Here is a 56,402-nt window from a genome sequence, read left to right on the forward strand (position 1 = left end):
CGTGACCCGTGACCCGTGACCCGTGACCCGTGACCCGTGACCCGTGACCCGTGACCCGTGACCCGTGACCCGTGACCCGTGACCCGTGACCCGTGACCCGTGAAGCGTGACCCATGAAGCGTCGCGATGCGTGCCTCGGTCGGCGGCTTCAGGTGACGTACTCGGCGTCGTAGCGGCTCCCCGGCCTGCGCATCGCCACGCGCGCGTAGGGCCCCGTTCGCCGGAGCGGGTTCTCCCACGCGCGCGTGACTGCAATGCGGCAGGCGACATGCGGCAGTTGGCGACTGCCCTGCGACCGCGTGCGATGTGGCTACGCCGCGATCCGCTGAGCCAGCTGCTTCGCCTTCGCGGCGGCCTCGTCGAGGGCGCGCTGGCGGGAGGCCTCGAAAAGGGGGACCAGGTCGGCCATCGCCGGGTTGGCCGGGGCCATGGTGAGCTCCGGAACGATGAACTCGAGGTCGGCGCCGAGGAAGTCGGCCAGGACCGCCGACAGGTAGTTCTGCACGTACTCGTAACCCTCGCGCGGAGTGCCCGGTCCGTATGCGCCGCCGCGGCTGGCCACGACGGTGACCGGGGTGCCCTTGACGGACTGGGCGTCTCCTGCCGTACGGCCGAACAGGACCACCTGGTCCAGCCAGGCCTTCAGCGTCGACGGGATCGTCAGGTTGTACATCGGGGCGCCGATCAGCACGGCGTCCGCCCGCTCCAGTTCCTCGATCAGTGTCACGCGCTCGGCGAAGGCCGCGGCCTGCTCGGGCGTGTGCGTGGCCGGATCGGCGAAGCCGGCGGTGTGGGCGTGGGCGGAGATGTGCGGCACCGGGTTCAAGGCCAGGTCGCGGTGGATCACCGTGCCCTCGGGGTGCTGTTCCTGCCAGATGCGGCGAAACGCGTCGGTGACGGCGCGGGACGAGGAGGCGTCGGTCGGGAAGACCGAGGAGTCGATGTGCAGGAGCGTTGCCATGGGGGTCTCCAGAGGGACGAAAGCGGATGGCAAGCGGGCAGGGGCTCGCTGCACCTTCCCGCAGTTACTGAGTATTCGTACTCGACTATGGATAACACAGTCACTTACTTTTTTTCATCCCCGTACCGCAGGGCAGTACCCTGAAAGGCATGGCGGGTGAGCAGAGTCACGACGTATCGGCGTGCAAACGGGTCGACGAGGGCATCACCCGCGTCTTCCAGCTGCTCGGCAAGCGCTGGACCGGCCCGATCGTGTCCGTGCTGACCGCGGGGCCCGCGTACTTCGTCGCCCTGCGCCGGGCGATTCCCGGCATCAGCGAGCGCATGCTCTCCGACCGGCTGACCGAACTCGCCGCCGCCGGGCTGGTGGTGCGCGAGGTGTACGAGGGGCCGCCGCTGCGAGTGGTGTACCGGCTGACGGCGGCGGGCTCCGCGCTCGAGCCCGGGCTCACCGAGCTGGGTCTGTGGGCGAAGGAGTACCTCGCGGGCGGGGAAGGGCCCGAGAACTGCTGAGGCGGAGGGCCGGTTAACCGCTGAGGCGGAGGGCCGGTTAACCGCTGAGGCGGAGGGTCGGATAGCCGCTGAGGCGGACGTGCCGTGGCCGGAGAACGGCCGAGGCGGATCGCTGCACCCTGGTCCCGGCGTTACGCCACCGCGCCGAGCGGTGTTTTCCACAACCGCGGAGTTGTCCACAGGGTCTGACGCGTTTCGGCCACCGGCTGTAACGTCGGCATGAGTTGATGTTCGTGCGTGAGCGGGGGAGGCGGTCGGTATGACCGAGGTCGGTGCGGAGGCTACGGCGCAGGTCGCCGCGGTGGCATCGGAGTCGTCGTCGGATTCCGTGGCGCACCGGCTGCCCAGCGTGCGCGGCTTCGCCGAGTGGCCCGGCGGCGGATCGCCCAAGGAGGAGGGCAAGGCACTGCGCAGGCGGGTGCCGCGCGGTGACCACGCGGTCCTCGACCTGGACGCCGCCCGTCCCGACGCCGTGGCCGCAGTCGAGGAGTCCAACCTCGGCCGGCTCCCCGAGCTCACGCCGATAAGGGTCGGCCGGATGGCGGCGACGCCCTTCGCGTTCCTGCGCGGCTCTGCGGGGCTCATGGCGTACGACCTCGCCCGCACCCCCATGACCCGGATCCGCGCCCAGATCTGCGGCGACGCACACGCGGCGAACTTCGGCCTGTACGGCGACGCGCGCGGCGGCCTGGTCATCGATCTGAACGACTTCGACGAGACGCTGTACGGCCCCTGGGAGTGGGACCTCAAGCGGCTCGCCACCTCTCTCGTGCTCGCGGGCCGGGAGGCAGGCGCGGACGAGGACGCGTGCCGCAAGGCGGCGAACGACACGGTGGGTGCCTACCGGCGCACCATGCGCCTGCTGGCCAAGCTCCCGGTGCTGGACGCGTGGAACGCGATCGCGAACGAGGAACTGGTCTCCCACACCGACGCCCACGACCTGATCGGCACGCTGGAGCGGGTGGCGGAGAAGGCGCGGGGCAACACCAGCGGGCGCTTCGCGGCGAAGTCGACGGAGGCGACCGGGGACGGAGGCCGCCGCTTCGTCGACGCCCCGCCGGTGCTGCGCCGGGTTGCGGACGCGGAGGCCGCGGCGGTCGCGGCGTCGCTGGAGAGCTACCTCGGCACGCTCTCCGAGGACCGCCACCCCCTGCTCGCCCGGCACGCCGTGCACGACGTGGCGTTCCGCGTGGTGGGCACGGGCAGCGTGGGCACACGCTCGTACGTCGTCCTGCTCCTGGACCACCGGGGCGAGTCACTGGTCCTCCAGGTGAAGGAAGTCCGCCCCTCGGCCCTCGTCCCGCACCTGGTGACGGCCGGCTTCGAAGTGCCGGAGCCGGAGCACGAGGGGCGGCGCGTGGTGCTCGGCCAGAAGCGGATGCAGGTGGTCAGCGACATCCTGCTGGGCTGGACGACCGTCGAGGGGCGGCCCTTCCAGGTACGCCAGTTCCGCAACCGCAAGGGCAGCGTCGACCCGGCCGCACTGGCCGCCGACCAGATAGACGACTACGCCCGCATGACAGGCGCCCTGTTGGCCCGCGCCCACTCCCACAGCGCCGACCCCCGCCTGATCGCCGGCTACTGCGGCAAGAACGAGGAACTGGACGAGGCGATCGCCACATTCGCCGTCAGCTACGCCGACCGCACCGAAGCGGACCACACCGCGCTGGTGTCGGCGGTACGGGCGGGGCGGATCGAGGCGGAGACGGGGGTCTGAGGGGCGGCGGTTGGTTCGCGCGGAGGGCTCGGTGAGGTACGTCACCCTCGGCGCGGGTGGGCCCGGCGAGCCGGTCGGCGTGATCGACCCGACCGCCTGTCCGGCCCGGCTGCCCGAGCTCGCGGAGGACCTGCCGTCCGGCGCACGCGCGTCCGACACCGACCCCGGCCACTACGACTTCACCGGCAGACGCTGGGTGAAGGACCTGATGTCGCGCGAGGTCCGGCCCCGCCGGCGACAGGGCCGAGCGGGAGAGAGTGAGGGGCCGGGCCTGCTGGGCGAAGCTCCGGGACGCCGGCCTGAGCGTCCGGGCTTACCGGGCGCAGGTCCGGGGACGCCAGTGCGAGGTGCTGGGGCCGCGCGGCGGAGCCGTAGGGCACGAAGGTCCGGCTGGCGGAGCCATAGGGCAGGAAGGCCCCCCGGCTGGCGGAGCCGTAGGGCACGAAGGTCCCGGCTACTGAGATGAAGACCCGGAGGCTCCGGGGCGGAGCCGCGGGGCACGAGAGGCAGGCCGCCTGGGGTGAGGAGGGCCGGAACCGCACGGCGCGGAGGGCCCAGGCCGACTGGGGCGAAGAGCCCGAGCGGCCGGAGCGGAGCCGCGGGGCACGAAGGGCCAGGCACGTGTGGCCTACGCTGGTCGGGTGACGACGCCGGAAGCTGAACAGTCCCAGGCCGAGCCCGCTGGTGCGGGGACGTCGGGCGGTGCCGAGGTGCCCGCAGGCGGAGCTGAGCAGGGTGGTGAGGCACAGATGCCGGCCGAGGACGGGACGGAGCGGCCCGAGGCGCGGCTGGAGCGGGCCGTGCGGGCCGCAGAGCAGGCGTTGATCGAGTACGAGATCGCGGTGGAGACGTTCCGCGTCGAGGTGGAGAACTTCTCCCGGCTGCACCACCAGAAGCTCGGCCCGATGTACGCCCGCCTCGACGAACTGGACGCCCGGATCGCCGAGGCCACAGCCGCCCGCACCGGCGACCCCGAGGACATCCGCAAGGCCGACGAGGCGCGCGCCCGCGTGCTGCCGATGCCGGGCGTCGAGGAGCTGTTCCACGGCTGGATGGACGGCGAGGGGCTGTTCCCGGAGGCCGCGGCGATGCTCACGGACCAGCCGGTACGGCCCCCGCAGCGAGTGCGCCCCAGCGACGAGGCCCGCAAGCTCTACCGCGAGCTGGCCCGCAAGGCCCACCCCGACCTCGCCCAGGAGGCGGCCGAGCGTTCGAGGCGCGAGGAGTTCATCACCCGCGTCAACGCGGCCTACGCCCGCGGCGACGAGGCGCTGCTGCGGGAGCTGGCCGAGGAGTGGGCCGCGGGACCGGTGCCGAAGGAGCAGGGCCCGACCCCGGCCGAGGAGCTCTACGCCCGCCTCGAGTGGCTCGCCCAGCGCAAGGAGCTGCTCGCGCTGGTCGCGAACGACCTCGAGGAGAGCGCGATCGGTGCGATGCTCCGCCTGGCCCCGGACGACCCCGACCGCCTCCTCGACGAGATCGCCGACCAGCTCCTGGCCCAGGTCGAGGCGAGGGAAGCGGAACTGGCAACGCTGCTCGGCTAGGGGCCGGAAATCGCCCTGACGGGGCCTCCCCGTGGGAGCCCCGCCGGGCACCCGCACCCGTCCGGTAGCGTCGGACCCATGCATTTCGGATCTGGCGTGCCGACAGTCGAGGTCACCGACCTCAAGGACGACGACTTCCTGCTGGACGTCCGCGAGGACGACGAGTGGCAGGCGGGTCACGCCGAGAAGGCCCTGCACATCCCCATCAGCGACTTCGTGGCCCGCTACGGCGAGCTGACCGAGGCCGCCCCGCAGGACGGCCGCGTCCATGTGATCTGCCGCTCCGGCGGCCGCTCGGCGCAGGTCGCGATGTACCTCGTCCAGCAGGGCATCGACGCCGTGAACGTCGACGGCGGCATGCAGGTGTGGGCGGCGGTGGGACGTCCCGTGGTGAACGACGAGGGTCAGCCGGGCTTCGTCCTGTAGGACCGCACGTCACCCCAGCACCCGGTATCCGCAGGTCAGCCCAGCGGATGCGCCGCCAGCAGGTCTCCCAGCGCCTCCTCGTGTGCCGCCGCCGGGCCGAGCGTCAGCTCAAGGTGCTTGGCCCAGGCGTGGTACCGGTGCAGCGGATAGTCGACGTCGGCGCCGAAGCCGCCGTGCAGATGCTGGGCCGTCTGCACGACCCGGCGTACGCCCTCCGAGGCCCAGATCTTCGCCACGGCCACGTCTCCTGAGGCGGGCAGCGCTCCGGGCGCCCCCGAGGCGATCCGCCACGCCGCCTGCCACAGGGTGACCTCCATCGCGCGCAGGTCGATGTAGCGGTCGGCGGACTGCACGGCGACCGCCTGGAACGTGGCGATCGGATGCCCGAACTGCTCCCGCTTGCCCGTGTACTCCGAGGTCATCCCCAGCACTCGCTCACCCAGCCCGAGTGCCAGCGCACACGTCCCCGTGGTCAGCAGCTCCCGCAGCCACTCCCACGCCCCCTCGGCGTCGATGACGTCCCGCCCCGCGAGCTCCACCGAGTCCAGCCGCAGCTCCCCCAGCCGCTCCCCGCTGGTCGAGAACTGCTCGGCGAGCGAGACCCCCCGCGCCTCGCGCGGGACCAGCGCGAGGACGGTCCGGTCGGCGGCCGTACGGGCCGGCACGACGACGAGATCGGCGTCGTACGCCCAGGGCACCGCCGTCTGCACCCCGTCCAGCACCCACCCCGAACCGGAACCGGAATCCTGCCGGGCGGTCACCGCGAGCTCGGCCGGGTCGTGGCCGGTGCGGCCGTGCGCGGCGACCGTGAGCACGGCCTGACCGCGCCCCGCCCGCGCCAGCAGCTCGGCCTTCAGTTCGGGTCCGCCGTACGCCTGGACGGCCGCCGTGGCCGCGCTGCTCTCCAGCAGCGGCACCCGGGCCAGTACCTTCGCCGACTCGCGCAGCACCAGGCACAGCGCGACGGCGTCGAGGCCCGACCCGCCGTACTCCTGCGCGAGCAGCAGACTCAGCAGGTCGGCGTCCGCGAGCCGGCCCCACAGTGCGCGGTCGAAGTCGTCGGCGACGGCACCCGGCGTGAGCGCGGGAGAGGGCACGGAGTCCGGCGCGACCCCGGCGAACACCCCGCGCGCCGCCTCGGCCGCCGCCTGCTGCTCCTCGGTGAAGGTGAAGTCCACGGTCCCTGCCCTTCCACACGTCCACACCCACGGCGATCTGACGGAGCGTCAAGATAGAACAGGTTCTAGAAGAAGGGAATGCTCTGTGGAGGACCCACGCAGGGCCCCGTCCGGCCGTGTAGGACCCCCGTAAGGTGTGGACGACGGCGGCCCGGCTGGGGCTTTGCCCGGCGGGTGGGCCTGAGTACCGTTCCCGTGCGAACGCCGAGGGCTGAGGGAATACGGACCGGAATCGGGGAACGGGGCTACATGGACGCGTACGACGCACGCTCGGCCGCCCGGCACGGGCCGGACGAGGAGCCGCGGGACGTCGCTGCCCCGCCCGCCGTCGAGCCGTCGCCAGCGGTGCCGTCCGCCGAACCCCGCACCGGCGTGGCGGCGCTCTCCCTGCGCTACCAGATCGGTGCCGCCCTCGCCCTCGCGGTCGTGGCGATCGCCGTCTGTGTCCACATAGGCATGGTCTTTCTGCACGTCGCCCCGCCGAACACGGTCACCAAGCAGCACGGCAAGGCGATAGACGACTGGATATACCCGGAGTTCGAACAGAACTGGAAGCTGTTTGCCCCCAACCCGCTGCAGCAGAACATCGCGGTGCAGGTCCGCGCCCAGGTCGGCACGGCCGACGGCGGGCGCCGCACCACCGGCTGGTACGACCTGTCAGCCCAGGACGGCCGGGCCATCGACGGCAATCTGCTGCCCAGCCACACCCAGCAGAACGAGCTGCGCCGGGCCTGGGACTTCTTCGTCGCCACGCATGACGCCGGGAACCGTCCCGTGGGCCTGCGCGGCGCCCTGTCCGAGACGTATCTGCGGCGCATCGTGGAACTGCGCCTCGACCGCGCCGGCGCGGCCGGTGAGAGCGGCGTCCTCGAACGCGTCCAGGTCCGCTCCCGCACCACCAACGTGCACCCGCCCAAGTGGAGCGACGAGCAGGTCTCGGACAAGCCGTCCTACCGGATGCTGCCGTGGTGGTCGGTCTCGGCCGACGCGACCGGCAACGCGACCGACAGCGCGGGCGCGCAAGAGGGGAGCGCCCGGTGAACCGCTTCTCACTCGCGATCTCCACCGGCATCGCCCGCGTCACCGGGTCCGCCCTCGGCCCGTACCAGACGGCCGTGATCCGCATCGGCTTCACCGCGACCTGGCTGCTGTTCCTGCTGCGTGAGTTTCCGCACCGCCTGGAGATGTACGGCCCCGACGGTCCCTGGGACTTCGACCTGGGCCAGCAGCTGATCGGGACGAACGGCGCCTTCACGGCGCTGATCTGGTCGAGCAGCCGGTTCTGGTTCGAGAGCGTCTACGTCCTGGCCGTCCTGACCAGCGTGCTGCTGCTGCTCGGCTGGCGCACCCGCACGATGTCCGTGCTGTTCATGGTCGGCGTGCTCTCGCTGCAGAACCGCTCCATCTTCATGGGCGACGGCGGCGACAACGTCCTGCACCTGATGTGCGTCTACCTCGTATTCACGCGCTGCGGCCAGGTCTGGTCGCTGGACGAGCGCCGGGCCAGGCGCGCGGGCGAGGCACACGCGCGTGGAGAGCGGGTCGGGCCGGACCGGATCGGTCCGCTCCTGTGGAGCGTGCTCGGGTTCGCGCTGGTCGCCGTGACCGCGGCGGGCCGTCTCGACGGCGACCTGACCGTGCCGCTGATCCTGTGGGGCGTCTGGCTCGCCCTGGCCGTGCGGTGGATCGTGGGCCGGCTCGCGCGGACCGAGCAGCCCCGGATCCTGCTCGACGTCATCGGCAACATCGTCCACAACGGTGCCCTGCTGGTGATCATGGCCGAGGCGTGCCTGATCTACGCGACCGCCGGCTGGTACAAGATCCAGGGCTCCCGCTGGCAGGACGGCACCGCCGTCCACTACCCGCTGCACCTCGACTACTTCTCCCCCTGGCCCGCCCTCGCCGACCTGCTGTCGTCCAGCGGCACGATGGTGATGCTCATCACCTACGGCACGGTCATCGTCCAGGTCGCCTTCCCGTTCACGCTGTTCAACCGACGGGTCAAGAACGTCCTCCTCGCCGCGATGATCACCGAGCATGCCGTGATCGCGGTCGTCCTCGGGCTGCCGTTCTTCTCCCTGGCGATGATCGCAGCGGACGCGGTCTTCCTGCCGGCGTCGTTCCTGCGCCGCCTCGGCGGCTGGGCGGCACGCGCGCGTGGCGGCCTGTCGGGGCTGGTCCGGCGCGGTGACGACCGTACGGACCTGCCGGGCCCCCGCGCCCCGGAGAACCCCGAGCACGCGCACGTAGGCTTCACGGCATGACCGTGACCTCGTGGAACCGGCTCGCCGGCACCTCCGTGCTGCTCGACGGCTTCCACGCCCTCAAGCACGCCGTGCGCTTCGGCGCCGAGGTCCCGGTCGCGGTCGCCGTCGACCGGGATGCGGCGCTGGCCCTCGCCGACGAGCTGGCGCCGGACGTACGCGGCGACCTGGACGCGCTCCTGACGCAGGTCCCGGAGTCGACGTACACCTCGCTGGTGCCGCGCCCGCACCCCACCGGGGTCGCCGCTCTGGCCGTACGGCCGCCTCGCGCCGCCAACCTGGAGAAGCTGGCGCACACCCCGCGCACCGCCCCTGTCGTGGTCCTCGACAACCCGCGCAACCTCGGCAACGCGGGCGCCGTGATCCGGCTGGCCGCCGGCTTCGGCGCGACCGGCGTCGTCACCACCGGCACCCTCGACCCCTGGCATCCGACGGTCGTGCGCGGCGGGGCGGGGCTGCACTTCGCGACCGCCGTGGAGCGGCTCGGCGTGGCAGAGCTGCCGCCCGGGCCGCTGTTCGCCCTGGATCCCGAGGGCGACGACATCCGGGGTAGCAAGCTCCCGGACGACGCCGTCCTCGCCTTCGGCTCCGAGCGCACCGGCCTGTCGGCCGAACTGCGCGCGCGTGCCGACCATTTGGTGGCCTTGCCGATGCGCCCCCAGGTCTCCAGCTACAACCTCGCGACCAGTGTGGCGATGACGCTGTACCACTGGAGTCTCACCGGGGGCGCCTTCAGGGCTTAGGCCTCCCGCCGCACCTCGACGACGCGGAACCGGTTCGCCACGAACGCCCCGTCGCACAGCGCCGAGTTGGCCGCAGGGTTGCCGCCCGAACCGTGGAAGTCGGAGAACGCGGCCGTCTGGTTCACGTACACCCCGCCCGTGAGGTTCAGTGACAGCTGGGCCGCCTCCTCCAGGCAGGCTTCCTGCACGGCCTGCTCGACCTCGTCGTCGGTGGTGTACGCACCGACCGTCATCGCGCCCTTCTCGCGCACCGTCCGCCGCAGCAACTCCACCGCGTCCGCGGCCGAGTCGACCGCGACGGCGAAGGAGACCGGGCCGAAGCACTCGCTCATGTAGGCGGCCTCGTCGTCCGGCTTGGCGCCGTCCAGCTTCACGATCACCGGCGTACGGACCACGGCGTCCGGGAACTCCGGGTTCGCGATCTCGCGGGAGGCGAGGGCGACTTCGCCGAGGCCGGCGGCGGCCTCCAGGCGGGCCTTGACGTCGGGGTTGACGATCGCACCGAGCAGCGCGTTCGCGCGGGCGTCGTCGCCGAGGAGGCCGTCGACCGAGCGGGCGAGGTCGGCGACGACCTCGTCGAAGGTCCGGGGGCCCTCCTCGGTGCGGATGCCGTCACGGGGGATGAGCAGGTTCTGCGGGGTGGTGCACATCTGGCCGCTGTACAGGGACAGCGAGAACGCCAGGTTGGACAGCATGCCCTTGTAGTTGTCCGTCGAGTCGACGATCACCGTGTTGACGCCGGCCTTCTCCGTGTAGACCTGCGCCTGGCGGGCGTTTGCCTCCAGCCAGTCGCCGAAGACGGTCGAGCCCGTGTAGTCGATGATCCGGATCTCCGGGCGGGTGGCCAGCGTCTTGGCGATGCCCTCGCCGGGGCGCTCGGCGGCCAGCGCGACCAGGTTCGCGTCGAAGCCGGCCTCGGTGAGCACCTGCCGGGCGACCTGCACGGTGAGCGCGAGCGGCAGGACCGCGCGCGGGTGGGGCTTCACCAGGACCGCGTTGCCGGTGGCGAGGGAGGCGAACAGGCCCGGGTAGCCGTTCCAGGTCGGGAAGGTGTTGCAGCCGATGACCATCGCGATCCCGCGCGGGACCGGCGTGAACTGCTTGTTCAGGGCGAGCGGGTCGCGCTTGCCCTGCGGCTTGGTCCACTCCGCCGCGTCGGGGGTGCGCACCTGCTCGACGTACGCGTACGCCACCGCCTCCATGCCGCGGTCCTGCGCGTGCGGGCCGCCCGCCTGGAACGACATCATGAAGGCCTGGCCGGAGGTGTGCATGACCGCGTGCGCGAACTCGTGCGTGCGGTCGCTGATCCGCTTGAGGATCTCCAGACAGACCACCGCGCGCATCTCCGCGCCCGCGTCCCGCCAGGCCCGCATGCCGGACTTCATGGCGGGCAGCAGCTCGTCGATGTCCGCGTGCGGGTACTCGACGCCCAGCTCGATGCCGTACGGAGAGGCCTCGCCGCCCACCCAGCCGTCGGTGCCGGGCTGGCCGAGGTCGAGGCGGCCGCCGAGGAGGGCGTCGAAGGCGGCCTTGCCCGCCGCCGCGTCCAGGCTGCCGTTCTCGCCGTAGGCCTTGGGGTGCTCGGGGTGCGGGGACCAGTACGCACGTGTGCGGATCGCTTCCAGCGCCTGGTCGAGGGTGGGCCGGTGCTTGGCGATCAGCTCGTGGGCGGTCAGTTCGGCGGCCATGCGGGACCAACTCCTCGTTTCAAGAGCTCTCCGTCGAGCTCATGACCTGGGCAGAAACATGGGCAGGAAAGGCCAGTCAGAGTTAGAGTAACCGAACGATCGGTCGGTTCAAGGGGGTCCGCCGCATCTGTGGAAAACCCCGTGCGGGAGGATCGCGCACATGACAGCACTCGACCTCAGCAGCCCCGTGGCCGTCGTCGGCACCGGCACCATGGGCCAGGGCATCGCCCAGGTCGCGTTGGTGGCGGGCCACCCCGTACGGCTGTACGACGCTGCTCCGGGACGCGCCCAGGCCGCCGCGGACGCGATCGGCGCGCGCCTCGACCGGCTCGTCGAGAAGGACCGCCTCACCGGCGCCGACCGGGACGCGGCCCGCGCGCGGCTGCTGCCCGCCGAGTCCCTCACCGAGCTCGCGGACTGCACCCTGGTGATCGAGGCCGTCCTGGAGCGCCTCGACGTCAAGCAGGAGCTCCTGCGCGAGCTGGAGGGCATCGTCGGCGAGGACTGTCTGCTCGCCACCAACACCTCGTCCCTGTCGGTGACGGCCATCGGCGGCGCTCTGGACAACCCCGGCCGCTTCGTCGGCCTGCACTTCTTCAACCCCGCGCCGCTGCTGCCGCTGGTCGAGGTCGTCTCCGGGTTCGCCACCGACGTCACATCGGCCACGCGCGCGTACGAGACGGCTCGCGCGTGGGGCAAGACGCCGGTCGCCTGCGCGGACACCCCCGGCTTCATCGTCAACCGCATCGCGCGGCCCTTCTACGCCGAGGCCTTCGCGGTCTACGAGGCCCAGGGCGCCGATCCGGCCACCATTGACGCCGTCCTGCGCGAGTGCGGCGGCTTCAGGATGGGCGCGTTCGAGCTGACCGACCTCATCGGGCAGGACGTCAACGAGTCCGTCACCCACTCCGTCTGGCAGTCCTTCTTCCAGGACGTGCGCTTCACGCCGTCGCTCGCCCAGCGGCGCCTGGTCGAGTCCGGCCGGCTGGGCCGCAAGAGCGGGCACGGCTGGTACGACTACGCAGAGGATGCCGAGGCCGCCGAGCCGCACACCGCCGAGAAGGCCCGGCAGCCCGCCTACGTCGTCGTCGAGGGCGACCTGGGCCCCGCCTCCGAGCTGCTCGCGCTGATCCGCGAGGCGGGCATCCCGGTGCGCGAGGAGGACGAAGACCACGGCAGCCGCCTGGTGCTGCCGAGCGGTGGCCAGCTCGCGCTCGCCGACGGCCAGACGTCCGTGGAGTTCCGGGACGTCGTCTACTTCGACCTCGCCGTCGACTACCGCCGGGCCACCCGGATCGCCCTGTCCGCCTCCCAGGACACCTCGTCGCAGACCCTCGCCGAGGCCACCGGCCTCTTCCAGGCGCTCGGCAAGAAGGTCAGCGTCATCGGCGACGTCCCCGGCATGATCGTCGCCCGCACGGTCGCCCGGATCGTCGACCTCGCGCACGACGCGGTGGCCAAGGGGGTGGCCACCGAGGAGGACATCGACACCGCGATGCGCCTGGGCGTGAACTACCCGCTCGGGCCCTTCGAGTGGAGCCGCAGGCTCGGCCGCAACTGGGCGTACGCCCTCCTCGACGACCTGCACCTGCGTGAGCCTTCCGGGCGCTACGCGCCGTCCCTCGCGCTGTACCGCCACGCGTACGCCTCCGACAAGCGGGAGGGCAGCACCTCATGACCACCGCCAAGCGCGACACGTACACCCCGGAGACGCTGCTCACCGTCGCGGTGCAGGTCTTCAACGAGCGCGGCTACGACGGCACCTCCATGGAGCACCTCTCCCGCGCGGCCGGCATCTCCAAGTCGTCGATCTACCACCACGTCACGGGCAAGGAGGAACTGCTGCGCCGCGCCGTCAGCCGGGCGCTGGACGGCCTCTTCGCCATCCTCGACGAGGAGCTCGCGCGCGGGGGGCACGCCGCCGACCGGCTGGAGTACGTCGTACGGCGCATGGTCGAGGTGCTCATAGCGGAGCTGCCGTACGTGACGCTGCTGCTGCGGGTGCGCGGCAACACCGACACCGAGCGGTGGGCCCTGGAGCGGCGCCGCGACTTCGACCACCAGGTCGCCGCCCTGCTGAAGGCGGCCGCCGCCGACGGCGAGGTGCGCGCGGACGTGGAGGTCCGGCTGGCGACCCGGCTCGTCTTCGGCATGATCAACTCGATCGTCGAGTGGTACCGCCCGGACGGCCGCGGCATGAACGAGTGCGAGGTCGCCGACACGGTGGCGCGGCTGGTCTTCGGGGGACTGCGCCGGGCGAGCTGACCGCCGAGCTCGCCGATCTCGCGTGACGGGCGGCCTGAGTACGCGCGCGTGGGCGGGCGAGTACGCCGCCCGATGGACCGAGGCGCCCTGGCCCGGTGAGCTGGGACGCGTGATCCAGAACGACGTGCAGCTCTCCGGCGCCCACCCGACATGGTGGAAAGCGCCTGGCGTGGCGACCCTGCTCGGACTGCCGCTCCCGGTGTGGGAGTACGGCATGTTCCGCGCCGACGGCTGCACCAGCGGCATCGAAGTGGTGATCCACTGGGGGTTCGTCCTGCTCGCGATCGCCTGGGCGCTGCCGCACCGCCGCTCCCTGCGGATGCTGCGCATGACCGCGGCCGGTGCCGGGCTCGGATGCGCCCTCCTTCCGGTGCTGTTCGCGGTGCTGATGGCCATGGCGATGACCTCGGGCTGACCGTCGGATCGGCCCTCAGTCAGCCCTGCGGCTCCAGGTCCTCCTCCTCGAAGACCAGCAGCGTGCGCGTGCTGAGCACCTCGGGGATCGCCTGGAGACGGGTGAGGACCAGTTCGCGCAGGGCCCTGTTGTCGGAGGTGTGGACCAGCAGCAGGACATCGAAATCGCCCCCGACGAGGGCGATGTGAGAGGCGCCCGGAAGCTGTCTGAGCTGCTCGCGGACCGTGCGCCAGGTGTTCTGGACGATCTTGAGAGTGATGTAGGCCGAGGTGCCGTGGCCGGCGCGTTCGTGGTTGACGCGGGCGCCGAAACCGCGGATGACGCCGTCCTCGACGAGGCGGTTGATGCGGGCGTAGGCGTTGGCACGGGAGACATGGACCCGCTCGGCGACCGACCGTATCGACGCGCGGCCGTCCGCCTGGAGCATCTGCAGGATGTCCTCGTCGATGGCGTCGAGCGGCCGCGCCGGTGGCAGGGGGGCGCCCCCGTCCGGGCTTTCGGCCATTTGTTCAGGCGCCATGTCCCCCCACCTTCCCTCCGTGGACGTACTGCGTTCATTGGAGGCTGTGGAGAACCGTTTGTCCACAGCCTGAGGCCGCCTGTAGCCAAAATGTGCCGACGACCGAACAATCGGTAGGTGAGGCGCGTCACTGGAGCTGCGCCTCCCGTAGCCGCTCCCACGAGGAGGTGCCGTCATGACGGTCATGGAGCAGCGAGGCGCGTACCGGCCATCGCCGCCGCCCGCCTGGCAGCCCCGCATGGACCCCGCGCCGCTGCTGCCAGACGCGGAGCCGTACCGCGTCCTCGGCACCGAGGCCGCCGCGAAGGCCGACCCGGACCTGCTGCGCCGGCTGTACGCCGAGCTGGTGCGCGGCCGCCGGTACAACGCGCAGGCGACCGCGCTCACCAAGCAGGGCCGCCTTGCCGTCTACCCGTCCACCACCGGCCAGGAGGCCTGCGAGGTCGCCGCCGCGCTCGCCCTCGAGGAGCGCGACTGGCTCTTCCCGAGCTACCGCGACACGCTCGCGGTCGTCGCACGTGGCGTGGACCCCGTCGAGGCGCTGACCCTGCTGCGCGGCGACTGGCACACCGGCTACGACCCCTACGAGCACCGTGTGGCCCCCCTGTGCACGCCGCTCGCCACCCAGCTCCCGCACGCCGTCGGCCTCGCGCACGCCGCCCGCCTCAAGGGCGACGACGTGGTCGCGCTCGCCATGGTCGGTGACGGCGGCACCAGCGAGGGCGACTTCCACGAGGCGTTGAACTTCGCCGCCGTATGGCAGGCACCGGTCGTCTTCCTCGTCCAGAACAACGGCTTCGCGATCTCCGTCCCGCTCGCCAAGCAGACCGCGGCACCGTCGCTGGCCCACAAGGCCGTCGGGTACGGCATGCCCGGCCGTCTGGTCGACGGCAACGACGCGGCCGCCGTGCACGAGGTGCTCAGCGACGCCGTACGGCACGCACGCGCGGGCGGCGGTCCCACGCTGATCGAGGCGATCACCTACCGCATCGACGCCCACACCAACGCCGACGACGCGACCCGCTACCGCGGCGACTCCGAGGTGGAGACCTGGCGCGGGCACGACCCGATCACGCTCCTGGAGCACGAGCTGACCGAGCGCGGTCTGCTCGACGAGGCCGGCAAGCAGGCCGCGCGGGACGCTGCCGAGACCATGGCCGCCGACCTGCGCGCACGCATGAACCAGGACCCGGCGCTCGACCCGATGGACCTGTTCAGCGACGTGTACGCCGAGCCCACCCAGCAACTGCGGGAACAGCAGGCCCAGTTGAGGGCCGAGCTCGAAGCCGAGTCGGAAGGGTCGCACCGATGACCACCGTCGCCGCCAAGCCGGCCACCATGGCGCAGGCCCTCACCCGCGGGCTGCGCGACGCCATGGCGGACGACCCCACCGTGCACGTCATGGGTGAGGACGTCGGCACCCTCGGCGGTGTCTTCCGGGTCACCGACGGGCTCGCCAAGGAGTTCGGCGAGGACCGCTGCACCGACACGCCGCTGGCCGAGGCGGGCATCCTGGGCACGGCGGTGGGCATGGCCATGTACGGCCTGCGCCCGGTCGTGGAGATGCAGTTCGACGCCTTCGCCTACCCGGCGTTCGAGCAGCTCATCTCGCACGTGACCCGCACGCGCAACCGCACCCGCGGCAAGATGCCGCTCCCCATCACCATCCGCGTCCCCTACGGCGGCGGCATCGGCGGCGTCGAGCACCACAGCGACTCGTCCGAGGCGTACTACATGGCGACTCCGGGGCTTCATGTCGTCACGCCCGCGACCGTCGCCGACGCCTACGGACTGCTGCGCGCCGCCATCGCCTCCGACGACCCGGTCGTCTTCCTGGAGCCCAAGCGGCTGTACTGGTCCAAGGACACCTGGAACCCGGACGAGCCGCAGAGCGTTGAACCGATTGGCCGCGCGGTGGTGCGGCGCTCCGGCCGGAGCGCCACGCTCATCACGTACGGACCGTCCGTGCCCGTCTGCCTCGAAGCCGCCGAGGCGGCCCGGGACGAGGGGTGGGACCTGGAGGTCGTCGACCTGCGCTCGCTGGTGCCGTTCGACGACGAGACGGTCACCGCCTCGGTACGGCGGACCGGGCGAGCGGTCGTCGTGCACGAGTCGGGCGGGTTCGGCGGCCCGGGAGGGGAGATCGCGGCCCGGGTCACGGAGCGCTGCTTCCACCACCTGGAGGCACCGGTGCTGCGTGTGGCCGGGTTCGACATCCCCTACCCGCCGCCGATGCTGGAGCGTCACCACCTGCCCGGCGTGGACCGGATCCTGGACGCCGTGGGGCGTCTGCAGTGGGAGGCCGAGAGCTGATGGCACAGGTGTTGGAGTTCAAGCTCCCCGACCTCGGGGAGGGGCTCACCGAGGCGGAGATCGTCCGCTGGCTGGTGGAGGTCGGTGACGTCGTCGACGTCGACCAGCCGGTCGTCGAGGTCGAGACGGCCAAGGCGATGGTCGACGTCCCCTGCCCCTACGCCGGGGTGGTCACAGCCCGCTTCGGCGAGGAGGGCTCCGAGCTCCCCGTGGGCGCCCCGCTGCTGACGGTGGCCGTCGGCGCGCCCGCCTCCGACGGCCCGGCGGGGGACTCGGGTGCGGCATCGGACAAGGGCTCCGGCAATGTCCTCGTCGGCTACGGCACCTCCGAGGCACCGGCGCGGCGCAGAAGGGTGCGGCCGGGGGAGTCGGCACCCGCCGTCCCAGTGGAACCCGTGTCCGCCAACGGCGCCGCTGCCGCACGGGACGTGATCGAGGGGCCCGTGCCGGTCATCTCACCCCTCGTCCGCCGCCTCGCCCGGGAGAACGGCCTGGACCTGAGGGAGCTGCACGGCTCCGGCCCGGACGGGCTGATCCTGCGGGCCGACGTCGAGTACGCCCTGCGGGCCGCTCAGGCGCACGGGCGCACGGCACAGCCGTCGGCCGAGCCGCACGCGCGCGTGACGCCCACCCCGGCACCGGCCCCGTCCTCCTCCGCTGCCGTCCCGACCGCGCAGCCCCCCGTCCGTTCCTCCGCCCCTCCCGCCGGCATCCGCACCCCCCTCAAGGGCGTCCGCGGTGCCGTGGCCGACAAGCTCTCCCGCAGCCGGCGGGAGATCCCGGACGCCACCTGCTGGGTGGACGCCGACGCGACGGAGCTCATGCGGGCGCGCACCGCGATGAACGCCGCAGGGGGACCGAAGATCTCCCTGATCGCCCTGCTGGCCCGCATCACCACCGCCGCCCTGGCGCGGTTCCCCGAGCTCAACTCCACGGTCGACATGGAGGCCAGGGAGATCGTCCAGTTCGACCACGTGCACCTCGGCTTCGCCGCGCAGACCGAGCGCGGGCTCGTCGTCCCGGTCGTCCGGGACGCCCACGCGCGGGACGCGGAGTCGCTGACGGCGGAGTTCGCCCGGCTGACCGAGGCGGGCCGGACGGGCATCCTCACACCGGCGGAACTCACCGGCGGCACCTTCACGTTGAACAACTACGGCGTGTTCGGCGTCGACGGCTCCACCCCGATCATCAACCACCCCGAGGCCGCCATGCTCGGCGTCGGCCGCATCATCCCCAAGCCCTGGGTGCACGAGGGCGAACTGGCGGTGCGCCAGCTCGTCGAGCTCTCGCTCACGTTCGACCACCGGGTCTGCGACGGCGGCACCGCGGGCGGCTTCCTGCGGTACGTGGCGGACTGCGTGGAACACCCGGCGGTGCTGCTGCGCACGCTGTGACCAAGGCCCCCGCGTTTCGGCTGCTTCCGCTGCGTTCCCTGTGATCGCCAAGGCACGCATACTCGGGGGGTGACCGCGTACGAACCGACGGGCGCGCAAGGCGCCGCCGATGCTGTTCACGACGTCGCCTACGACGCCGTCGTGCTCGCCGGCGGTGCCGCGCGGCGGCTCGGCGGGGTGGACAAACCCGGGGTACGGATCGGCGGGCGTCCACTGCTCGACCGGGTGCTCGCCGCCTGCGCCGACGCACGCACCACCGTGGTCGTCGCCGATCCCCGGCCCACCGCGCGTGCGGTGACCTGGGCGCGTGAGGACCCGCCCGGTGGCGGCCCGGTCGCCGCCCTCGACGCCGGGCTCCGGCACACCGGCGCGGAGCAGGTCGTCGTCCTCTCGGCCGACCTGCCCTTCCTCGACGAGGGCACGGTACGGCGGTTGTTGGCCGCCCTGCGCTCCGGCGGCGCCGACGGCGCGCTGCTCACCGACGCCGACGGCCGCGACCAGCCGCTCGTCGCCGCGTACCGCGCTCCCGCGCTGCGCCGCGAACTGGCCGCACTCACCCAAGAACGGGACGGCCTCGCCGGCCTCCCGCTGCGCCGGCTGACCGGCGCGCTCGCACTCACCCGCGTCCCCGACCCCGTCGCGTCCTTCGACTGCGACACCTGGGACGACATCGCCACCGCCAGGGCACGCATCAGGGAGCATGGGCACGTGTTGGATGAATGGATTTCCGCAGTCAAGGACGAACTGGGCATCGACCTCGACGTCGACACCAAGGTGCTGCTGGACCTCGCCCGCGACGCCGCCCACGGCGTGGCGCGGCCCGCGGCCCCGCTGACCACCTTCCTGGTCGGGTACGCGGCGGCGCAGGCCAGGGACGGCGAGGGCGGACCCGAAGCGGTCGCCGAGGCATCCCGCAAGGCCACTGCCCTCGCCCTGCGCTGGGCCGAAGAGGCCGGCGCCAAGTCCGACGTGGCCCCCGACGCCACCCCCGATACCCGCCCGGACGCCGGATGACCCCCCGCGGCATCCAGGCGGACGAGGACGCCGAGGACCTCGACGTCGAGGAGGTGCTCGCCCTCGTGAACGGGGACAACGGCCACCACACACCGGGCGAGGACGTGCCCGCACCCACCCCGCCCGCCCCCGGCTCCCCCAAGCCGGACGGCCACCACAAAGCCACCCCCTGGCCAGAAGCCCGCGACATCGCCGCCCGCGCCGCCCGCTCCGGCACCCGGGCCGCCGGCCGTGCCCCCGTCTCCGTCCCCCTCGACGCCGCCCTGGGCCTCGCCCTGGCCGCTCCTCTCACCGCCCTCACCGATCTGCCCTCCTTCGACACCTCGGCGATGGACGGCTGGGCCATCGCGGGCCCCGGCCCCTGGGACGTACGGGACGAGGGCGTGCTGGCCGGGCACGGCGAGCCCGAGCCGCTCACCGACGGCGAGGCCGTCCGTATCGCGACCGGCGCCCGCATCCCCCCGGACACCACCGCCGTCCTGCGCAGCGAGCACGGCCGCACGGGCCCCCAGGGCCATCTGCACGCCACCCGGGAGATCCAGCCCGGCCAGGACATCCGCGCACGCGGCCAGGAGTGCCGTAAGGGCGACCATCTGCTGGCTGTCGGCACCCTCGTGACCCCGGCCGTGCTCGGCCTGGCAGCCGCCGCCGGATACGACACCGTCACCGCCGTACCCCGCCCCCGCGTCGAAGTGCTCGTCCTCGGCGACGAGTTGCTCACCAAAGGGCTCCCGCACGACGGGCTGATCCGCGACGCCCTCGGCCCGATGCTGCCGCCCTGGCTGCGCGCACTCGGCGCAGAGGTCACCGCCGTGCGCCGGCTCGGGGACGATGCCAAGGCCCTGCGCAAGGCGCTCACGGGCTCGGACGCGGACCTCGTCGTCACCACCGGCGGCACCGCGGCCGGCCCCGTCGACCACGTCCACCCCACCCTGCACCGCATCGGCGCCGAACTCCTGGTGGACAGCGTCAAGGTGCGCCCCGGTCACCCCATGCTGCTGGCCCGTCTCAAGGAGAACCAGCACCTCGTGGGCCTGCCCGGCAACCCACTCGCCGCCGTTTCCGGCCTGCTCACACTCGCCGAACCCCTGCTGCGCACGCTCGCGGCCCGCCCCGCCCCGGAGCCCTACACACTGCCGCTGAGCGAGGCGGCACACGGGCATCCGTACGACACCCGGCTCATCCCCGTCGTGCTGCGCGGCGACCATGCCGTGCCGCTGCGCTACCACGGTCCGGCCATGCTGCGGGGCATGGCGGCGGCCGACGCAATCGCCGTCGTCCCCCCGGGCGGTGTCCGTGCCGGTCAGGAGGCCGAGCTGCTCGACCTGCCCTGGGCCACCGCGGGTATCGAGGTGTGTTTCACGTGAAACTTCCGGGCCAGGACGCCATAGCGCGCGAGGCGGACGAGAGGGTCGCCACCTATCGCGTGAAGCTCCCGAAGAAGATCGTGGAGCATCCGTTCCGGCAGGTAGCCAAGCGGGTCACGATCGCGCTCTCGCTGCTCGCGGCGGCCGCCTTGATCGTCTACGCCGACCATGACGGGTACAACGACAGCTCCGACGGTTCCGTCGACCTTCTCGACGCCTTCTATTACGCGACCGTCAGTCTCTCCACCACCGGATACGGCGACATCACCCCGGTCAGTGATGCCGCCCGGCTCACCAATATCTTCGTCATCACGCCGATGCGTGTGCTGTTTCTGATCATCCTGGTCGGCACCACGCTCGAGGTCCTCACCGAACGCACCCGGGAGGAATGGCGATTGAACCGCTGGAGGTCCACCTTGCGCGACCACACCGTCGTCGTCGGCTTCGGCACGAAGGGCCGTTCGGCGATCCAGACCGTATGCGCGACGGGCTTGAAGAAGGACCAGGTCGTCGTGGTCGACCCGAGTTCCAAGGTGATCGAGGCGGCGGTCGCGGACGGATACGCGGGGGTCACGGGGGACGCTACGCGCAGTGAGGTCCTGAAGCGGGCCGAGGTGCACAGGGCACGGAAGATCATCATCGCCACCCAGCGCGACGACACCGCCGTCCTGGTGACGCTGACGGCCCGCCAGCTCAACCGCGGGGCGAAGATCGTGGCCGCGGTGCGCGAGGAGGAGAACGCGCCGCTGCTCAAGCAGTCCGGCGCCGACGCGGTCATCACCAGCGCCAGCGCGGCCGGGCGGCTGCTCGGCCTCTCCGTGCTCAGCCCCGCCGCGGGCATGGTGCTGGAGGACCTGATCCAGCAGGGCAGCGGCCTCGACATCGTCGAACGGCCGGTCATAAAGGCCGAGGTGGGCAAGAACCCGCGCCAGACGGACGACCTGGTCGTGAGCGTCGTACGCGGGCACCGGGTGCTCGGATACGACGATCCGGGCGTCGGGACACTGGAGTTGACGGACCGGCTCATCACCATCGTGAGGGCGACGCCTGGCTCTCAGGTCGCACCCGACGACCGGCGTCTGCCTCCAGGGATGAAGCCCGTCTGACGTCTCGGACGGGCTCCACGTTCGGCGTCCCCCCAGGCCGCACGTGCTACTTGCGGTTGTACAGCCGCATCGTGACCGGCCCGAAGACCAGCACGAACAAGCCCGCCCAGCCCACTGACCAGGCGATCTCGGCCGCCGGCCAGTTGCCCGCCATCAACTCGCGGACGGCCGAGGCCAGATGGGTGATCGGGCTGTTGTTGACGAAGGCCTGGAGCCAGCCCGGCATGGTCTTGGGGTCGACGAAGATGTTCGACAGGAAGGTCAGCGGGAACAGCACCATCATGCTGACGCCCATCACCGACTTCTCGCTGCGCAGCAACAGCCCGAACATCGTCCAGACCCATGAGAACGCGAACGAGAACGCGACCAGCAGGGCGATCCCGGCAAGCACACCGACCACCCCGCCGTCCGGGCGGTAGCCGATGATCATGCCGACGGTGAGCATCACCACGGACGCGATCGTGTAGCGCAGGGCGTCGCCCAGCAGATAGCCGACCATCGTCGACGGCCGCCAGATGGGCAGCGAACGGAACCGGTCGAAGACGCCCTTCTCGATGTCGGTGTTCACCGAGACGCCCGTGTACATCGTGATCATCACGACCGACATCACCAGGATGCCCGGCAGCAGGAACTGGATGTACTCCTTCGGGGAGCCGGCCAGGGCGCCCCCGAACAAGTACGTGTACATCAGCACCATCATGATCGGGAACGCGGTGACGTCGAAGAGCTGCTCCGGCACGTGCTTGATCTTCAGGATCGCGCGCCAGCCGAAGGTCATCGAGGCCGACAGGGCGCTGGGCCGCGGCGGCCGCTCCCCCGCGACCAGCAGCGCCGCGAGCGACTCGGCGCTGACGGGGGCGAGTTCCTGGTTCTCGGTCTGCGTCACGGTGCTCATGCCGCCACCCCGTCCTTGTCGTCCTTGCCGGTCCTGTCGGCCTTGTCGGTCCGGTCGTCGTTGTCGCGAGCGTCGTGGGTGTCGTGCCCGGTGAGGGCGAGGAACACCTCGTCCAGACTGGGCTGGCCCAGCGAGAAGTTGTCGACGGTGATGCCGGTGCGGGCCAGCTCGCCGAGCGCGCGGGCGGCCTGTTCCGCCGCGCCCTGGCCGTTGCTCCCGCCGGAGCCGACGCGAGCGGTGAGGGCCACGGGATCGGGCTCCAGCTGAACATCCGCGTCCAGGGCAAGTCGCAGGACGCGCTCGGCCTCCGGACGCTGCGCCGCGTCGCGCAGCCGCAGATGGACGGAACCGGCGCCCACGGACGCCTTGAGCTCGCCCTTGGTGCCCTCGGCGATCACCTTGCCGCGGTCGATGACGGCGATCCGGGAGGCCAACTGGTCGGCCTCGTCCAGGTACTGCGTGGTCAGCAGCACGGTGGTGCCCTGGGCGACGACCGCGCGCACGATGTCCCACACCTGGTTGCGGCTGCGCGGGTCGAGGCCGGTCGTCGGCTCGTCGAGGAAGAGCAGGTCGGGGGTGTTGAGGATGGAGGCGGCGATGTCGATACGGCGCCGCATGCCGCCGGAGTAGTTCTTGACCTGCTTCCCGGCCGCCTCCGTCAGCCCGAAGGCCTCCAAGAGCTGTGCGGAGCGCTGTCGCGCGGCCTGCTTGCCGTGTCCGAGGAGCCGGCCCAGCAGGACCAGGTTCTCGGTGCCGGTGAGGTCCTCGTCCACGGAGGCGTACTGACCGGTGAGGCTCACACGGCCGCGTACCTTGTCGGCCTCGCGGATGACGTCGTGGCCGAAGACGTGGGCCTCGCCGCCGTCGGGTCGCAGGAGGGTGGCGAGCATCTTCACCGTGGTGGTCTTTCCGGCGCCGTTGGGGCCGAGGACGCCGTAGACCGTGCCGGCCGGAACCGTGAGGTCCACGCCGTCGACGGCCCGTGTCCCGCCGAACGTCTTCACCAGGCCGGCGGTCTCGATCGCGAGACCTGACGTCGTCTGCGTGCTCATGCTTTCGGGTCCTTCCGGGTGGTCCTTCCGCGTTCTTGGGCTACTCATGGGGAGACCTTTACGGTCGCGCAAACTCATCGGCGCGGCACAGGGATTCTCGAATGACCCGCCCAAGGACCGAGGGGTATGGGACCGGGGACCGAGGCGGGGGGCTCCGCCGGGGGAACGGTGACGGTGGCTGGGGGCTCGGGAGGGAGTACCGCGGCCGGGGCGGGCGGAGGTCGCTGGGAGCACGGAGCACAGGGACCGGGGCCCGGGCTTCGGGCAGGAGGACAGGGGCCGAGGCGGGGGCTCCGCCGGGAGTACGGGGGCGCAGGCCGGACGGCTCGCGCGGGAGGACCGAGGCGGAGGGCTCGCGCGGGAGTACGGGGTGGTGGCTGGAGGGCTCGAGCGGAAGCACGAAGACGGTGGCTGAGGGCTCCGGAGGGAATACCGCGGTCGGGGTGCGAGGGCCGAGGAGTAGCGTCCGTCCCATGCATGCGATCACGATTCCCGAACCTGGTGGGCCCGAGGCGCTGGTGTGGGACGAGGTCCCCGATCCCGTCGCCGGAGAGGGCGAGGTGCTGGTCGATGTGGTGGCCGGGGCCGTCAACCGCGCCGACATCCTGCAGCGGCAGGGCTTCTACAACCCGCCGCGCGGCGCCTCCCCGTACCCCGGTCTGGAGTGCTCCGGCCGGATCTCCGAGATCGGTCCCGGCGTCTCCGGCTGGGCTGTCGGCGACGAGGTGTGCGCGCTGCTCGCGGGCGGCGGCTACGCCGAGAAGGTCGCCGTACCGGCAGGCCAGCTGCTGCCCGTGCCCAAGGGCGTGAGCCTCACACAGGCCGCCGCGCTGCCCGAGGTGGTCTGCACGGTCTGGTCGAACGTCTTCATGGTCGCGCATCTGCGCCCCGGTGAGACCCTGCTCGTGCACGGCGGTTCGAGCGGCATCGGCACCATGGCCATCCAGCTGGCCAAGGCCGTCGGGGCCAAGGTCGCGGTCACGGCGGGCAGCAAGGACAAGCTCGACCGGTGTGCCGAGCTGGGTGCCGACATCCTCGTCAACTACCGGGAGCAGGACTTCGTCGCCGAGGTCAAGGAGGCCACCGACGGGGCCGGAGCCGACGTCATCCTCGACAACATGGGCGCCAAGTACCTCGACCGCAACGTCCAGACCCTCGCCGTGAACGGCCGCCTCGCCATCATCGGCCTGCAGGGCGGCGTCAAGGGCGAGCTCAACATCGGTGCGCTCCTGGCCAAGCGGGGTGCCGTCAGCGCGACCTCGCTGCGTGCCCGGCCCCTCGGCGAGAAGGCGGCGATCGTCGCGGCCGTTCGCGAGCACGTCTGGCCCCTGCTGGATGCCGGGCACGTACGGCCGGTGGTGGACCGCGAGATGCCGATGAACGACGCCGCCGGGGCGCACCGGGTGCTGGAGGACAGCGGTCACGTGGGCAAGGTGCTCCTGGTCGTGCCGTAGCCGTAGGGCGGTCAGGACGGTCAGGGCGGCGCGAGCGGCCACCCCCTAGCCGCGCCGCAGCCTGAGACCCACGAAGGCGAGGCCCAGGCCGAGCCCGATGAGCACCAGCCCGGCACCGAGGGGGAGCACCTGCAGCACCGGTTCGGCGGGATCCTCGGCGTGCGTGACGGGCCGGTGTGCGGGGTGGGTCGCCGGGGCGGAGGTCTCTGCGGCGGCCTCCGAGCTCTCGGTCGCCGTACCCCCGTCGTCATCGCCCTCCGACTCCGGCCGCGTGGAGCCGTCACCCTCCTCTTCGCGGTCGGGCTCCCGCCCCGTCGCGGCTTCCTCGTCCTCCAGCGGCCCCTTCTCCCGTCCCGGCCGCTCGCGCCCCTCACCGGCCCGGCTCCCGGCCCGGGACGGGCCGTCGGAGGGACTGGGACGGGAGGCGGCGGGGCCGTGTGCCGTGGAGGTGGGCGCTGCGCCGGGCTTCATGTCCCCGTACGGCCTCCCGACCTCCCAGTGCGCACCGGGTTTCCCGGACGCCGTGGGGGAGGCGGAGGGGACCGCGGACGCCGGGGGCGAGCCGGAGGGGGGCCCGGGCTCGGGGGCGGAGCCGCCGGAGCCCTCAGGAGCGGTTGCTGCGGGGGAGCCCGTGGGCCCGGAGGAGGCCCGGGGCGCCGTCGTCGAGCCGGAGGGCCCCGGGGATGTAGCGGCCGGGCCGGGCCGGGGCGTGCTGGTGGGGCCGTAGGAGCCCCTGGACTCGCCCGTGGAGCCGGAGGGGGCGCTGGACCCGGCTCTGGCGCCGGAGGGCGCCCGCGACCCGGTCCTGGCATCGGAGAGAGCCCGGGACCCGGTGCCGGCGTCGGAGGAAGCCCCGGTCGGGGCAGCGCCACGCGTCCCCTCGAGGCTGTACGCCATCACAGATCCGCCCGGCCCCAGGATCAGCCCCAGCGCCAGCACCCCCAGCAAACCCGCAGCGCGCAGCTCCCGCGGTCGCCCCCGTCCCACCCGTCCGGCCCCCAGCCATGAAGTCATGGAACAAGACTCACAAGACCTGACAAACCCGGCATTTCGGGGACCGCCACCCGATCGACCGCCTGACGGAATCTCCCGCACCGTAAACGGTGGATCACCCTGCACAGGGGGCACCACGATGATGAGCTGTACGGGTGCGAGAGAATGGCGGCATGGAGATGCCGAGGAACGAACGGTCGTCGGAGAACCCCCAGATCCTGGTCGTGGGCCAGGACGGGATGGCCATCGGCGGCGGAGCAGACGAGGACTCCCGCGAGGTTCCGGTGACGGAGATGGTGGAGCAGCCGGCGAAGGTCATGCGGATCGGAAGCATGATCAAGCAGCTGCTCGAAGAGGTCCGCGTGGCGCCGCTGGACGAGGCGAGCCGCGTCCGGCTCAAGGAGATCCACGCCAGCTCCGTGAAGGAACTGGAGGACGGCCTGGCCCCGGAACTCGTCGAGGAGCTGGAGCGGCTCTCTCTGCCGTTCACGGACGAGGCGACACCGAGCGACGCGGAACTGCGGATCGCGCAGGCCCAGTTGGTCGGCTGGCTGGAGGGCCTGTTCCACGGCATCCAGACCACGCTTTTCGCCCAGCAGATGGCCGCGCGGGCCCAGCTGGAGCAGATGCGCCGCGCCCTCCCGCCCGGCGTCGGCGGCCATGAGGACGGCGAGCAGCAGCCGGGCGGCCGCTCGGGCGGCCCGTACCTGTAGGACACACCCGCCCCGTAGGACCCCCCACCGCGTACGCGAAGGGCCCGGCAGCCGATGCTGCCGGGCCCTTTCGGTTCACGGGATCAGTCCGACTCCGGATTGCCCGTCGAGACCGTGAACGTCATCTCCGGCGGGTCGTCCGGGTCGAAATCCGTACCCTTCTCGGGCGACTGCCGCATGACGGTGCCCTCGCCGAAGGTGTTCTCGTCGGTGTCGACCTTCTTGACGTCCCACCCGGCGGCCTTGAGGCACTCGACGACCGACGGCCAGTACTTGAACGTCATGTCCGGCATCGTCACCTTGTCGGGGTCGAGGTACGACTCCCGCGGCTCGGTGCATTCGGTCGTCTCGACCGTGTTCTCGCTGTCGCCCGCCCGGTATCCCGCTGCCTTGGTCGCCGACTCCGTGGCGGTCGTGCCGCCGCTGCCGCCGCTTGCGCCCCCGTCGTCCTCGGTGCCGCCGCCCTTCAGCGTCAGGGCAGCGATCAGGCCGCCCACCGCGACGACGGACACGATGACGGAGCCGATGATCATCGGCCGGTTGCTCTTGCCGCCGCCCGAAGTGGGCCGTGTCTGGGGCGACATGCTGTACGGCGGCGGGGTCGGGTGGCCCGGCTGCGGGGAGTACGAGGCCGGCGCCGGCGTCTGGTAGCCCGGCTGCTGCGGGTAGCCGTACGCCGGCGAAGGCATCGACGGCGGCGGGGTGCCGTACGGGTTCGGGGCCGGCGTCTGCTGGTACGGCGTCTGGACGTGGCCCGCGGGCGGGGGCGTCTGGCCGACCGGAGGGAACACCGAGGCGCCGACGCCCTGGCCGCTCTGCGTCTGCGAGCCCGGCACGATGCTGGGCGGGGCCGCCTGACAGGACGCGGCCACGCGCAGGCACTCGTCGCGCATGGACTCGGCGCTCGGGAAGCGCTCGTTCGGGTTCTTCTTCAGGGCGCGGGCGACCAGCGCGTCCACAGCCGGCGGCAGGGCGCTGTTGATCGAGGACGGAGCGACCGGCTCCTCCTGCACGTGCGCGTACGCGATCGCCAGCGGCGAGTCCGCGTCGAACGGCAGCCGCCCGGTGACCAGTTGGAACAGCATGATGCCGACGGAGTAGAGGTCGGAGCGGGCGTCCACGCCCCGCCCCAGCGCCTGTTCCGGCGAGAGGTACTGCGGGGTGCCGACCACCATGCCGGTCTGTGTCATCGACGTCACACCGGACTGCATGGCGCGTGCGATGCCGAAGTCCATGACCTTGACGACGCCGCGCTTGTTCATCATCACGTTGCCCGGCTTGATGTCCCGGTGGACCAGGCCCATCTCGTGGCTGATCTCCAGCGCCGCAAGCACGTCCGCGGTGATCTTCAGTGCCTTGTCGGCGGGCATCGCCCCGAACTGCCGTACGTCCTTGTCGAAGACGGAGCTGAGCGGGCTGCCCTCGATGTACTCCATGACGATGTACGGCGTCGTCATGCCGTCGACATCGTCCTCGCCGGTGTCGAAGACCGAGACGATGTTGGTGTGCGTGAGCTTCGCCACGGCCTGGGCCTCGCGGCGGAAGCGCTCGCGGAAGGCCTGTTCGCGGCCGAGTTCGGTGTGCAGCGTCTTGACCGCGACCTGCCGGTCGAGCACGGAGTCGTAGGCGAGATGCACGGCGGCCATGCCGCCCTGGCCGAGCAGGTCGCGCAGCTGATAGCGGCCGCCGGCCAGCGACCGCCCCGCGTTCTGGCCCTGTGCGCCGTCCTGGCTCATGTTCTGCGTCCCCCGTACCCTCTCGGGCGCCTGCGAGTGCCGTGGATCCAGCGATCCCGAGTGATCCAATGTGGTATTCCCGGCCAAGTCTGCCCCACGGCACTGACAGGTCAAGCGCGGTGCCCGTTCCGTGACCGTACGCGAAGGGAGCGTCGCGGAAGCGTTACAGGGGCTGTACGGCCGGTGCACAGGATTTGCACGACGGGACGGGGTAACGGTTTGATGGCCGGTCCGTCTGCGTCAGGCCGGGGCCACCGTCTCGGACCGACGGCTTGCTTTGAGGCTGTAGCGTGGCCGACGGAGACCGTAACAACACCGCGCGCACCGCGGGCAGAAACGACGGCGAGGACCGATGGCACAGCAGCAGCGCGCTCAGGGCCCGTCCGACCCCGAGGCGGCTGGCGGCGGTATGTCAGACACGCCGGAAATGTGGGGTAATGGCGGACTTGTCGGGGACGGCCGATACCGGCTGACCCGCAGACTCGGCCGGGGCGGCATGGCCGAGGTGTTCGCGGCCGAGGACGTACGCCTCGGACGCACCGTGGCGGTCAAGCTGCTGCGCTCCGACCTCGCCGAGGACCCGGTCTCCAAGGCCCGCTTCACGCGCGAGGCCCAGTCGGTGGCCGGCCTCAACCACCATGCGATCGTCGCCGTGTACGACTCCGGCGAGGACGTCGTGGGCGCGCACAGCGTGCCGTACATCGTGATGGAGATCGTCGAGGGCCGCACCATCCGCGACCTCCTCCTCAACGCCGAGGCGCCCGGCCCCGAGCAGGCCCTGATCATCGTGTCCGGTGTGCTGGAGGCCCTCGCCTACTCGCACCAGCACGGCATCGTGCACCGCGACATCAAGCCCGCCAACGTCATCATCACCAACAACGGCGCAGTGAAGGTGATGGACTTCGGCATCGCCCGCGCCCTGCACGGCGCGCAGTCGACGATGACGCAGACCGGCATGGTCATGGGCACCCCGCAGTACCTGTCGCCCGAGCAGGCGCTCGGCAAGGCGGTCGACCACCGCTCCGACCTGTACGCGACGGGCTGCCTCCTTTACGAACTGCTCGCGCTGCGCCCGCCGTTCACCGGCGAGACGCCGCTGTCGGTGGTCTACCAGCACGTCCAGGACATCCCGACCCCGCCGTCCGAGACCTCCGACGCCGTGCCGCCGGAGCTCGACGGCCTGGTCATGCGCTCCCTCGCCAAGGAGCCGGACGACCGCTTCCAGACGGCCGAGGAGATGCGCGGCCTCGTCCAGTACGGCCTCCAGATGCTGTACGACCAGGGTGGCCACACCGGCACCTGGAACACCGGCCCGGTGACGATGCACGAGGGCCGGCACACCCCGGCGGCGGGCTTCGCGAACACCACCGTCATGGGACACCCCGGCGATCCCGGCTCCGGCACCACGCAGATCCCGAAGCCGATCCTGCCCTCCGGGTACCACGGCGGTGACGACGGCGGCTTCGAGGGACGCGGCAACCGGGGCAGCGGCCGCGGCAAGCTGTGGATCCTCGCCGTCCTCGCGGTGATCGCCATCGCGGCGGGTGTCGCGCTGGCGCTGAACAACGGCGGCGGCGGTGGTGGCGGCGACGACACCAAGCAGACGCCGACCACCTCGCAGACCACCGACGAGGACAAGGCCACCGACGAGCCGACGGACGAGCCGACGCAGGAACCGACCGACGAGGTCACGGACGACGGTTCCGGCACGGGCACCGACCCGGACTACACGCCCTCGGACACGCCGACGGACGAGCCGACGGACGAGCCGACGCAGGAGCCGACCGAGGAGCCCACGGAGGAGCCGACCACCACCGAGCCGACGGACGAGCCGACCACGGCCGAGCCGACGGACGAGCCGACCGAGGATCCCACGCTGCCGACACCGCCGACGGGCGGCGTCGAGGGCGGCTGACCCCTCCCTGGCGCAAAACAGTCTGTACGCGCGCGTGCGGCCCGGTGACGGGGTGCACGCGCGCGTGGCGTTTTCGGGACGTATCGGCCGACCGGGTGGTACTCCGAGGTCGCCCCCGGCCGCGAATTCACGTCCGGCGACTCTTCCCGTGTCCTGGGTCACCGATATAACGTGCCGTTGTTCCGGCCCCCTGCAAGGCTGTGACCAGGACTTGTTCCCGACATTCGCGATTTACTTGGAAATCCAAGCAAAATCGCAGGTCAGGAGGGGTTTCACAGAAATGTGGAGCACTGGGTAACGTGCCTTTTGCAGGGCGCTCGCCGGGGCACCTGTCACGCCTGTCCCCCAACGAGCCGCACCCACCCTGTGCGTCCGTAGGGCTTCAGGTGAGCCGCACTGGCACCCGGCGAACCCGGGTAGCCGGACCGACGGAGGAGCACACGTGACCGTGGAGAGCACTGCCGCGCGCAAGCCGCGACGCAGCGCCGGTACCAAGAGCACGGCCGGCAAGACAACCGCAAGGAAATCGCCGAGCACGGACCCCGAGCTCGTGCAATTGCTGACGCCCGAGGGCAAGCGCGTCAAGAACGCCGAGTACGACAAGTACGTCGCCGGCATCACCCCCGAGGAGCTCCGCGGCCTCTACCGCGACATGGTGCTCACCCGCCGCTTCGACGCCGAGGCCACGTCCCTGCAGCGCCAGGGCGAGCTGGGCCTGTGGGCGTCGCTGCTCGGCCAGGAGGCCGCCCAGATCGGCTCCGGCCGCGCCACCCGCGAGGACGACTACGTCTTCCCCACCTACCGCGAGCACGGCGTGGCCTGGTGCCGCGGGGTCGACCCGACCAACCTGCTGGGCATGTTCCGCGGGGTGAACAACGGCGGCTGGGACCCGAACAGCAACAACTTCCAGCTCTACACGATCGTCATCGGCTCCCAGACGCTGCACGCCACCGGCTACGCGATGGGCATCGCCAAGGACGGCGCCGACAGCGCGGTGATCGCGTACTTCGGCGACGGTGCCTCCAGCCAGGGTGACGTTGCCGAGTCCTTCACCTTCTCCGCGGTCTACAACGCCCCCGTGGTGTTCTTCTGCCAGAACAACCAGTGGGCGATCTCCGAGCCGACCGAGAAGCAGACCCGGGTGCCGCTCTACCAGCGCGCGCAGGGCTACGGCTTCCCCGGCGTCCGCGTCGACGGCAACGACGTCCTGGCCTGCCTGGCCGTGACGAAGTGGGCGCTGGAGCGCGCCCGCAACGGTGAGGGACCGACGCTGGTCGAGGCGTACACGTACCGCATGGGCGCCCACACCACATCCGACGACCCGACGAAGTACCGGGCCGACGAGGAGCGCGAGGCCTGGGAGGCGAAGGACCCGATCCTGCGCGTTCGCCGGTACCTCGAGGCTTCAAACCACGCGGACGAGGGATTCTTCGCGGAACTGGAGACCGAGAGCGAGGCGTTGGGCAAGGGAGTGCGTGAGGCGGTCCGTGCCATGCCGGACCCGGACCACTTCGCCATCTTCGAGAACGTGTACGCGGACGGGCATGCGCTCGTCGACGAGGAGCGCGCCCAGTTCGCCGCCTACCAGGCGTCGTTCGCGGACGTAGAGGGGGCCTGACATGGCAGCGGAGACAGTCAAGAGCATGGCTCTGGCCAAGGCGATCAACGAATCGCTGCGGCACGCGCTCGACGCGGACCCCAAGGTCCTCATCATGGGCGAGGACGTCGGCAAGCTCGGCGGCGTCTTCCGGGTCACCGACGGCCTGCAGAAGGACTTCGGCGAGAGCCGGGTCATCGACACCCCGCTGGCCGAGTCGGGCATCGTGGGCACCGCGATCGGCCTGGCCCTGCGCGGCTACCGCCCCGTGGTGGAGATCCAGTTCGACGGCTTCGTCTTCCCGGCCTACGACCAGATCGTCACGCAGCTCGCGAAGATGCACGCGCGCTCGCTGGGCAAGGTCAAGCTCCCGGTCGTCGTCCGCATCCCCTATGGCGGCGGCATCGGCGCGGTCGAGCACCACTCGGAGTCACCGGAAGCCCTGTTCGCGCACGTGGCGGGCCTGAAGATCGTCTCGCCGTCCAACGCGTCGGACGCGTACTGGATGATGCAGCAGGCCATCCAGAGCGACGACCCGGTGATCTTCTTCGAGCCCAAGCGGCGCTACTGGGACAAGGGCGAGGTCAGCACCGAGGCCATCCCCGGCCCGCTGCACAAGGCGAAGGTCGTGCGCGAGGGTACGGACCTCACGCTGGCCGCGTACGGCCCGATGGTCAAGCTCTGCCAGGAGGTCGCCGCCGCGGCCGCCGAGGAGGGCCGCAACCTGGAGGTCCTGGACCTGCGCTCGGTCTCCCCTCTGGACTTCGACTCCATCCAGACGTCGGTCGAGAAGACCCGCCGCCTGGTGGTGGTCCACGAGGCCCCGGTGTTCTTCGGCTCGGGCGCGGAGATCGCCGCCCGGATCACGGAGCGCTGCTTCTATCACCTGGAGGCCCCGGTGCTGCGGGTGGGCGGCTATCACGCCCCGTATCCGCCGGCGCGTCTGGAGGAGGAGTACCTGCCGGGCCTGGACCGGGTACTCGACGCCGTCGACCGTGCCCTGGCGTACTGAGGAGAGGGTCGTGACGACGATGACGGAAGCGTCCGTGCGCGAGTTCAAGATGCCCGACGTGGGCGAGGGACTCACCGAGGCCGAAATCCTCAAGTGGTACGTCCAGCCGGGCGACACGGTCACCGACGGCCAGGTGGTGTGCGAGGTGGAGACGGCCAAGGCGGCCGTCGAGCTGCCCATCCCGTACGACGGGGTGGTCCGCGAGCTGCACTTCCCCGAGGGCACCACGGTGGACGTCGGTACGGCGATCATCGCGGTGGACCTGGCGGGCGGGGCCGCGCCGGCCGCTCCGGCCCCAGCCGCTCCGGCGCCGGCCGCGCAGCCGGAGGCCGCTCAGGAGGAGCCCAAGCCGGAGGGCTCGGGCCGCCAGCCGGTCCTGGTCGGTTACGGCGTGGCCCAGACCTCGACGAAGCGCCGCCCGCGCAAGGGCGCCGACATCCCGCAGCAGGAGCCCCCGACGGCGGCGCAGGCACTGCAGTCCGAGCTGAACGGCCACGGCCCCGCGCCGGCCGTGACGTCCGGCCGGCCGCTTGCGAAGCCGCCGGTGCGCAAGCTGGCGAAGGACCTGGGCGTCGACCTGGCCACGGTGACTCCGACCGGTCCCGACGGCATCATCACGCGCGAGGACGTCCACGCGGCGGTGGCCCCGTCCGCGCCGGCTGCCGAGCCGGCGCTCCAGGCGGCCCCGGCCGCCGCCCCGGTCGCCGCCCCGGCCCCGATGGCCGCGGCCGCCACGTACGACACGGCCCGTGAGACCCGTATCCCGGTCAAGGGCGTGCGCAAGGCGACGGCGGCGGCGATGGTCGGCTCCGCGTTCACTGCGCCGCACGTCACGGAGTTCGTGACGGTGGACGTGACACGCACGATGAAGCTGGTCGAGGAGCTCAAGGCGGACAAGGAGTTCGCGGGCCTGCGCGTGAACCCCCTGCTGCTGATCTCCAAGGCCCTGCTGGTCGCGATCAAGCGCAACCCGGACGTCAACGCCTCCTGGGACGAGGTGAACCAGGAGATCGTGCAGAAGCACTACGTCAACCTGGGCATCGCGGCGGCGACCCCGCGCGGCCTGATCGTCCCGAACATCAAGGACGCCCACGCCAGGACGCTCCCGCAACTGGCCGAGGCGCTCGGCGAGCTGGTGTCGACGGCCCGGGACGGCAAGACCACCCCGGCCGCGATGCAGGGCGGCACGGTCACCATCACCAACGTCGGCGTCTTCGGCGTCGACACCGGCACCCCGATCCTGAACCCCGGCGAGTCCGCGATCCTCGCGGTCGGCGCGATCAAGCTCCAGCCGTGGGTCCACAAGGGCAAGGTGAAGCCGCGTCAGGTCACCACGCTGGCGCTCAGCTTCGACCACCGGCTGGTCGACGGTGAGCTGGGCTCCAAGGTGCTGGCGGACGTGGCGGCGATCCTGGAGCAGCCGAAGCGGCTGATCACCTGGGCGTGAGCCACCGGAGGTAGCGAAAGGGGCGGCCACTCGGCAGTGGCCGCCCCTTTGCGTGTGACGCGGGGTGTCAGCTGATCCGGGCGTAGCCGTAGTTGATCAGCTTCTTCACGTCCGCCGTGCGGTTGGCCTCCGAGGAGGCGGTCAGCACGGCGCCCATGACCTGCTCGCCGTTCATCGTGGCGGCGAAGACGAGGCAGTACTTGGCCTCGGTACCGGAGCCGGTCTTGATACCGAGCGTGCCGTTCCAGCCGAGCAGCGCGTTGGTGTTCTTCCACGTCGCCATCGTGCGGGTGGAACCGGTCTTGGTGATCGTCTTGGCCGTGTACGCCTTGGTCTTCACGACGGTCTTGAACGTGGAGCTCTTCATCACGCTGCGGGCGAGCTTCGTCAGGTCGCGCGGCGTCGAGGCGTTGGTGCCGTTGCTTATGCCGTCGAAGGAGTCGAACTTCGTGTTTGTCATGCCCAGGCTCTTGGCCATGGTGTTCATCTTGCCGATGAAGCTCTTGGTGCGGGCCGAGACCGTCGTGCCGGAACCGAACTTGTCGGCGAGGGCCATCGCGGCGTCGCAGCCGGAGGGCAGCATCATCCCGTACAGCAGCTGACGGACGGTCACCTTGTCGCCGACGATCAGGCGGGCCGTCGACGGGTAGCCCTTGCGGACCATGTAATCGCTGACCTCCTTCTTGATCGTCACCTTGGTGTCCAGGTTCAGGTTCGACTGCGACAGCACGACCTTCGCGGTCATGATCTTCGTGGTGGAGGCGGTGAGCCTCTTGGTGTCAGCGGCCTTGGTGAAGAGCGTCGTGCCGGTCGCGCTGTTCATCAGGTACCCGCCCTTGGCGGTGATGGAGGGCGCCGTCACGGCCTGCGCGGGGGCCGCGGTGAGGCCTCCGGTCACGAGCACGGCACCGGTCGTGACGGCGACGGCTGCGGCTCTGCGGACGCGGAGGCCCTTTGTGGCGGTTATCAACTTAAATACCCCGATTACGTCGAATACCCCGAAAGTGCGGCCGAGTTGGAGGGGAAGAAGGTGGGGCCGCACGTGTGTGACACGTAATTAACACAGAAGGTTGTGCACCGGATGCGGCAGGTGCCGCTTCTTTGCCCGGGGATTCCTTTTCGGGGTCCGCATGATGGACGCCGACCGCCATGCGTACGTGTTGTATCTATGCTGTGGCCATGCCTTCCGCCCCACCCGCCCCGCTCAAGCAGCCACCCGCCGCCGACCGCGTCTACACCCACGTCAAACAGGGCGTCCTGGACCGCCGTTACGAGGGCGGCACGCTCCTCACCGAGGGCGAGCTGGCCGAGGCCGTGGGCGTCTCGCGAACCCCGGTGCGGGAGGCGCTGCTGCGGCTGGAGGTCGAAGGGCTGATCAAGCTCTACCCGAAGAAGGGCGCACTGGTCCTGCCGGTCTCCGCACAGGAGATCAAGGACGTGGTGGAGACGCGGATGCTCGTGGAGGAGCACGCGGCGCGCAAGGCCGTCCCCGCGCCCCCCGGACTCATCGAGCGCCTGGAGGAGCTGCTCGCCCGGCAGAAGGCACAGGCCGCCGCCGGTGACCTCGCCGGGGCCGCCGTCACCGACCGGTGCTTCCACGTGGAGATCGTCCGCAGCGGCGGCAACGAGATCCTGTCGCGGCTCTACGACCAACTGCGCGACCGGCAACTGCGCATGGGCGTGGCCGTCCTGCACTCCCACCCCGACCGGATCGCCAAGACCCTCGTCGAGCACGAGGAGATCCTGCAGGCCCTGCGCTCCGGGGACGCCGAGGAGGCCGTCGGCAGGGTCCACCGGCACATCGGCTGGTTCTCGCATCTGGCGCGGGGTGAGGAGCGATGAAGGCTGCCGCGTTGCCGGGCGATCCTCCCGGCGGCCGCCGCGCCGTCGCCATCTGGGGCATAGGCGTCTCGGTCTACTTCGTCGCCGTCATCTTCCGTACCTCCCTCGGGGTCGCCGGCCTCGACGCGGCGGACCGCTTCGACGTGAACGCCTCGGCGCTGTCGACGTTCTCGATCCTGCAACTGCTGGTGTACGCGGGCATGCAGATACCCGTCGGCCTGCTGGTCGACCGGCTCGGCACCAAGAAGGTGCTGGCCATCGGCGTGGTGCTGTTCACGGCCGGCCAACTGGGCTTCGCCTTCTCGCCTTCGTACGGCACGGCTCTCGCCTCGCGCGCCCTGCTGGGCTGCGGCGACGCGATGACGTTCATCAGCGTGCTGCGGCTCGGCACCCGATGGTTCCCGGCCCGGCGCGGCCCGCTGATCGCGCAGCTCGCGGGCCTCGCGGGCATGGCGGGCAATCTCGTCTCCACGCTGGTCCTGGCGCGGCTGCTGCACGGCGTGGGCTGGACGGCGGCGTTCGCGGGCAGCGCGGCCGCCGGTGTCGTCGTACTCGTCCTGCTCCTGCTGTTCCTGAGGGACCACCCCGAGGGGCACGAGCCGGAGCCGCCGCCGCACCAGGGGTCGGCGTACGTACGACGTCAGATAGCCGCGTCCTGGCGGGAGCCCGGCACCCGGCTCGGACTGTGGGTGCACTTCACGACGCAGTTCCCGGCGATGGTGTTCCTGCTGCTGTGGGGCATGCCGTTCCTGGTGGAGGCGCAGGGACTGTCCCGGGCGACGGCCGGTGAACTGCTCACCCTGGTCGTGCTGTCGAACATGGTCGTGGGCCTCGTCTACGGCCAGGTCGTCGCCCGGCACCACGAGGCGCGGCTGCCGCTGGCGCTGGGCACGGTGGGGGCGACGGCGGCGCTGTGGGCGACCACGCTGGCCTGGCCCGGTGAGACGGCGCCGATGTGGCTGCTGATCGTGCTGTGCACGGTGCTCGGGGCGTGCGGGCCGGCCTCCATGCTCGGCTTCGACTTCGCGCGGCCGGCCAATCCGCCGGAGCGTCAGGGGACGGCGTCCGGGATCACCAACATGGGTGGTTTCGTGGCCTCGATGACGACGCTGTTCGCGATCGGCGTGCTGCTCGACGCGACGGGGGACGACTACGCCGTCGCCTTCTCGGCGGTGTTCGTCCTCCAGGCCCTGGGCGTCAGCCAGATCCTGCGACTGCGCGGCCGGGCGGCGCGCAGGGAGCGGGAACGGCTGGTCGCCAGCAGGGTGGAGACCGTACACGTACCGGCGTAGCCGGCCCGAGCGTCAGCCGCGCACGGGTACGAGCGTGAGGTAGGCGATCCCGAGCACCCCGCGGTAGCTCATCCACTGGGCGCGATGCCGGTCGAGGCGCTCGCGCGTCTCGGCCGCGAGCGGGTGATCCGGGTGTTCGGCCAGCCAGATCTCGACGTCCGCCTGGTACGCCGACTCGAACTCCTCCCACTCGCCGAGGGCCGCCGTCTCCGTCCACTCCGGGCGGAAACCGGCGTCGACCACGAGGTCGAGCAGGGTGGCGAGGTCGTGGTGGTCGGAGGGGGTCGCTCCGGGCCACATACCGGACAGTTCGGCAGGGGTCGGCGTGCGCTGCCAGAAGCCCTCCCCGAGCAGCACGCGTCCGCCGTCGGCGACCAGGCGGCGCAGTTCGCGCAGGGCATCTATGAGGAGCTGCGGCGGCTCGGCCGAGCTCAGGGCCTGGCTCGCCCCGACGCACAGGACCAGGTCGGCCGGACCGCGTGCGGTCCCGACCGCGGACTCCTCGACGAACTCGGCCCGGCCCGCCAGCCCTCGGGCCTCGGCCAGGCGGCGGCCGCGCGCGAGGTCCTCGGCCTTGATGTCGATGCCGGTCCCCGTCGCGTCGGGCGCGGCGGCCAGGACGCGCAGCATCAGCTCGCCCCAGCCGCAGCCGATGTCGAGGACCGACGTCGGGTTCGTACGGGTGAGCCGCTGGACGAGACCCTGCGCCCGTGCCTCGGACAGCGGACCGTGGAAGGTCAACCGGGTGAGGCGGGGCGGTCCGTCGGTACGGGGGCCGGGGCCGGCCTCGGTTTCAGTTGTCGTGTCAGTCACGGCACGCACGCTAACCCCGCGTCCCCTGCCGCGGACAGCGAATAACGGGCAGCCGCCGCGCGGAACCCGGCGCCCTGAGGACTCCTACTGCGTGACGGTGAAGTTCCGCAGGATGGCCGCCGTCAGGTCCGCGTCGCCCTCCGACTTCAGCCGGTCCGCCGCCGACTCCGGCGTGATGCGGCCGCAGGCCAGGCGGACGTAGGTCTCCCAGTCGAGGGTGAGGGTGGCGGCGGGGCCCAGCGCGGGGGCCGTTTCGAGGGTGCCGCGGCCCTGGATGTCGATGCGGATCGTGCGCAGGAACTCGATCGGGCCGTGCACGTCGAGGACGATCGCCGAGCTGCGGGGCGCGCCCGCCTTGGTGGCGACGATGTCCGGCAGCTTGGAGAGCAGGACGTCGCGGGCGATGTGCGCGCCGGGGGAGTCGAGGTTGCCGGGGCGGCCGAGAGCCGCGCGCAGGTCCTGTTCGTGCACCCAGATGTCGAACGCGTGGGTCCGCATCGACTCCTCAAGGGTGAGCTCGGCCCCCAGCGGGCCGCGCACCTTGGTGCCGGGGTCGCGGGTCTCGTTGCGCAGCTGGCGGTTGCGGCGGATGACCGTGTACTCCAGCTCGGACGTCATTTCCGGCGCCGTGTGGTGGCGGCGGACGTCGACCTGCATCTCCATGTAGCGCTGCTGGTCGTTGGTGACGTGGAAGAGGTCGCGCGGGAGCGTGTGGATGGGGCGCGGGTCGCCGAGCATCTCGCAGTCCAGCCCGATGACATGGGACACGACGTCGCGGACCGACCAGCCGGGGCAGGGCGTACGCCGATTCCACTCACCTTCCACAAGCGGCGTCACCAGCTCGGATATCGCTTCGATGGAGTGGGTCCAGGCGTCGGCGTAGGGCTGGAGGGTGGGATGCAGACTCACGGAAACGGGACCCCTCGGCGGTTGGAACGTCTGTACGCGGGCAGGTTGTGGCGGCGGTGCCAGTGGGCGGCGGCTGCTGTCGGCGGGTGTCTCGAAACGCTAAGTTACGCTGCTGTGAGGCACCCCGGCAGTGCTTTCGTGTGACGATCGTAGGCCCCGCGTGGATGCCCGTGTGGACCGCTCGAATGCCAGGACGGTGGTAGTGTGCGCGCCTCTCTGCTTCAGATCGACGTCAATGAGGGCGAATCGGTCGAATCGCGTCGGATGAGGGTCGCCTCGCTGGTGCGGGACCAGGCGGGTGCGGATCTGGTCGTCCTGCCCGAGCTGTGGACCACCGGGGCGTTCGCCTACGAGGAGTTCGGCAGTGCGGCCGAGCCGCTCGAAGGGCCGACGTACGAGGCGATGGCGAAGGCCGCGAGCGACGCGGGCGTGTGGCTGCACGCGGGCTCCATCCCTGAGCGTGACCCCGAAGGGCCGCTCTACAACACCTCTCTCGTCTTCTCCCCTTCCGGTGATCTGGCCGCCGCCTACCGCAAGATCCATCGTTTCGGCTTCGACAAGGGCGAGGCCGTGCTGATGGGCGCGGGCGGCGAACTGGTGACGGTCCGGCTGCCCGAGACCACCCTTGGTGTGGCCACGTGCTACGACCTGCGGTTCCCCGAACTCTTCCGCGGCCTCGTCGACGCCGGCGCCGAGACCCTGGTCATTCCGGCGGGCTGGCCGGAGCGCCGCCGGGCGCACTGGACGCTGCTGGCTCAGGCGCGGGCGGTGGAGAACCAGGCGTTCGTGCTCGCCTGTGGAACGGCCGGGACGCACGCGGGAGTTCCACAGGCCGGTCACTCGATCGTGGTCGATCCGTGGGGCGAGGTGCTGGCGCAGGCCGGTGCGGGGGAGCAGGTCCTGGCGGTGGAGTTCGACCCCGGGAAGGTCGCGGTGACGCGGGATCAGTTCCCGGCGCTCAAGGACCGGATGCTGGGCCTGACGGCGCCGCGTCGCTGACGGCGCGCACCGTCCGCGGCCACGGCACTCCCCCGGCCGCCGCCGTCAGTCGTCGCCCCGCTCCTTCTCCGCCAGGTGGATCACGCACACCGCCACCGCGATCAGCAGCGCCGGATCGGCGTCGTCCCGTACGACGTCCACGCCGTACGTCTCCCGCACGTGCAGCCACCGGCGGGAGACCACGGCCAGTAGCTCGCCGTCGTACTCGACGGCGAACTCGCGGTCGAGGATCTTGCCGCTGACGTCGAGTTCCGTGCTGCCGTCCGCCAGGGACACCCGGTAGTGGTTGCGCAGCAGGGACAGCCGCTTGCGGCGGATCGTCGCGAGCGGTTCGCCGGCCCGTTCGATCACCATCGTGTCGCGCAGGGCGAGCATCTTCTGGTGGATGTCGATGAGGACGTGCCCTTGGGCGTCCTTCAGCTCGAAGGTGTCCCGCAGCCGCATCGCCTTGCCGTCGACGAGGAACACCTTGTTGCCCCGGTCGTCCTCGATCCAGTAGTCGTCACCGAAGCCGAGGAGCCGGTCGCGTACGAGGAATCTCATGACACGAGGGGTTCCCCGCCGCACGCCCCGAAACGCCGTCTGTAGGCCGACGGGCTGAGACCCGTCTCGCGCGGCGAAGGGGAGGGTGCGGACACCGATCTCCCGCACCCTCCACTCCCACCGGCGGACTGAGGAGTCTCAGGCGCCGTAGCCGTCGCTGTAGCCGTCCCGCCGATGGGGCTGCTCGCCGACGACCGGTGTCGTCGGCGGCACCACCACGCGCTTGCGCCTGGCGATGCTGCTGAAGGTCGTGACGCCGATGAGCCCCACGATCATGAGGATGATCCCGACCAGGTCGAGATTGACCCCCTCCATATTCCAGTCTGTCGCAAACGTGAGGATGGCTCCCGCGGCGATGAGGATGATGCACCCGCCGAGGCCCATGAGCTGTCGCCTCCCTGTCCGGTCCGGTGGTTCCGGTCGGAGGCGAGTACCCCACCCGTGAGGAACTACCCCTCCAGGAACGCCACCAACGAGTTCGCGAGCAGCCACGGGTCCTGCGCGCCGCACAACTCCCGCGCACTGTGCATGGAGAGGATCGCCACGCCGATGTCGACGGTCTTGATGCCGTGCCGGGCCGCGGTGATCGGGCCGATCGTCGTGCCGCAGGGCATGGAGTTGTTGGAGACGAAGGACTGGAAGGGCACGTCGGCCTTCTCGCAGGCCGCCGCCCACACCGCCCGGCCCGAACCGTCCGTCGCGTAGCGGTTGTTGACGTTGACCTTCAGGATCGGCCCGCCGTTGACGCGCGGGTGGTGCGTCGGGTCGTGGCGCTCCGCGTAGTTGGGGTGGACCGCGTGGCCCGTGTCGGACGACAGACAGACCGTGCCGGCGAACGCCCGCGCCCGGTCCTCGTACGATCCCCCGCGCGCGTACACCGATCGCTCCAGGACGCCGCCCAGCAGCGGCCCGTCGGCACCCGTGTCGCTCTGCGAGCCGTTCTCCTCGTGGTCGAAGGCGGCCAGCACCGGGATGTACGGCAGTGCGGTGCCCGAGCCGGCCACCGCGGCCAGCGCCGCAGTCCCGGCGTGCACCGAGAGCAGGTTGTCCATGCGCGGGCCGGCGACGAGCTCCTTGTCCCGGCCCAGGTAGGCCGGCGGCTCCACGGAGTGCACCATCAGGTCCCAGCCGGTGACCTCGCCCGCCGGCAGCCCGGCCGTCTCCTCCAGGAACGCGATCAGGTCGCCGTCGCGCACATCGCCGCCGAGGCCCCAAATGGGCTGCAGATGCCGCTGCTTGTCGAGCTTGAGCCCCTCCGCCGACACGGAACGGTCCAGGTGGATGGCGAGTTGGGGGACGCGCAGCAGCGGCCGGTCCACGTTCACCAGCCGCGTCGTACCGTCCCGCATCGTCAGCCGGCCCGCGATGCCCAGGTCGCGGTCGAGCCAGGAGTTGAGGAGCGGTCCGCCGTAGATTTCCACGGCGACCTGCCGCCAGCCGTGCGCGCCCGTGTCGGGCAGCGGCTTCACGCGCAGGTTCGGGGAGTCCGTGTGCGCGCCGACGATCCGGTACGGCGTGTGGGGCGCCGCGCCTTCGGGGACGTACCAGGCCACGATCGCGCCACCGCGCAGCACGTACTTGCCGCCGCTCGTCCCGTCCCAGGCGTCCGTCTCCGAGACCTGCCTGAATCCGGCCTTTTCCAGCCGTTCGGCGGTGTTCGCCACGGCGTGGTACGGCGTCGGGCTCGCCGCCAGGAAGGACATGAGGTCGTCGGTGTGGCCGCGGTCGAAGCGGGGGGGTTCGCTCATGGGGTTCACCTTAACGACGTACGAGGGCCCGCTCCCGGTGAAGGGGAGCGGGCCCTCGTAAGGGCGATGTGGAATGTCCGTGAGTGACTGGAACGGGTGGCTGGAAAGGGGCGCCGGCGGCGCCCCTTCGCCGACTGGAAGGGGCCGACTAGAAGGCGGCCTCGTCCAGCTCCATCAGGTCCAGCTCGACGCCCTCGGCGAGCTTGCGCGCACCGGTGACGCCCGGCAGGACGTTGGCCGCGAAGAACTTCGCCGCGGCGATCTTGCCCGTGTAGAACGCCTTGTCCTTGGCGGAGGCCGACTCCAGCTTCTCCGCGGCGACCGCGGCACCCTTGAGCAGCAGGTAGCCGACGACCACGTCACCGGAGGCCAGCAGCAGGCGGGTGGTGTTCAGGCCCACCTTGTAGATGTTCTTGACGTCCTGCTCGGTGGCAGCGAGGTCGGTCAGCATCAGGCCGACGATCGCCTCCAGCTCGACGGCGGCCTTCGCGAGGTGCTCGCGGGCGCCGGCCAGCTCCGCGCCGCCCTCACCGAGCGCCAGGAACTTCTTGATGTCCTCGGCGAGCGAGTTCAGCGCGGCGCCCTGGTTGCGGACGATCTTCCGGAAGAAGTAGTCCTGGCCCTGGATCGCCGTCGTGCCCTCGTACAGGGTGTCGATCTTGGCGTCGCGGATGTACTGCTCGATCGGGTACTCCTGCAGGAAGCCGGAGCCGCCGAAGGTCTGCAGCGACTGGGCGAGCTGCTCGTAGCCCTTCTCGGAGCCGTAGCCCTTCACGATCGGCAGGAGCAGGTCGTTCAGGGCCTCCAGCGCGGAGGCGTCCTCGCCGGCGGCCTCCTTGACCTGGATCTCGTCCTGGATGGACGCCGTGTAGAGCACCAGCGCGCGCATGCCCTCCGCGTACGCCTTCTGCGTCATCAGCGAGCGGCGGACGTCGGGGTGGTGGGTGATGGTGACCTTGGGCGCGGTCTTGTCCATGAAGTTCGCCAGGTCCGGGCCCTGGACGCGCTCCTTGGCGTACTCCAGCGCGTTCAGGTAGCCCGTCGACAGCGTGGAGATCGCCTTCGTGCCGACCATCATGCGGGCGAACTCGATGATGCGGAACATCTGGCGGATGCCGTCGTGCTTGTCGCCGATCAGCCAGCCCTTGGCGGGGTGCTGGTCGCCGAAGGTCATCTCGCAGGTGTTGGAGGCCTTCAGGCCCATCTTGTGCTCGACGTTCGTGGCGTAGACGCCGTTGCGCTCGCCCAGCTCGCCGGTCTCGAAGTCGAACAGGTACTTCGGGACGAGGAAGAGCGACAGGCCCTTGGTGCCGGGGCCGTGGCCCTCGGGGCGGGCGAGGACGTAGTGGAGGATGTTCTCCTCCATGTCGTGCTCACCGGAGGTGATGAATCGCTTCACGCCCTCGATGTGCCAGGAGCCGTCCTCCTGCTGGACCGCCTTGGCGCGGCCGGCGCCCACGTCCGAGCCGGCGTCCGGCTCGGTGAGGACCATGGTGGAGCCCCAGGTCTTCTCGACGGCGATCTGGGCGATCTTCTTCTGGACCTCGTTGCCCTCCTCGTAGAGGATGCCGGCGAACGCCGGGCCGGAGGAGTACATCCACACGGCCGGGTTCGAGCCGAGCAGCAGCTCCGCGTACGCCCAGATCAGGGAGCGCGGGGAGGTGGTGCCACCGATGGCCTCGGGCAGGCCGAGACGCCAGTACTCGGAGTCCATGAAGGCCCGGTAGCTCTTCTTGAAGGACGCCGGGACGGGCGCGGTGTTCGTCTCGGGGTCGAAGACCGGCGGGTTGCGGTCGGCGTCGGCGAAGGACTCCGCCAGCTCGTTCTCCGCGAGCCGGGTCAGCTCCTCGAGGATGCTCTTCGCGGTCTCGACGTCCATCTCCTCGAACGGACCCGTGCCGTACAGCTTGTCGCGTCCGAGTACTTCGAAGAGGTTGAACTCGATGTCGCGGAGGTTCGACTTGTAGTGCCCCATGGTCACGGCTCCGTAGAGGGTCGGCGAGGCACTTGGTTCCTCGCGCTAGTTCACGTACCAACAAGTAGCTACGATGATGCTACCCGTCAGTAATAAGACGCAACCCCGATCCGCAATCTGTGACAGGTCACACCGGAACCGTCAGTGTCGCCGTGAAACCCTCCGCCACACTGCCCCTCGTCGCGGCCAGCTGCTGCTCGTAACCGTCGCTGAAGATGCCGTCCGTCTCCAGGGAGAGGCCGGTGAGGTTGCGCACGCTCTCGTCGTAGCCGTCGGTGGCGTACACCGTCTCGCAGACGTCCCTCGGGAAGGCGAGCTGCGAGGTGCTGGTGATGGAGGTGGCCGCCGTGGCGTCCGCCAGGCTGCCGTAGACCTCGAAGTGGATGTGCGGCCAGCGGCCCGCGTAGCAGCCGGGGAAGATGCTCCTGAAGGTGACCTGGCCCGAGCTGTCGGTCTCCTGGACGCCGCGCAGGTAGTTCTCGTCGGTGACGCCCTCGGAGTACAGGGAGTAGTCGCCGGCCCGGTCGCAGTGCCAGATGTAGACCGCGGCACCCTTCTTCGGCGTCCCGCAGCCGGAGGAGGCGTCGACCACCGTGAGCGTGACCGTCAGGGGCACGCCCTGCGCGGTCCCGCCCGCGGAGTCGCCGAAGCTCCTGGTGATGTCGCTGCGGACGACACCGCTCTCCTTGAGGACGTTCACGCCGTTCGAGCCGTCACCGGGGAAGGGGCCGGCGGTCTCGTCCGGGATGGTCGCGCACTCGGCGGACGACGACGCGGAGCCCTTGGCGGAGGAGGCCGAGGACGAGGCCGAGGTCTCGTCCTGCGAGGTGCAGCCCACCAGCGGGACCAGGCTCGCCCCCGCCATCAGCCGGATCATGCGCCGGCGGGCGAGGACGGGAAGGTCGTACGAGAGCCCTCTGTCGTGCTCGTGGACCTCGTCGGCGTGGTGTCGGCCCATGGCTGTCCCCTCACTGGTGCGGCGCCCTTTCAGGCACTCCTCCCGGTACGGCAGACGCTAGTGAGGGACAGCTGTCGGAAAGCAGTACGGCGGCTGTCGACTCGCTGTCGGTTTTGCCGGAGGCCCCGCAGCGGCCCCGGTACCGGCCCGCTCTGCCCGCCGCTCTCGGTACGCTTGCGTCCATGTACGGCTACGACCAGAACGTCGGCGCTCAGCAGCAGTACGCCTCGCCGCAGCAGCCCATGCCCGGCGGCGTCGGCGGCTATGGCCAGCAGCCACCCCTGTATCCCGAGCCGTCACCGCCCTCGCTCGCGGACGCGGTGCGGGCCTTCACCACCGGGCAGATGTCCGCCGAGGACTTCCAGCAGGTCTTCGCGACGTCGAAGGTCTACTGCCCGCGCGGCGACAACCCGGGCTTCCTCGCCCTGCACAACACCCAGCAGCCGGTGATCCCCATGTTCACCTCGCTGAAGGAGCTGCGTCGGTACGCGGGCAAGGAATCCAAGTACTTCGTCATCACCGGTGCCGAGGTGATCGACCTGCTGCCGACCGGCTACGGCTGCGTCCTCGACATGGAGGGCGAGCACCGCATGGTCTTCGACGCGAAGGCCGTGGAGCAGATGGTCGAGTTCGCGATGCGCCGGATGTACGGCTGATCTTCGCCCTGTCCTGGTTTCCGGACGCGGCGAGCTCCGCGGGCCGTCACTGGTCGGCGGTCGCACGCGGATCGACCTCGCATCGATCGATCTCGTCCACGCGCCCCGCGCCGGCGACCGCCACCCGGTGGGTTGTTGTGCCCTTCGCCGGCACCGGCACCTGATTGCCGGTTTCGAGCAGGGTGAAGCCGTGCTCGTCCTTGAAGTTGATCCGCACGGTGAAGATGCCCGCGCGCCCGTTCGGATTCCTGATCTCGACGGTCGCGTAGGGGTCGTCCGTGCTCGCGCAGCTCATGACCACCGCTGTGCCGTCCTTCAGGGGCCGGGCGGTTTCGTTGGAGGGGGACGCGGTGGGGGTGGGGCTGTGGGTGGGCTGCGAGCGGTGCGTACCCTCGCCGCCGGTACTCGCCCCGGAGGCATGTGCGTCGCTGCCGGACGAGCCGCTGGACGAACCAGCATCGCCGCGGCTCCCGGCACCACAACCTGACGAGAACCCGGTCAGGGCCAGCACGGCCATCGCCGAGACCACCGTGAATCTGACTCCGGGCCCCCGCGTGTACATGCCGCCACTCTATCCACGCCGTCCCACCCGCTCCGGCGACGATGGAGCGGCGGCCCCGTCTCACTTGAGCCGTAGTGCCAGGCCGTCCAGGACGACCTCAAGGCCGTAGGCGAACTTCTCGTCGCGCAGCGCCACCGGGTCCGTGGTCGCGGTGAGAGCCTGCGCGTACCCCTCGGCGAGGTGCTCGTGGGCCGCGGCCGCCTGCTGGGCGGCGGGCATCAGGCGGGCGATGAAATCGGCCTCGGTCTCGCCGGAGCGGGCGACCGCGGTGAGCCAGGCGGCCTCCGTGGTGCTCATGCCGATCACGTACGACAGCAGAGTGTCGATCGGGCCGGACGGCCTCGCGAACCCGGCGGCCGTGAACAGGGCCGCCAGCCGCTCGGAGAAGGCCATCAGGTTCGGGCCGAGATAGGCGAGGCCCGCCTGTCCGAGCACCGACGACAGCCACGGGTGCCGCAGAGCCGTCGAGCGGAACGCACCCGCGGCCTCGCCGGCCGCCGTGCGCCAGTCGGCGCCGTCGGTCGGCGGTACGTGGATCTCGGCGGCGACCTCGTCGACGGCCAGCTCCATCAGTTCGTCCTTGGTGGCGACGTGCCGGTACAGGGAGGCGGCGCCGGCGTTCAGACGGGTCGCGAGCTTGCGCATGCTCAGTGCCTCGACACCCTCGGCGTCCAGCATGGCGATCGCCTCGCGCACGATCGTGGCGCGGCTGAGCGTCGGCTGGTCGGACTCGCGCTGGGGGCGGGCCCAGACGGAGGGGATGGGGCTCTGCTTCGTCGTCCTGGCGGCCATCGGCACTCCTTCACATCCCTGCGTACATCGTTCGCATCGAGCGTACAGGAATCGATGGTTGCGAACACTGTTCTGCTGTGCGTACAGTGTTCGCAACGAAGGAACGGTGTTCGCGGAGTCGGGGAGAGTGTCATGAAGGGAAACGTCATGGACGTCAAGGGAACGCGTGATCCACGCCGCTGGTGGATCCTGATCGTGCTCTGCCTGAGCACGCTCGTGCTGGTCGTCGACAGCATGGCGCTGACCGTCGCGGTGCCCGTGATGACCGGGGACATCGGGGCGAGCGCCCAGGACACCCAGTGGATCCTGGACTCCTACGTCCTGGTCTTCGCCGGACTCCTGCTCACGTCCGGCAGCCTGGGCGACCGGTTCGGACGCCGGAAGGTGATGCTGATCGGGCTCCTGCTCTTCGGGGCGGCCTCGCTGGCCGCGACCTGGTGCACCAGCCCCGGCGAGGTGATCGCCGTACGCGTCGCGATGGGTGTCGGCGGGGCCCTGATCATGCCGTCCACCCTCTCGATTCTCATCACCGTCTTCGACGAGGAGGAGCGCGGCAAGGCGATGGCGGCCTGGAGCTCGGTGTCGATGCTCGGGCTGGTCGGCAGCCCCGTGCTGGGCGGCGTCCTGATCGACCACTTCTCGTGGCAGTCGATCTTCTTCATCAACGTGCCGATCGTGGCGCTCGCCATCGTCGCCGGTCTGACGCTGATGCCGGAGTCAAGGGCGCCCTGGCAGAAGGCGGACCCGCTGGGTGCGGTGCTGTCGGCGGCCGGGATGACCGCTCTGGTCTGGTGGATCATCGAGCTTCCGCAGCACGGCGCGCTGGGCGGCCGCTCCACGGTCACCCTGGTGGTGGCGCTCGCCTCGCTGATCGGCTTCGTGGTCTGGGAGAACGTCACCGAGTCCCCGATGGTCCCGCTGGTCCTGTTCAAGCACCGCAACTTCAGCGGCGGTTCGCTCTCGCTGGCGCTCGTGCAGATCGGCAACGGCGGTCTGCTGCTGGTCCTCACCCAGTACCTGCAGTTCGTGCTCGGCTACTCGCCGCTCGAGGCGGGCCTCGCCTTCCTGCCGCTGGCGATCACCGCCCTGATCGGCAACGGCGTGGGCGTCAAGCTCGCCGCCCGGTACGGCAACCGGTGGGTGATCCTCGCAGGGATGCTGGTGATGGTGGCCTGCTTCGCCCTCATGGCCACGGTCTCGGCGGACTCCGGCTTCACGGTCCCGGCGGTGGCGCTCGGGCTCCTCGGCCTCGGCGCGGGCCTCGCGATGCCGGCCGCGGTCGGCGCGCTGATGGGCACCATCCCCGAGGACAAGGCGGGCGTCGGCTCGGCCCTGAACGACACCATCCAGCAGGCCGGCACCGCGCTCGGCATCGCGATCCTCGGCTCGCTGCTGTCGAGCGGCTTCGCCGACCGGATGCCCGAGGGGACGCCGCAGGAGGCGAAGCACTCGATCGCCGGGGCGGTGGCCGGCGGTGACGCCGGTCTGGTCGCGACGGCCCGCGAGGCCTTCACCGCCTCGATGTCCACCACCTTCACGCTCAGCGCGATCGGTGTCCTGGCCGCGGCAGTGCTGGCGACGCTGGTGATGCGGGACGACCGGCGCAGGCCCGAGGCGGACCAGCCCGAGGCCGCACCCGAGAAGCAGCCGGAACCGGTCGTCTGACCTCTGAGTCCGCGCTCTTCCTGGCACACTGAGCCGCTCCCGCAACACCGGGTCCTTGTGACGAAGGCCGGCGCCCACCCCGGGTGCCGGCCTTCGGTCGTGCCCGGAGGGAATGCCCTCCGGGTTCTTCCCGTTAGGGGTAGCAAGAAGTTCAATGCTCAACTAAAGTGGACGCACAAGGAGGTACCGACATGCCTGCAGTGACCGTCGAGAACCCGCTGACGCTGCCGCGCGTCGCCGCGCCCGCGGACGCCGTTGCCCGTCCCGTGCTCGCCGTCACGACCGCGCCAAGCGGTTTCGAGGGTGAGGGCTTCCCGGTGCGCCGCGCGTTCGCCGGGATCAACTACCGCCACCTGGACCCGTTCATCATGATGGACCAGATGGGCGAGGTGGAGTACGCGCCGGGCGAGCCCAAGGGCACCCCCTGGCACCCGCACCGCGGCTTCGAGACCGTCACGTACATCATCGACGGGATCTTCGACCACCAGGACTCGCAGGGTGGTGGCGGCACCATCACCAACGGCGACACCCAGTGGATGACGGCCGGCAGCGGCCTCCTCCACATCGAGGCCCCGCCGGAGTCCCTCGTCATGTCCGGCGGTCTCTTCCACGGCCTGCAGCTGTGGGTGAACCTCCCGGCCAAGGACAAGATGATGGCGCCGCGCTACCAGGACATCCGCGGCGGCAACGTCCAGCTGCTCACCACCCCCGACGGCGGCGCGCTGCTGCGCGTCATCGCGGGCGAGCTGGACGGCCACCAGGGCCCCGGTGTCACGCACACCCCGATCACGATGATCCACGCGACGCTGGCGCCGGGCGCGGAGATCACGCTGCCGTGGCGGGAGGACTTCAACGGCCTCGCGTACGTCCTCGCGGGCCGCGGCACGGTGGGTGCGGAACACCGCCCGATCCAGCTGGGCCAGACGGCGGTCTTCGGCAGCGGCGGCTCCCTGACCGTCCGCGCCGACGAGAAGCAGGACTCCCACACGCCTGACCTTGAGGTCGTCCTCCTGGGCGGGCAGCCGATCCGGGAGCCGATGGCCCACTACGGTCCGTTCGTCATGAACACCCGCGACGAACTCCAGCAGGCCTTCGACGACTTCCAGAAGGGCCGGCTCGGCACGATCCCGGCCGTGCACGGAATGAGCGCGGACGGCCCGTCCAAGGCCTGATCCACCTGATCCATCTGATCCGCCTGGTCTGCCTGATCCACCGACGAGAAGGCCCGCTTCCCCGCCCCTGGTGCGGAAGCGGGCCCTTCGTCGTCCCGTCACCCACCCGGTCCGCCCGCGCACGACAGCGCCGCCCCGCGCATGATCCGCTGGTGTGGTGCAGGCCCCCACCCCGCTGCTCCCCGATCCCGTCCGGCGGCTCGCCGCCTGGTGCGGCGTCGTGTTGCTCGTCGCCGGGGTCGTCTACGTCGGGATCCGGCTGGCCGTGGAGTTCAGTACGGCTGTGGTGGCCGTGCTGCTCGCCATGCTGGGGACGGCGCTGCTCGGGCCGTTGCACCGGCGGCTGGTGAAGGCCAAGGTGAACCGGTCCGTCGCCGCCGGGCTCACCTGTGTCGTCGTGGTGGCCGTCGTCGGCGGGGCGGTGTACATCGTCGCCGCCGCGATCGTGGACAGCGGCGACGAGATCGTCTCCTCGCTCAGGCAGGCGGGCCAGGATCTCACGGGCCACTTCGGTGCCGCCGGGACCTCGCTGGACGATCTCGCGTCCAACGCCAGGGAGTTGCTCACCAAGTTCGGCGGGACGGCCGCCTCCGGGGTCATCAGCGGAGTCAGTGTCGTGGGCGAGACCATCGCCATCGCCGTACTCGCGCTGCTGCTCGTCTTCTTCTTCCTGCGGGACTCCGACCGGGCCGCCGGCGTGCTGCGGGCCGTCGTCCCGAGCGGGAGCCGCGACCTCGCGGAGGCCATGGCCCGGCGGGCGTTCCGGGCCGTGGAGGGATTCATGCGGGGGACCACCCTGATCGCCCTCATCGACGCCCTGTGCATCACCGTCGGCCTGCTGATCCTCGACGTCCCGGGCGCGGTCGGGCTCGGCGCGCTCGTCTTCGTCGGGGCCTACGTCCCCTACCTCGGCGCCTTCATCTCAGGAGCGGTCGCCGTGCTGGTCGCGCTCGCCGACCGGGGGTTCGTCATCGCGCTGTGGGTGCTCGGCCTGGTGCTCGCCGTGCAGGTGCTGGAGGGGCATGTGCTCCAGCCCGCGATCCAGAGCCGGACCGTCCAGATGCACCCGGCCGTCGTCATGGTGACGATCACCGCGGGGGCCTCCGTGGCCGGCATCCTCGGGATGCTGCTGGCCGTCCCGCTGACTGCCGCCGCCACCGGAGTGGCACACGAACTCAGAGAGCGCTACGCCGACTCCGAGCGTCCCGAGCCCCAGGTGCCCCCCGACCCGTCCGAGCCCGTGGTGCCCTCGGACTCGTAGAGCTCGAACCAGATGCTCTTGCCCTCGCCCTGTGGGTCCACGCCCCATGCGTGAGCCAGCAGCTCGATCAGCAGCAGACCCCGCCCGGACGACGCCAGTTCGCCCGGCCGGCGCTTGTGCGGCAGGTCGTCGCTGGTGTCCGTCACCTCGACGCGCATCCGGCGGTCCCCCGGCTCGCCCCGCACCTCGGCCAGCAGCAGGGCGTCGGAGTCGGTGTGGACGAGGACGTTCGTCAGCGTCTCGGACAGCAGCAGGACCGCCGAGTCCACGTGGTCCGCGCAGCCCCAGTCGTGCAGCAGTTCCCGCAGCTGCTGCCGGGCCACCGCGACCCGCTCCGGCTCGGCCTGCGCCACCGACAGCATGGTGCGCCGGATCGTGGGCCGGACGGCGACCGGATCACCGCAGCCGCACCCCTCCTCCTGCCGCCGCAGCAGCAGGACCGCTATGTCGTCCTCGCGCCGGTCCGCGAGCGGGCCGGTGGTGTGGTGGGAGGACGGGCCGTGGACGGCCTGGACGAGGGCGTCGGCGAGGGCCTCCAGGTCGCCGTCGTGCTCCTCGAGGATCGTGCGGATGCGCTTCCACCCTGTCTCCAGGTCGTGGCCGCCGGTCTCGATCAGTCCGTCGGTGCAGATCAGCATGGTCTCGCCGGGTTCCAGAGTGATCCGGGTCGTCGGGTAGTCGGCGTCCGGGTCGATGCCGAGCGGGAGGCCGCCGGCCGTCGGACGGGCCAGCACCGTGCCGTCGGTCATGCGGATCGCCGGGTCCGGGTGGCCGGCGCGGGCGATGTCCAGCAGCCCGGTCGTCGGGTCGACCTCGACGTACAGGCAGGTCGCGAAGCGCAGGTCGGTCGGGTCCTCGTCGAGGGATCCGAACGTCATCCCGTGCAGGAAGCGCGAGGCGCGGGAGAGCACGGCGTCGGGGCGGTGGCCCTCGGAGGCGTAGGCGCGCAGCGCGATCCGCAGCTGGCCCATCAGGCCCGCGGCCCGCACGTCATGGCCCTGGACGTCACCGATGACGAGGGCGAAGCGGCCTCCCCCGGACTTCGTCCGGGAGGTGCCCCCAGGCAGCGGGATCATGTCGTACCAGTCGCCGCCGACCTGAAGCCCGCCGCCGGTCGGGACATAGCGTGCCGCCACGCTCATGCCCGGTATCTCGGGGCCCAGCTGAGGGAGCATCGAGCGCTGGAGGCCGTCCGTCAGCTCCCGCGCGGACTCGGTGGCCTCGGCGCGCGAGAGTGCCTGGGCGAGCATGCGGGCCACCGTCGTCAGCACGGACCGCTCGTCGGGCGTGAAGGCGACCGGATAGGTGAACGCCGCCATCCAGGCGCCCATCGTGCGGCCCGCCACGGTGAGCGGCAGAAACGCCCAGGACTGCCGGTTGAAGTGCGCGGCGAGCGGCCAGGTCACCGGATAGCGGTCCTTGTACTGCTCGGGTGAGGAGAGATAGACGGCCCGGCCGGTGCGGACGACCTCGGCGGCCGGGTAGTCGGTCTCCAGGGCCATGTGTGTGAAGGGGCCCTCGTCCCCGGGCTGGTGGCCGTGATGGCCGGTGATCGTCAGGCGGTCGCCCGTCACCCCGAACACCGCCAGGCCGTCCGGTGAGAAGCCCGGCATCGACAGGCCCGCCGCGACCCGCAGCACCTCCGCCGTCGACCGCGCCTCGGCCAGCGCCCGGCCCGCGTCCAGCAGGAACGCCTCCCGCGAGCGCCGCCAGTCGCCGGTGACCGCGGTGCGCCCGGCCGAGGTGCCCGGCACCGGTTCGGTGACCTCCTGGAGGGAGCCCGTCACCTCGTACGACTTCTTCTCGCGGTCGAAGGACGCGTGGAAGCGGCTGCGGCCGAGCCGGATCACCCGGCCCCGCTCGTCCATGATCCGCACCCGCACCTCGCCGAGCGTGCCCTCGGCCACGGAGAGCTGGATCACCCCGCTGATCTCGTTCCAGTCGACCGGATGCAGGCGGGCGCGTACCTGGGCCTGGCTGAGGGTGGCCTGTTCGGCGGGCAGCCCGAGCAGCCGTGCCGCCTCCGCGTCGACCGTGACCAGTCCCGTGGCGGTGTTCCAGTGCCACAGTCCGGTCGCGAGGGCGGCGAGAACCTCCCCCACGGCGGGCAGGGGCTCACCAGTGCGCATTGCCCCACTCTAAGAAGAGGTGATCGCACACTGCCACCGAAGCTGTACGGGGCACCTGGTCGGGAAGGGCCCGCGGGCGCCGCCAAATGGTGGGGAGCCGATCTTGGGGTCCCCGGTAGGCTGGGGGGAGTTTCACGGAAAGTTTCACGTGAAACAGGCCCCCCGATCCGCGAAGACTGGATGAACGACGATGCATCGGTACAGGTCCCACACCTGCGGCGAGCTCCGCTCCTCTGACGTCGGCACCGACGTCCGACTGAGTGGCTGGCTGCACAATCGGCGCGACCTGGGCGGCATCCTCTTCATCGATCTGCGCGACCACTACGGCATCACGCAGCTCGTCGCCCGTCCCGGCACGCCCTCCTACGAGGCCCTCGACAAGCTCTCCAAGGAGTCGACGGTCCGCGTCGACGGCAAGGTCGTCTCCCGCGGCGCCGAGAACATCAACCCCGAGCTGCCCACCGGTGAGATCGAGGTCGAGGTCGGCGAGGTCGAGCTGCTCGGCGCGGCCGCCCCGCTCCCCTTCACCATCAACGCCGAGGACGGGGTCAACGAGGAGCGGCGCCTGGAGTACCGCTTCCTGGACCTGCGCCGCGAGCGCATGCACCGCAACATCCTGCTGCGTACGTCGGTCATCTCGGCGATCCGCCACAAGATGACGGCGCTGGGTTTCAACGAGATGGCGACGCCGATCCTGTCCGCGACCTCCCCCGAGGGCGCCCGCGACTTCGTCGTCCCCTCCCGGCTGAACCCGGGCAGGTTCTACGCCCTGCCGCAGGCGCCGCAGCAGTTCAAGCAGCTGCTGATGATCTCCGGCTTCGACCGCTACTTCCAGATCGCGCCCTGCTTCCGTGACGAGGACGCGCGTGCGGACCGCTCGCCGGGCGAGTTCTACCAGCTCGACGTCGAGATGAGCTTCGTCGAGCAGGAGGACGTCTTCCAGCCGATCGAGCAGCTGATGACCGAGCTCTTCGAGGAGTTCGGCAACGGCCGCCACGTCACCTCCCCCTTCCCGCGGATCCCGTTCCGCGAGGCGATGCTGAAGTACGGCTCGGACAAGCCGGACCTGCGCGCCCAGCTGGAGCTCGTCGACATCACCGACGTGTTCGAGGGCTCGGAGTTCAAGGCGTTCGCCGGCAAGCACGTGCGTGCGCTGCCGGTGCCGGACGTCTCCGCGCAGCCCCGCAAGTTCTTCGACCAGCTCGGTGACTTCGCGGTCTCGCAGGGCGCCAAGGGCCTGGCCTGGGTCCGTGTCGCCGAGGACGGCTCGCTGACCGGCCCGATCGCCAAGTTCCTCACCGAGGAGAACGTCAAGGTCCTCACCGAGCGCCTCGGCCTGGAGGCCGGTCACGCCGTGTTCTTCGGCGCCGGCGAGTTCGACGAGGTCTCGAAGATCATGGGCGCGGTGCGGGTCGAGGCCGCCAAGCGTGCCGGGCACTTCGAGGAGGGCGTCTTCCGGTTCTGCTGGATCGTCGACTTCCCGATGTACGAGAAGGACGAGGAGACCGGCGCGATCGACTTCTCGCACAACCCGTTCTCCATGCCGCAGGGCGGCCTGGAGGCCCTGGAGAACCAGGACCCGCTGGACATCCTGGGCTGGCAGTACGACATCGTCTGCAACGGCGTCGAGCTGTCCTCCGGCGCGATCCGGAACCACGAGCCCGAGATCATGCTCAAGGCCTTCGAGATCGCCGGCTACGACCGCGAGACCGTCGAGGAGAAGTTCGCCGGCATGCTGCGCGCGCTCCGCTTCGGCGCCCCGCCGCACGGCGGCATCGCGCCCGGCGTCGACCGCATCGTGATGCTGCTCGCCGACGAGCCGAACATCCGCGAGACGATCGCCTTCCCGCTCAACGGCAACGCCCAGGACCTGATGATGGGCGCGCCGACGGAGCTGGAGGAGGCGCGGCTGAAGGAGCTGCACCTGACGGTGCGCAAGCCGCAGCCGAAGTAGGCGGCTGAGCAAGGGGCCCGGAACCGTGATCGGTTCCGGGCCCTTTCAGGTTCCACAGGTAACCACAGCCCACACCCATGCCCCTTACAGCGCTCTTACCTAGCGTCCCGGGCATGACGGGAAACCACACGGCCCAAGAGCCGAAGCACAAAAGGGATCTGACGCGTCGTAAGGTCGTTGTCGCCGGTGCGGGAGCCGCCGCGGCGGTCGGCGTGGGCGGCACGCTCGCCGCGGGCGCGTTCGCGGGTGAGTCGGGAGCGAAGGGCGCGCAGGCGTCGGGGAGCAGCAGCTCCACCGCCGCGGAGACCTGCTACAAGCTCACCTCGGAGACCACCGAGGGCCCCTACTACATCGACGCCGACAAGCTCCGCCAGGACATCACCGAGGACAAGGAGGGCATCCCGCTCACCCTCCGCATCAAGGTGATCGACGCCGAGAGCTGCAAGCCGGTCGGCAACGCGGCCGTGGACATCTGGCACTGCGACGCGCTGGGCCTGTACTCGGGCTACGAGTCCTTCTCGAACGGCGGAGGGGGCGGCACCCCGCCCACGGACGCCCCCTCGGGTACTCCCACCGCAGTGCCGTCCGGCACGCCGACCGGTGAGCCGCCGGCCGGCGGCGGTGGCGGTGGCGGTGGCGGTGGGCACGAGGAGCCGACCAGCGACACCCGCTATCTGCGCGGCACCTGGAGGACGGACCGAAAGGGCTTCGTCACCTTCAAGACCGTCTTCCCGGGCTGGTACCAGGGCCGCTGCGTCCACATCCACACCAAGGTGCACGTCAGCGGCGCGTGGACGGACGCCGGCTACGAGGGCGGCACCACCTGCCACACCGGCCAGTTCTTCTTCGACGAGGAGACGGTCCTGCTCTGCGCCGGAGAGGCGCCGTACT

The 56,402-nt window shown here is 71.1% G+C and carries 50 protein-coding genes (1 of these 50 only partly in view); 31 read left to right on the forward strand and 19 right to left on the reverse strand.

The annotated features are described in order from the left end of the window. Positions 1-310: 310 nt before the first annotated feature. Positions 311-961, reverse strand: a complete 651-nt coding sequence (locus ACFY5C_RS06690) for an FMN-dependent NADH-azoreductase (protein ID WP_389441261.1) — start codon at positions 959-961, stop codon at positions 311-313. Positions 962-1,110: 149 nt separating this feature from the next. Here ACFY5C_RS06690 and ACFY5C_RS06695 point away from each other — a divergent pair, with 149 nt between their 5' ends. From ACFY5C_RS06695 to ACFY5C_RS06710, 4 genes are all read left to right on the forward strand, one after another. Then, on the forward strand, positions 1,111-1,473 hold the full coding sequence (locus tag ACFY5C_RS06695) for a winged helix-turn-helix transcriptional regulator (RefSeq protein ID WP_389441263.1): 363 nt from the start codon (positions 1,111-1,113) through the stop codon (positions 1,471-1,473). A gap of 259 nt (positions 1,474-1,732) precedes the next feature. Continuing rightward, positions 1,733-3,190 (forward strand): DUF2252 domain-containing protein, encoded by a 1,458-nt coding sequence (locus ACFY5C_RS06700; RefSeq protein WP_389441265.1) that lies wholly within the window; start codon positions 1,733-1,735, stop codon positions 3,188-3,190. Between the two features lie 641 nt (positions 3,191-3,831). After that, positions 3,832-4,734, forward strand: a complete 903-nt coding sequence (locus ACFY5C_RS06705; RefSeq protein WP_389441267.1) for a J domain-containing protein — start codon at positions 3,832-3,834, stop codon at positions 4,732-4,734. 96 nt (positions 4,735-4,830) lie between these two features. Next, positions 4,831-5,160: a rhodanese-like domain-containing protein gene (locus tag ACFY5C_RS06710; protein ID WP_328430494.1), complete on the forward strand. Its 330-nt coding sequence runs from the start codon at positions 4,831-4,833 to the stop codon at positions 5,158-5,160. Between the two features lie 35 nt (positions 5,161-5,195). On the opposite strand, the gene ACFY5C_RS06715 is transcribed toward ACFY5C_RS06710, so the two are convergent. Beyond that, a complete protein-coding gene (locus ACFY5C_RS06715) occupies positions 5,196-6,338 on the reverse strand; it encodes an acyl-CoA dehydrogenase family protein (RefSeq protein WP_389441270.1) in 1,143 nt (380 codons plus the stop codon). A 249-nt stretch (positions 6,339-6,587) separates the two neighbouring features. Here ACFY5C_RS06715 and ACFY5C_RS06720 point away from each other — a divergent pair, with 249 nt between their 5' ends. The 3 genes from ACFY5C_RS06720 to ACFY5C_RS06730 are packed head-to-tail and all read left to right on the forward strand — an operon-like array spanning position 6,588 to position 9,345. Further along, positions 6,588-7,379, forward strand: coding sequence for a DUF5819 family protein (locus ACFY5C_RS06720; RefSeq protein WP_389441273.1), 792 nt, complete (start codon positions 6,588-6,590; stop codon positions 7,377-7,379). Next, positions 7,376-8,602: an HTTM domain-containing protein gene (locus ACFY5C_RS06725; RefSeq protein ID WP_389441276.1), complete on the forward strand. Its 1,227-nt coding sequence runs from the start codon at positions 7,376-7,378 to the stop codon at positions 8,600-8,602. Before ACFY5C_RS06720 ends, ACFY5C_RS06725 begins: the two co-directional genes overlap by 4 nt. Further along, a complete protein-coding gene (locus tag ACFY5C_RS06730) occupies positions 8,599-9,345 on the forward strand; it encodes a TrmH family RNA methyltransferase (RefSeq protein ID WP_389441279.1) in 747 nt (248 codons plus the stop codon). The genes ACFY5C_RS06725 and ACFY5C_RS06730 overlap by 4 nt, the downstream gene beginning before the upstream one ends. On the opposite strand, the gene paaN is transcribed toward ACFY5C_RS06730, so the two are convergent. Next, entirely contained in the window at positions 9,342-11,033 is a 1,692-nt protein-coding gene (gene paaN / locus ACFY5C_RS06735) for a phenylacetic acid degradation protein PaaN (RefSeq protein ID WP_389441281.1), read from the reverse strand. The genes ACFY5C_RS06730 and paaN overlap by 4 nt on opposite strands. A gap of 160 nt (positions 11,034-11,193) precedes the next feature. Here paaN and ACFY5C_RS06740 point away from each other — a divergent pair, with 160 nt between their 5' ends. From ACFY5C_RS06740 to ACFY5C_RS06750, 3 genes are all read left to right on the forward strand, one after another. Further along, on the forward strand, positions 11,194-12,711 hold the full coding sequence (locus tag ACFY5C_RS06740; protein WP_389441284.1) for a 3-hydroxyacyl-CoA dehydrogenase: 1,518 nt from the start codon (positions 11,194-11,196) through the stop codon (positions 12,709-12,711). Continuing rightward, positions 12,708-13,298 carry a TetR/AcrR family transcriptional regulator gene (locus tag ACFY5C_RS06745; protein WP_389441286.1) on the forward strand — a complete coding sequence of 197 codons (591 nt, stop codon included), beginning with the start codon at positions 12,708-12,710 and terminating at the stop codon, positions 13,296-13,298. Before ACFY5C_RS06740 ends, ACFY5C_RS06745 begins: the two co-directional genes overlap by 4 nt. Before the next feature lie 109 nt (positions 13,299-13,407). Next, complete coding sequence (locus tag ACFY5C_RS06750; RefSeq protein WP_389441288.1) at positions 13,408-13,713, forward strand: hypothetical protein; 306 nt, start codon at positions 13,408-13,410, stop codon at positions 13,711-13,713. A gap of 19 nt (positions 13,714-13,732) precedes the next feature. Here ACFY5C_RS06750 and ACFY5C_RS06755 read toward each other — a convergent pair whose 3' ends face one another. Then, a complete protein-coding gene (locus ACFY5C_RS06755) occupies positions 13,733-14,218 on the reverse strand; it encodes an Lrp/AsnC family transcriptional regulator (protein WP_389442182.1) in 486 nt (161 codons plus the stop codon). Positions 14,219-14,408: 190 nt separating this feature from the next. Here ACFY5C_RS06755 and pdhA (ACFY5C_RS06760) point away from each other — a divergent pair, with 190 nt between their 5' ends. The 6 genes from pdhA (ACFY5C_RS06760) (at position 14,409) to ACFY5C_RS06785 (ending at position 21,427) form a co-directional block, all read left to right on the forward strand. Next, on the forward strand, positions 14,409-15,545 hold the full coding sequence (gene pdhA / locus ACFY5C_RS06760; protein ID WP_389441290.1) for a pyruvate dehydrogenase (acetyl-transferring) E1 component subunit alpha: 1,137 nt from the start codon (positions 14,409-14,411) through the stop codon (positions 15,543-15,545). Next, positions 15,542-16,546: an alpha-ketoacid dehydrogenase subunit beta gene (locus ACFY5C_RS06765; protein ID WP_389441292.1), complete on the forward strand. Its 1,005-nt coding sequence runs from the start codon at positions 15,542-15,544 to the stop codon at positions 16,544-16,546. Before pdhA (ACFY5C_RS06760) ends, ACFY5C_RS06765 begins: the two co-directional genes overlap by 4 nt. Beyond that, positions 16,546-17,940: a dihydrolipoamide acetyltransferase family protein gene (locus tag ACFY5C_RS06770; protein ID WP_389441295.1), complete on the forward strand. Its 1,395-nt coding sequence runs from the start codon at positions 16,546-16,548 to the stop codon at positions 17,938-17,940. The genes ACFY5C_RS06765 and ACFY5C_RS06770 overlap by 1 nt, the downstream gene beginning before the upstream one ends. A gap of 69 nt (positions 17,941-18,009) precedes the next feature. Beyond that, the gene (locus tag ACFY5C_RS06775) at positions 18,010-18,954 is read left to right on the forward strand and encodes an NTP transferase domain-containing protein (RefSeq protein ID WP_389441297.1); all 945 of its coding nucleotides are present in this window, start codon (positions 18,010-18,012) and stop codon (positions 18,952-18,954) included. Beyond that, the gene (locus ACFY5C_RS06780) at positions 18,951-20,321 is read left to right on the forward strand and encodes a molybdopterin molybdotransferase MoeA (RefSeq protein WP_389441299.1); all 1,371 of its coding nucleotides are present in this window, start codon (positions 18,951-18,953) and stop codon (positions 20,319-20,321) included. Before ACFY5C_RS06775 ends, ACFY5C_RS06780 begins: the two co-directional genes overlap by 4 nt. Then, positions 20,318-21,427 carry a potassium channel family protein gene (locus tag ACFY5C_RS06785; RefSeq protein WP_389441301.1) on the forward strand — a complete coding sequence of 370 codons (1,110 nt, stop codon included), beginning with the start codon at positions 20,318-20,320 and terminating at the stop codon, positions 21,425-21,427. The genes ACFY5C_RS06780 and ACFY5C_RS06785 overlap by 4 nt, the downstream gene beginning before the upstream one ends. A 46-nt stretch (positions 21,428-21,473) precedes the next feature. On the opposite strand, the gene ACFY5C_RS06790 is transcribed toward ACFY5C_RS06785, so the two are convergent. Further along, on the reverse strand, positions 21,474-22,322 hold the full coding sequence (locus ACFY5C_RS06790) for an ABC transporter permease (RefSeq protein WP_389441303.1): 849 nt from the start codon (positions 22,320-22,322) through the stop codon (positions 21,474-21,476). Continuing rightward, a complete protein-coding gene (locus tag ACFY5C_RS06795; RefSeq protein ID WP_389441304.1) occupies positions 22,319-23,374 on the reverse strand; it encodes an ATP-binding cassette domain-containing protein in 1,056 nt (351 codons plus the stop codon). Before ACFY5C_RS06795 ends, ACFY5C_RS06790 begins: the two co-directional genes overlap by 4 nt. Before the next feature lie 473 nt (positions 23,375-23,847). Here ACFY5C_RS06795 and ACFY5C_RS06800 point away from each other — a divergent pair, with 473 nt between their 5' ends. Further along, a complete protein-coding gene (locus ACFY5C_RS06800; RefSeq protein WP_389441305.1) occupies positions 23,848-24,828 on the forward strand; it encodes an NAD(P)H-quinone oxidoreductase in 981 nt (326 codons plus the stop codon). Positions 24,829-24,873: 45 nt separating this feature from the next. On the opposite strand, the gene ACFY5C_RS06805 is transcribed toward ACFY5C_RS06800, so the two are convergent. After that, a complete protein-coding gene (locus ACFY5C_RS06805) occupies positions 24,874-25,299 on the reverse strand; it encodes a hypothetical protein (protein WP_389441307.1) in 426 nt (141 codons plus the stop codon). 695 nt (positions 25,300-25,994) lie between these two features. On the opposite strand from ACFY5C_RS06805, the gene ACFY5C_RS06810 reads away from it, so the two are divergent. Then, the gene (locus ACFY5C_RS06810) at positions 25,995-26,534 is read left to right on the forward strand and encodes a bacterial proteasome activator family protein (protein ID WP_389441310.1); all 540 of its coding nucleotides are present in this window, start codon (positions 25,995-25,997) and stop codon (positions 26,532-26,534) included. A gap of 83 nt (positions 26,535-26,617) precedes the next feature. On the opposite strand, the gene ACFY5C_RS06815 is transcribed toward ACFY5C_RS06810, so the two are convergent. Next, positions 26,618-28,270 carry a protein kinase gene (locus ACFY5C_RS06815; protein ID WP_389441312.1) on the reverse strand — a complete coding sequence of 551 codons (1,653 nt, stop codon included), beginning with the start codon at positions 28,268-28,270 and terminating at the stop codon, positions 26,618-26,620. A gap of 352 nt (positions 28,271-28,622) precedes the next feature. On the opposite strand from ACFY5C_RS06815, the gene ACFY5C_RS06820 reads away from it, so the two are divergent. The 4 genes from ACFY5C_RS06820 (at position 28,623) to ACFY5C_RS06835 (ending at position 34,241) form a co-directional block, all read left to right on the forward strand. Then, on the forward strand, positions 28,623-30,185 hold the full coding sequence (locus tag ACFY5C_RS06820; protein WP_389441315.1) for a protein kinase: 1,563 nt from the start codon (positions 28,623-28,625) through the stop codon (positions 30,183-30,185). Between the two features lie 442 nt (positions 30,186-30,627). Further along, positions 30,628-31,803 carry a pyruvate dehydrogenase (acetyl-transferring) E1 component subunit alpha gene (gene pdhA, locus ACFY5C_RS06825; protein ID WP_363034996.1) on the forward strand — a complete coding sequence of 392 codons (1,176 nt, stop codon included), beginning with the start codon at positions 30,628-30,630 and terminating at the stop codon, positions 31,801-31,803. Position 31,804: 1 nt separating this feature from the next. Further along, positions 31,805-32,794: an alpha-ketoacid dehydrogenase subunit beta gene (locus ACFY5C_RS06830; RefSeq protein WP_328880473.1), complete on the forward strand. Its 990-nt coding sequence runs from the start codon at positions 31,805-31,807 to the stop codon at positions 32,792-32,794. A gap of 10 nt (positions 32,795-32,804) precedes the next feature. After that, the gene (locus ACFY5C_RS06835; protein ID WP_389441317.1) at positions 32,805-34,241 is read left to right on the forward strand and encodes a dihydrolipoamide acetyltransferase family protein; all 1,437 of its coding nucleotides are present in this window, start codon (positions 32,805-32,807) and stop codon (positions 34,239-34,241) included. Positions 34,242-34,308: 67 nt separating this feature from the next. Here ACFY5C_RS06835 and ACFY5C_RS06840 read toward each other — a convergent pair whose 3' ends face one another. Next, positions 34,309-35,211 carry a D-alanyl-D-alanine carboxypeptidase family protein gene (locus ACFY5C_RS06840; RefSeq protein ID WP_389441320.1) on the reverse strand — a complete coding sequence of 301 codons (903 nt, stop codon included), beginning with the start codon at positions 35,209-35,211 and terminating at the stop codon, positions 34,309-34,311. A 209-nt stretch (positions 35,212-35,420) separates the two neighbouring features. Here ACFY5C_RS06840 and ACFY5C_RS06845 point away from each other — a divergent pair, with 209 nt between their 5' ends. Further along, a complete protein-coding gene (locus ACFY5C_RS06845) occupies positions 35,421-36,083 on the forward strand; it encodes a GntR family transcriptional regulator (RefSeq protein WP_389441323.1) in 663 nt (220 codons plus the stop codon). Beyond that, the gene (locus ACFY5C_RS06850; protein ID WP_389441326.1) at positions 36,080-37,375 is read left to right on the forward strand and encodes a nitrate/nitrite transporter; all 1,296 of its coding nucleotides are present in this window, start codon (positions 36,080-36,082) and stop codon (positions 37,373-37,375) included. The genes ACFY5C_RS06845 and ACFY5C_RS06850 overlap by 4 nt, the downstream gene beginning before the upstream one ends. A 12-nt stretch (positions 37,376-37,387) precedes the next feature. On the opposite strand, the gene ACFY5C_RS06855 is transcribed toward ACFY5C_RS06850, so the two are convergent. Together ACFY5C_RS06855 and ACFY5C_RS06860 are read right to left on the reverse strand one after the other, a co-directional pair. Beyond that, positions 37,388-38,188: an SAM-dependent methyltransferase gene (locus ACFY5C_RS06855; protein WP_389441328.1), complete on the reverse strand. Its 801-nt coding sequence runs from the start codon at positions 38,186-38,188 to the stop codon at positions 37,388-37,390. A gap of 84 nt (positions 38,189-38,272) precedes the next feature. Then, positions 38,273-39,097 carry a maleylpyruvate isomerase family mycothiol-dependent enzyme gene (locus ACFY5C_RS06860; RefSeq protein WP_389441329.1) on the reverse strand — a complete coding sequence of 275 codons (825 nt, stop codon included), beginning with the start codon at positions 39,095-39,097 and terminating at the stop codon, positions 38,273-38,275. 204 nt (positions 39,098-39,301) lie between these two features. Here ACFY5C_RS06860 and ACFY5C_RS06865 point away from each other — a divergent pair, with 204 nt between their 5' ends. Beyond that, entirely contained in the window at positions 39,302-40,096 is a 795-nt protein-coding gene (locus tag ACFY5C_RS06865) for a carbon-nitrogen family hydrolase (RefSeq protein ID WP_389441332.1), read from the forward strand. Positions 40,097-40,141: 45 nt separating this feature from the next. Here the strand turns inward: ACFY5C_RS06865 and ACFY5C_RS06870 are convergent, their stop codons facing one another. The 5 genes from ACFY5C_RS06870 to ACFY5C_RS06890 form a co-directional block, all read right to left on the reverse strand. Continuing rightward, positions 40,142-40,639, reverse strand: a complete 498-nt coding sequence (locus ACFY5C_RS06870) for an LURP-one-related family protein (RefSeq protein WP_328425779.1) — start codon at positions 40,637-40,639, stop codon at positions 40,142-40,144. A 138-nt stretch (positions 40,640-40,777) separates the two neighbouring features. Then, on the reverse strand, positions 40,778-41,023 hold the full coding sequence (locus ACFY5C_RS06875) for a DUF6458 family protein (RefSeq protein ID WP_389441334.1): 246 nt from the start codon (positions 41,021-41,023) through the stop codon (positions 40,778-40,780). A gap of 65 nt (positions 41,024-41,088) precedes the next feature. Then, positions 41,089-42,387, reverse strand: coding sequence for a M18 family aminopeptidase (locus tag ACFY5C_RS06880; RefSeq protein WP_389441337.1), 1,299 nt, complete (start codon positions 42,385-42,387; stop codon positions 41,089-41,091). 148 nt (positions 42,388-42,535) lie between these two features. After that, positions 42,536-44,362, reverse strand: coding sequence for an acyl-CoA dehydrogenase (locus ACFY5C_RS06885; protein ID WP_389441340.1), 1,827 nt, complete (start codon positions 44,360-44,362; stop codon positions 42,536-42,538). A gap of 127 nt (positions 44,363-44,489) precedes the next feature. Further along, a complete protein-coding gene (locus ACFY5C_RS06890; protein ID WP_389441343.1) occupies positions 44,490-45,320 on the reverse strand; it encodes an intradiol ring-cleavage dioxygenase in 831 nt (276 codons plus the stop codon). A 182-nt stretch (positions 45,321-45,502) separates the two neighbouring features. Between ACFY5C_RS06890 and ACFY5C_RS06895 the strand changes: the two genes are divergently transcribed. Then, positions 45,503-45,976, forward strand: a complete 474-nt coding sequence (locus ACFY5C_RS06895; protein WP_328425767.1) for an SseB family protein — start codon at positions 45,503-45,505, stop codon at positions 45,974-45,976. Positions 45,977-46,022: 46 nt separating this feature from the next. Here the strand turns inward: ACFY5C_RS06895 and ACFY5C_RS06900 are convergent, their stop codons facing one another. Then, positions 46,023-46,538, reverse strand: a complete 516-nt coding sequence (locus tag ACFY5C_RS06900; RefSeq protein ID WP_389441346.1) for a hypothetical protein — start codon at positions 46,536-46,538, stop codon at positions 46,023-46,025. A gap of 60 nt (positions 46,539-46,598) precedes the next feature. Further along, a complete protein-coding gene (locus tag ACFY5C_RS06905) occupies positions 46,599-47,330 on the reverse strand; it encodes a TetR/AcrR family transcriptional regulator (protein WP_389441348.1) in 732 nt (243 codons plus the stop codon). A 132-nt stretch (positions 47,331-47,462) separates the two neighbouring features. Here ACFY5C_RS06905 and ACFY5C_RS06910 point away from each other — a divergent pair, with 132 nt between their 5' ends. The 3 genes from ACFY5C_RS06910 to ACFY5C_RS06920 all read left to right on the forward strand — a co-directional run bounded on the left by ACFY5C_RS06910 (position 47,463) and on the right by ACFY5C_RS06920 (position 51,428). Next, positions 47,463-48,995: an MFS transporter gene (locus tag ACFY5C_RS06910; protein WP_389441350.1), complete on the forward strand. Its 1,533-nt coding sequence runs from the start codon at positions 47,463-47,465 to the stop codon at positions 48,993-48,995. A gap of 191 nt (positions 48,996-49,186) precedes the next feature. Beyond that, positions 49,187-50,167 (forward strand): pirin family protein, encoded by a 981-nt coding sequence (locus ACFY5C_RS06915; RefSeq protein ID WP_389441352.1) that lies wholly within the window; start codon positions 49,187-49,189, stop codon positions 50,165-50,167. Between the two features lie 157 nt (positions 50,168-50,324). Continuing rightward, positions 50,325-51,428: an AI-2E family transporter gene (locus ACFY5C_RS06920; protein WP_389442184.1), complete on the forward strand. Its 1,104-nt coding sequence runs from the start codon at positions 50,325-50,327 to the stop codon at positions 51,426-51,428. Here the strand turns inward: ACFY5C_RS06920 and ACFY5C_RS06925 are convergent. Continuing rightward, a complete protein-coding gene (locus ACFY5C_RS06925) occupies positions 51,353-53,557 on the reverse strand; it encodes a SpoIIE family protein phosphatase (protein ID WP_389441354.1) in 2,205 nt (734 codons plus the stop codon). The genes ACFY5C_RS06920 and ACFY5C_RS06925 overlap by 76 nt on opposite strands. 190 nt (positions 53,558-53,747) lie before the next feature. Here ACFY5C_RS06925 and aspS point away from each other — a divergent pair, with 190 nt between their 5' ends. Both aspS and ACFY5C_RS06935 read left to right on the forward strand, forming a co-directional pair. Continuing rightward, a complete protein-coding gene (aspS, locus tag ACFY5C_RS06930; RefSeq protein WP_389441356.1) occupies positions 53,748-55,511 on the forward strand; it encodes an aspartate--tRNA ligase in 1,764 nt (587 codons plus the stop codon). Between the two features lie 113 nt (positions 55,512-55,624). Then, a protein-coding gene (locus ACFY5C_RS06935) for an intradiol ring-cleavage dioxygenase (RefSeq protein WP_389441358.1) crosses the window boundary here: on the forward strand, positions 55,625-56,402 show its 5' portion. The gene runs 170 nt beyond the window's last position; only the first 778 of its 948 coding nucleotides appear in the window; its start codon is at positions 55,625-55,627; its stop codon lies off the right edge, out of view.

This window comes from Streptomyces sp. NPDC012935 (genome assembly GCF_042900345.1).
Classification (GTDB): domain Bacteria; phylum Actinomycetota; class Actinomycetes; order Streptomycetales; family Streptomycetaceae; genus Streptomyces.

Coding starts and splice junctions, on each gene's coding strand:
- ACFY5C_RS06795 (WP_389441304.1), bottom strand. CDS start 23,374: ATGAGCACGCAGACGACGTCAGGTCTCGCGATCGAGACCGCCGGCCTG.
- paaN (WP_389441281.1), bottom strand. CDS start 11,033: ATGGCCGCCGAACTGACCGCCCACGAGCTGATCGCCAAGCACCGGCCC.
- ACFY5C_RS06925 (WP_389441354.1), bottom strand. CDS start 53,557: ATGCGCACTGGTGAGCCCCTGCCCGCCGTGGGGGAGGTTCTCGCCGCC.
- ACFY5C_RS06845 (WP_389441323.1), top strand. CDS start 35,421: ATGCCTTCCGCCCCACCCGCCCCGCTCAAGCAGCCACCCGCCGCCGAC.
- ACFY5C_RS06820 (WP_389441315.1), top strand. CDS start 28,623: ATGGCACAGCAGCAGCGCGCTCAGGGCCCGTCCGACCCCGAGGCGGCT.
- ACFY5C_RS06830 (WP_328880473.1), top strand. CDS start 31,805: ATGGCAGCGGAGACAGTCAAGAGCATGGCTCTGGCCAAGGCGATCAAC.
- ACFY5C_RS06790 (WP_389441303.1), bottom strand. CDS start 22,322: ATGAGCACCGTGACGCAGACCGAGAACCAGGAACTCGCCCCCGTCAGC.
- ACFY5C_RS06915 (WP_389441352.1), top strand. CDS start 49,187: ATGCCTGCAGTGACCGTCGAGAACCCGCTGACGCTGCCGCGCGTCGCC.
- ACFY5C_RS06700 (WP_389441265.1), top strand. CDS start 1,733: ATGACCGAGGTCGGTGCGGAGGCTACGGCGCAGGTCGCCGCGGTGGCA.
- ACFY5C_RS06745 (WP_389441286.1), top strand. CDS start 12,708: ATGACCACCGCCAAGCGCGACACGTACACCCCGGAGACGCTGCTCACC.
- ACFY5C_RS06720 (WP_389441273.1), top strand. CDS start 6,588: ATGGACGCGTACGACGCACGCTCGGCCGCCCGGCACGGGCCGGACGAG.
- ACFY5C_RS06695 (WP_389441263.1), top strand. CDS start 1,111: ATGGCGGGTGAGCAGAGTCACGACGTATCGGCGTGCAAACGGGTCGAC.
- ACFY5C_RS06910 (WP_389441350.1), top strand. CDS start 47,463: ATGAAGGGAAACGTCATGGACGTCAAGGGAACGCGTGATCCACGCCGC.
- ACFY5C_RS06880 (WP_389441337.1), bottom strand. CDS start 42,387: ATGAGCGAACCCCCCCGCTTCGACCGCGGCCACACCGACGACCTCATG.
- ACFY5C_RS06870 (WP_328425779.1), bottom strand. CDS start 40,639: ATGAGATTCCTCGTACGCGACCGGCTCCTCGGCTTCGGTGACGACTAC.
- ACFY5C_RS06900 (WP_389441346.1), bottom strand. CDS start 46,538: ATGTACACGCGGGGGCCCGGAGTCAGATTCACGGTGGTCTCGGCGATG.
- ACFY5C_RS06780 (WP_389441299.1), top strand. CDS start 18,951: ATGACCCCCCGCGGCATCCAGGCGGACGAGGACGCCGAGGACCTCGAC.
- ACFY5C_RS06730 (WP_389441279.1), top strand. CDS start 8,599: ATGACCGTGACCTCGTGGAACCGGCTCGCCGGCACCTCCGTGCTGCTC.
- ACFY5C_RS06770 (WP_389441295.1), top strand. CDS start 16,546: ATGGCACAGGTGTTGGAGTTCAAGCTCCCCGACCTCGGGGAGGGGCTC.
- ACFY5C_RS06850 (WP_389441326.1), top strand. CDS start 36,080: ATGAAGGCTGCCGCGTTGCCGGGCGATCCTCCCGGCGGCCGCCGCGCC.
- ACFY5C_RS06895 (WP_328425767.1), top strand. CDS start 45,503: ATGTACGGCTACGACCAGAACGTCGGCGCTCAGCAGCAGTACGCCTCG.
- ACFY5C_RS06800 (WP_389441305.1), top strand. CDS start 23,848: ATGCATGCGATCACGATTCCCGAACCTGGTGGGCCCGAGGCGCTGGTG.
- aspS (WP_389441356.1), top strand. CDS start 53,748: ATGCATCGGTACAGGTCCCACACCTGCGGCGAGCTCCGCTCCTCTGAC.
- ACFY5C_RS06740 (WP_389441284.1), top strand. CDS start 11,194: ATGACAGCACTCGACCTCAGCAGCCCCGTGGCCGTCGTCGGCACCGGC.
- ACFY5C_RS06885 (WP_389441340.1), bottom strand. CDS start 44,362: ATGGGGCACTACAAGTCGAACCTCCGCGACATCGAGTTCAACCTCTTC.
- ACFY5C_RS06755 (WP_389442182.1), bottom strand. CDS start 14,218: ATGGCCGAAAGCCCGGACGGGGGCGCCCCCCTGCCACCGGCGCGGCCG.
- ACFY5C_RS06875 (WP_389441334.1), bottom strand. CDS start 41,023: ATGGGCCTCGGCGGGTGCATCATCCTCATCGCCGCGGGAGCCATCCTC.
- ACFY5C_RS06905 (WP_389441348.1), bottom strand. CDS start 47,330: ATGGCCGCCAGGACGACGAAGCAGAGCCCCATCCCCTCCGTCTGGGCC.
- pdhA (WP_389441290.1), top strand. CDS start 14,409: ATGACGGTCATGGAGCAGCGAGGCGCGTACCGGCCATCGCCGCCGCCC.
- ACFY5C_RS06890 (WP_389441343.1), bottom strand. CDS start 45,320: ATGGGCCGACACCACGCCGACGAGGTCCACGAGCACGACAGAGGGCTC.
- ACFY5C_RS06690 (WP_389441261.1), bottom strand. CDS start 961: ATGGCAACGCTCCTGCACATCGACTCCTCGGTCTTCCCGACCGACGCC.
- ACFY5C_RS06805 (WP_389441307.1), bottom strand. CDS start 25,299: ATGAAGCCCGGCGCAGCGCCCACCTCCACGGCACACGGCCCCGCCGCC.
- ACFY5C_RS06810 (WP_389441310.1), top strand. CDS start 25,995: ATGGAGATGCCGAGGAACGAACGGTCGTCGGAGAACCCCCAGATCCTG.
- ACFY5C_RS06815 (WP_389441312.1), bottom strand. CDS start 28,270: ATGAGCCAGGACGGCGCACAGGGCCAGAACGCGGGGCGGTCGCTGGCC.
- ACFY5C_RS06765 (WP_389441292.1), top strand. CDS start 15,542: ATGACCACCGTCGCCGCCAAGCCGGCCACCATGGCGCAGGCCCTCACC.